48 protein-coding genes and 1 pseudogene (2 of these 49 only partly in view) are annotated in these 57671 nt (G+C 35.5%); 20 read left to right on the plus strand and 29 right to left on the minus strand.

The window, feature by feature from the left end:
* The 8 genes and pseudogenes from kdsA to IV494_RS04045 all read right to left on the minus strand — a co-directional run.
* On the minus strand, window positions 1-240 hold the start of the coding sequence (kdsA, locus tag IV494_RS04010) for a 3-deoxy-8-phosphooctulonate synthase (RefSeq protein WP_196078868.1). 570 nt of this gene lie to the left of the window's left edge; only the first 240 of its 810 coding nucleotides appear in the window; the start codon lies at window positions 238-240; its stop codon lies off the left edge, out of view.
* A gap of 151 nt (window positions 241-391) precedes the next feature.
* Window positions 392-802 (minus strand): type II toxin-antitoxin system HicB family antitoxin, encoded by a 411-nt coding sequence (locus IV494_RS04015; protein WP_196078869.1) that lies wholly within the window; start codon window positions 800-802, stop codon window positions 392-394.
* A gap of 44 nt (window positions 803-846) precedes the next feature.
* Window positions 847-951 (minus strand): annotated as a pseudogene (locus IV494_RS14705) (type II toxin-antitoxin system HicA family toxin); the annotation flags it as partial.
* Window positions 952-1112: 161 nt separating this feature from the next.
* Window positions 1113-1640, minus strand: a complete 528-nt coding sequence (locus IV494_RS04025; protein ID WP_196078870.1) for a DUF1697 domain-containing protein — start codon at window positions 1638-1640, stop codon at window positions 1113-1115.
* Between the two features lie 69 nt (window positions 1641-1709).
* Window positions 1710-2156, minus strand: coding sequence for a hypothetical protein (locus IV494_RS04030; protein ID WP_196078871.1), 447 nt, complete (start codon window positions 2154-2156; stop codon window positions 1710-1712).
* Between the two features lie 48 nt (window positions 2157-2204).
* Window positions 2205-5204 (minus strand): zinc-dependent metalloprotease, encoded by a 3000-nt coding sequence (locus IV494_RS04035; RefSeq protein WP_196078872.1) that lies wholly within the window; start codon window positions 5202-5204, stop codon window positions 2205-2207.
* 292 nt (window positions 5205-5496) lie between these two features.
* A complete protein-coding gene (locus IV494_RS04040) occupies window positions 5497-6486 on the minus strand; it encodes an adenosine deaminase (protein WP_196078873.1) in 990 nt (329 codons plus the stop codon).
* 43 nt (window positions 6487-6529) lie between these two features.
* The gene (locus tag IV494_RS04045; protein ID WP_196078874.1) at window positions 6530-10015 is read right to left on the minus strand and encodes a glycosyltransferase family 117 protein; all 3486 of its coding nucleotides are present in this window, start codon (window positions 10013-10015) and stop codon (window positions 6530-6532) included.
* Window positions 10016-10239: 224 nt separating this feature from the next.
* Between IV494_RS04045 and IV494_RS04050 the strand changes: the two genes are divergently transcribed.
* The 4 genes from IV494_RS04050 to IV494_RS04065 all read left to right on the plus strand — a co-directional run bounded on the left by IV494_RS04050 (window position 10240) and on the right by IV494_RS04065 (window position 15618).
* A complete protein-coding gene (locus IV494_RS04050) occupies window positions 10240-11277 on the plus strand; it encodes a PLP-dependent cysteine synthase family protein (RefSeq protein ID WP_196078875.1) in 1038 nt (345 codons plus the stop codon).
* Between the two features lie 111 nt (window positions 11278-11388).
* Window positions 11389-12663, plus strand: coding sequence for an aminotransferase class I/II-fold pyridoxal phosphate-dependent enzyme (locus IV494_RS04055; RefSeq protein ID WP_196078876.1), 1275 nt, complete (start codon window positions 11389-11391; stop codon window positions 12661-12663).
* A gap of 78 nt (window positions 12664-12741) precedes the next feature.
* A complete protein-coding gene (locus IV494_RS04060; RefSeq protein WP_196078877.1) occupies window positions 12742-13152 on the plus strand; it encodes a GreA/GreB family elongation factor in 411 nt (136 codons plus the stop codon).
* A gap of 270 nt (window positions 13153-13422) precedes the next feature.
* Entirely contained in the window at window positions 13423-15618 is a 2196-nt protein-coding gene (locus IV494_RS04065; protein ID WP_196078878.1) for a B12-binding domain-containing radical SAM protein, read from the plus strand.
* A gap of 93 nt (window positions 15619-15711) precedes the next feature.
* On the opposite strand, the gene IV494_RS04070 is transcribed toward IV494_RS04065, so the two are convergent.
* The 4 genes from IV494_RS04070 to atpD form a co-directional block, all read right to left on the minus strand.
* Window positions 15712-18360, minus strand: a complete 2649-nt coding sequence (locus IV494_RS04070; RefSeq protein WP_196078879.1) for an MGH1-like glycoside hydrolase domain-containing protein — start codon at window positions 18358-18360, stop codon at window positions 15712-15714.
* Between the two features lie 179 nt (window positions 18361-18539).
* Entirely contained in the window at window positions 18540-19349 is an 810-nt protein-coding gene (locus IV494_RS04075) for a glucose 1-dehydrogenase (protein ID WP_196078880.1), read from the minus strand.
* A gap of 236 nt (window positions 19350-19585) precedes the next feature.
* Window positions 19586-19867: a FoF1 ATP synthase subunit delta/epsilon gene (locus IV494_RS04080; protein ID WP_196078881.1), complete on the minus strand. Its 282-nt coding sequence runs from the start codon at window positions 19865-19867 to the stop codon at window positions 19586-19588.
* Between the two features lie 80 nt (window positions 19868-19947).
* A complete protein-coding gene (atpD, locus tag IV494_RS04085) occupies window positions 19948-21456 on the minus strand; it encodes a F0F1 ATP synthase subunit beta (RefSeq protein ID WP_196078882.1) in 1509 nt (502 codons plus the stop codon).
* A 102-nt stretch (window positions 21457-21558) separates the two neighbouring features.
* Between atpD and IV494_RS04090 the strand changes: the two genes are divergently transcribed.
* Entirely contained in the window at window positions 21559-22479 is a 921-nt protein-coding gene (locus IV494_RS04090; RefSeq protein ID WP_196078883.1) for a bifunctional riboflavin kinase/FAD synthetase, read from the plus strand.
* Window positions 22480-22601: 122 nt separating this feature from the next.
* Here IV494_RS04090 and IV494_RS04095 read toward each other — a convergent pair whose 3' ends face one another.
* Window positions 22602-22955 carry an MmcQ/YjbR family DNA-binding protein gene (locus tag IV494_RS04095; protein ID WP_196078884.1) on the minus strand — a complete coding sequence of 118 codons (354 nt, stop codon included), beginning with the start codon at window positions 22953-22955 and terminating at the stop codon, window positions 22602-22604.
* Window positions 22956-23074: 119 nt separating this feature from the next.
* Between IV494_RS04095 and IV494_RS04100 the strand changes: the two genes are divergently transcribed.
* Entirely contained in the window at window positions 23075-23731 is a 657-nt protein-coding gene (locus IV494_RS04100; protein ID WP_196078885.1) for an NAD(P)H-binding protein, read from the plus strand.
* A gap of 154 nt (window positions 23732-23885) precedes the next feature.
* Here IV494_RS04100 and frr read toward each other — a convergent pair whose 3' ends face one another.
* Window positions 23886-24440 (minus strand): ribosome recycling factor, encoded by a 555-nt coding sequence (gene frr, locus IV494_RS04105; protein ID WP_196078886.1) that lies wholly within the window; start codon window positions 24438-24440, stop codon window positions 23886-23888.
* Between the two features lie 50 nt (window positions 24441-24490).
* Window positions 24491-25201 (minus strand): UMP kinase, encoded by a 711-nt coding sequence (pyrH, locus tag IV494_RS04110; RefSeq protein WP_039347025.1) that lies wholly within the window; start codon window positions 25199-25201, stop codon window positions 24491-24493.
* A 134-nt stretch (window positions 25202-25335) separates the two neighbouring features.
* Here pyrH and porQ point away from each other — a divergent pair, with 134 nt between their 5' ends.
* From porQ to IV494_RS04135, 5 genes are all read left to right on the plus strand, one after another.
* Window positions 25336-26334, plus strand: coding sequence for a type IX secretion system protein PorQ (gene porQ, locus IV494_RS04115; RefSeq protein ID WP_196078887.1), 999 nt, complete (start codon window positions 25336-25338; stop codon window positions 26332-26334).
* A gap of 60 nt (window positions 26335-26394) precedes the next feature.
* Window positions 26395-27069, plus strand: coding sequence for a (d)CMP kinase (gene cmk / locus IV494_RS04120; protein ID WP_196078888.1), 675 nt, complete (start codon window positions 26395-26397; stop codon window positions 27067-27069).
* A 102-nt stretch (window positions 27070-27171) separates the two neighbouring features.
* Window positions 27172-27558, plus strand: coding sequence for a YtxH domain-containing protein (locus IV494_RS04125; RefSeq protein WP_039347018.1), 387 nt, complete (start codon window positions 27172-27174; stop codon window positions 27556-27558).
* Between the two features lie 82 nt (window positions 27559-27640).
* Complete coding sequence (locus IV494_RS04130; RefSeq protein WP_039347016.1) at window positions 27641-27949, plus strand: phage holin family protein; 309 nt, start codon at window positions 27641-27643, stop codon at window positions 27947-27949.
* Window positions 27950-27953: 4 nt separating this feature from the next.
* A complete protein-coding gene (locus tag IV494_RS04135; RefSeq protein WP_196078889.1) occupies window positions 27954-28451 on the plus strand; it encodes a phosphoribosyl-ATP pyrophosphatase in 498 nt (165 codons plus the stop codon).
* Between the two features lie 33 nt (window positions 28452-28484).
* Here the strand turns inward: IV494_RS04135 and IV494_RS04140 are convergent, their stop codons facing one another.
* Window positions 28485-29213, minus strand: a complete 729-nt coding sequence (locus IV494_RS04140; RefSeq protein WP_196078890.1) for an RNA methyltransferase — start codon at window positions 29211-29213, stop codon at window positions 28485-28487.
* Between IV494_RS04140 and tamL the strand changes: the two genes are divergently transcribed.
* On the plus strand, window positions 29199-31766 hold the full coding sequence (gene tamL, locus IV494_RS04145) for a translocation and assembly module lipoprotein TamL (RefSeq protein WP_196078891.1): 2568 nt from the start codon (window positions 29199-29201) through the stop codon (window positions 31764-31766). The genes IV494_RS04140 and tamL overlap by 15 nt on opposite strands.
* Before the next feature lie 72 nt (window positions 31767-31838).
* Entirely contained in the window at window positions 31839-34064 is a 2226-nt protein-coding gene (locus tag IV494_RS04150) for a M20/M25/M40 family metallo-hydrolase (protein WP_196078892.1), read from the plus strand.
* A gap of 117 nt (window positions 34065-34181) precedes the next feature.
* On the opposite strand, the gene IV494_RS04155 is transcribed toward IV494_RS04150, so the two are convergent.
* From IV494_RS04155 to IV494_RS04210, 12 genes are all read right to left on the minus strand, one after another.
* Entirely contained in the window at window positions 34182-35009 is an 828-nt protein-coding gene (locus IV494_RS04155; protein WP_196078893.1) for a GLPGLI family protein, read from the minus strand.
* Window positions 35010-35184: 175 nt separating this feature from the next.
* Window positions 35185-35661 (minus strand): hypothetical protein, encoded by a 477-nt coding sequence (locus IV494_RS04160; RefSeq protein ID WP_196078894.1) that lies wholly within the window; start codon window positions 35659-35661, stop codon window positions 35185-35187.
* Window positions 35662-35893: 232 nt separating this feature from the next.
* On the minus strand, window positions 35894-36541 hold the full coding sequence (locus tag IV494_RS04165) for a hypothetical protein (protein ID WP_196078895.1): 648 nt from the start codon (window positions 36539-36541) through the stop codon (window positions 35894-35896).
* Window positions 36542-36708: 167 nt separating this feature from the next.
* Window positions 36709-37416: a hypothetical protein gene (locus IV494_RS04170; protein WP_196078896.1), complete on the minus strand. Its 708-nt coding sequence runs from the start codon at window positions 37414-37416 to the stop codon at window positions 36709-36711.
* A gap of 559 nt (window positions 37417-37975) precedes the next feature.
* Entirely contained in the window at window positions 37976-38455 is a 480-nt protein-coding gene (locus IV494_RS04175) for a hypothetical protein (RefSeq protein ID WP_196078897.1), read from the minus strand.
* 164 nt (window positions 38456-38619) lie between these two features.
* Window positions 38620-41232, minus strand: a complete 2613-nt coding sequence (locus tag IV494_RS04180) for a DNA gyrase/topoisomerase IV subunit A (protein WP_196078898.1) — start codon at window positions 41230-41232, stop codon at window positions 38620-38622.
* Window positions 41232-41711, minus strand: coding sequence for a hypothetical protein (locus IV494_RS04185; protein WP_196078899.1), 480 nt, complete (start codon window positions 41709-41711; stop codon window positions 41232-41234). Before IV494_RS04185 ends, IV494_RS04180 begins: the two co-directional genes overlap by 1 nt.
* 31 nt (window positions 41712-41742) lie before the next feature.
* A complete protein-coding gene (locus IV494_RS04190) occupies window positions 41743-43626 on the minus strand; it encodes a DNA topoisomerase IV subunit B (protein WP_196078900.1) in 1884 nt (627 codons plus the stop codon).
* A 117-nt stretch (window positions 43627-43743) separates the two neighbouring features.
* Entirely contained in the window at window positions 43744-44292 is a 549-nt protein-coding gene (locus IV494_RS04195; protein ID WP_196078901.1) for an NADPH-dependent FMN reductase, read from the minus strand.
* A gap of 115 nt (window positions 44293-44407) precedes the next feature.
* On the minus strand, window positions 44408-45202 hold the full coding sequence (locus IV494_RS04200) for a T9SS-dependent choice-of-anchor J family protein (protein WP_196078902.1): 795 nt from the start codon (window positions 45200-45202) through the stop codon (window positions 44408-44410).
* Between the two features lie 97 nt (window positions 45203-45299).
* A complete protein-coding gene (gene ychF, locus IV494_RS04205) occupies window positions 45300-46391 on the minus strand; it encodes a redox-regulated ATPase YchF (RefSeq protein WP_039354110.1) in 1092 nt (363 codons plus the stop codon).
* 149 nt (window positions 46392-46540) lie between these two features.
* On the minus strand, window positions 46541-47092 hold the full coding sequence (locus IV494_RS04210) for a ferritin (RefSeq protein ID WP_196078903.1): 552 nt from the start codon (window positions 47090-47092) through the stop codon (window positions 46541-46543).
* A gap of 258 nt (window positions 47093-47350) precedes the next feature.
* On the opposite strand from IV494_RS04210, the gene IV494_RS04215 reads away from it, so the two are divergent.
* The 7 genes from IV494_RS04215 (at window position 47351) to IV494_RS04245 (ending at window position 55750) form a co-directional block, all read left to right on the plus strand.
* A complete protein-coding gene (locus IV494_RS04215) occupies window positions 47351-47716 on the plus strand; it encodes a BlaI/MecI/CopY family transcriptional regulator (RefSeq protein ID WP_196078904.1) in 366 nt (121 codons plus the stop codon).
* Window positions 47716-49419 carry a M56 family metallopeptidase gene (locus IV494_RS04220; protein ID WP_196078905.1) on the plus strand — a complete coding sequence of 568 codons (1704 nt, stop codon included), beginning with the start codon at window positions 47716-47718 and terminating at the stop codon, window positions 49417-49419. The genes IV494_RS04215 and IV494_RS04220 overlap by 1 nt, the downstream gene beginning before the upstream one ends.
* Before the next feature lie 34 nt (window positions 49420-49453).
* Entirely contained in the window at window positions 49454-50320 is an 867-nt protein-coding gene (locus IV494_RS04225) for a GLPGLI family protein (protein ID WP_196078906.1), read from the plus strand.
* An 89-nt stretch (window positions 50321-50409) separates the two neighbouring features.
* Window positions 50410-50643, plus strand: a complete 234-nt coding sequence (locus tag IV494_RS04230) for a YdcH family protein (protein WP_196078907.1) — start codon at window positions 50410-50412, stop codon at window positions 50641-50643.
* A gap of 207 nt (window positions 50644-50850) precedes the next feature.
* Window positions 50851-52659 (plus strand): translational GTPase TypA, encoded by a 1809-nt coding sequence (gene typA / locus IV494_RS04235; RefSeq protein WP_196078908.1) that lies wholly within the window; start codon window positions 50851-50853, stop codon window positions 52657-52659.
* 204 nt (window positions 52660-52863) lie between these two features.
* Complete coding sequence (locus IV494_RS04240) at window positions 52864-53964, plus strand: hypothetical protein (RefSeq protein WP_196078909.1); 1101 nt, start codon at window positions 52864-52866, stop codon at window positions 53962-53964.
* A 214-nt stretch (window positions 53965-54178) separates the two neighbouring features.
* Window positions 54179-55750 carry a glycoside hydrolase family 10 protein gene (locus IV494_RS04245; RefSeq protein WP_196078910.1) on the plus strand — a complete coding sequence of 524 codons (1572 nt, stop codon included), beginning with the start codon at window positions 54179-54181 and terminating at the stop codon, window positions 55748-55750.
* Window positions 55751-56056: 306 nt separating this feature from the next.
* Here IV494_RS04245 and IV494_RS04250 read toward each other — a convergent pair whose 3' ends face one another.
* On the minus strand, window positions 56057-57671 hold the 3' portion of the coding sequence (locus IV494_RS04250) for a sodium-translocating pyrophosphatase (protein ID WP_196078911.1). Its footprint extends 1124 nt past the window's final position; 1615 of the gene's 2739 nt are visible here — the last part of the coding sequence; the start codon falls outside the window, past its right edge — the gene reads right to left on this strand; its stop codon occupies window positions 56057-56059.

A 57671-nucleotide genomic window follows, 5' to 3' on the forward strand; every position in this document is an offset into this window, starting at 1 on the left:
TTTCTTCAGAATTTCCAAAGATTTTTCTTCGCCAATGGTAGTGAAAGAATCTACTCTACTGCGATTTGCTTTTTTGAAACTCCCTTTGAAGATGTAAGGAATTTCATATTTATTGGTCATTTCCACAATTTTTTCGGCAATTCTCAAAGCCATGTCTTCTCCTTCAATAATGCAGGGACCTGCAATAAGAAAGAAATTTTTTGAATTTTTGTGGTGAATATTGTCTAGGTATTGAATCATGAATGAATTATTTAATATTAAACGATCGAAATACAAAAATAGTGATTTTTTTAATGAAATTTTTTATAAGTTTTGGCTAAAGCCGCTAGGAATTATCAAAAAAGAAAACGGGCTAAAGCCCGTTTCTATTGATTCGTATAACCGTTGAAAATTAAAACTGAACGGAGAGCAATTCTCTACCAAGTTCATGAACGGCTTCTTGAATCTTTCTAGTTTGCTCTCTAGATGCAGTCGTTAAACCATTTTTATACTGTCTTAAAAGAGATTCATTCATATTTGCTTTTTTCGCGATCGAAGATATTTTTAATTCAGGCACCAATTCGAAAAAAGAGGTTAAATTCATTTTATAATCAAATTCAACATTGTCAAATTTATTGGCGTAAGTTTCTCCTAAATCTTTTGCAACTTCAATATGATCTGCAAAAGCATTCTCAAAATTAGAAATTAATTCTTCTAAACTATTTCCAAACGTTGTTACAATACCTTCAAAATTTTGTGAAGTTCCCCAATAAGTTCCATCGTTAGATTTCTCAATAGAAACCTCAATTTTTTGATTTTTCATAATAATTAAAATTATACAAAATTATAATTCACTAAATATTTCACTTATTCGATCCCTGCTTGTTTTAATATCGATTTTACAGTTCCGATAGGCACATCCTTTTTCGGTTGCGGAATAGTCACAATTCCCTTTTTCACCAAATGTTTAAAATGATGATGACTTCATTTGGTTCTAACAATATACCAACCATCAGTTTCAATAATTTTTATTAATGAACTTGATTTCATAATACAAAGATATATAACATTTTTGTTATAAAAAAAGTTTGAGTAATATTTTTAAATCTAACATTTAAGGACAGGAAAGAAAATTAAAACTTCTTCACAATTTTTTCAATCGTATTCAAATTCCGTGAAGTCATTTTTTCTTTCAAAGATTTTTTACCTAAAATTTTTCCGAAGTTTGAATGTAACGTATTTCCTTTCGCAACTTGCCAGTAAAAATTTTCACCTGCAATTTCACCTTTTTCGTTTTCCGATTTAGTGGCATTATTGAATTCTGTCAAAAGAATTTTGGTAATTCCTTCATTTCCAACAAAAGCATAAATATGCAAATCATCCGATTTCGTAAATGGATTTTTATCTAAAATGTTGAGAACTTCTTCTTTAGTTTTAATGAATAAAAAAGCTTCGTAATTAAAATGCCGTGAAAATGCTTTTTCTAAAATCCTCTTTAATTTAGATAAATTTTTGTCAGAAGAAAATATTATATTTCCGGTTGCTAAAACGGAAGAAACTTCTCGCATTCCTGCATCGGTAAAAACTTGGCAAACTTCGCCCATTCTCATAGGAGTCCCATTTACATTGACACCGCGTAGAAAAGCACAATATTTTTTCAAGATTAAAAGTAACGTTTGTTGATGAAAATTAGAGCGAGATTTTCTATAATTTGAGTATGATATAAATCCTTATTTTACGAAGTCATTGATTTGACCAACTTCAACTTCTTTTTTTACTGCAGGATTTGTATAAACTTTATACTTATTGCAACTGCCTTTTAAAAGCTCGATAAAATATTGCACACCATTTTCCAAATAAGCTCCTGACATTGACGTTGGAAAGACCGTTAAAGAAATTACTTTTAGATCATCTGCAGATTTTCCTTTATAGATCTTTAAATCAGGAACAGCTACTTCCGAAATACTTTTTTCTTTAATATAAAATAAGACCGGCTTCCCGTAAACATCGAAGAGGTTGATCTCGAAACTGGCATTTGGGGTTAATTTTTTCTTTTTTACCAATTCTTTATTCCATTTCTTCACATTAAATTTGAAAATAAATTCCTGCTTATTTTGTCCGGACAGGAATCCGGAGAAAAGTATAGATACAGCGAGTATTAATATAAATCTCATCATATTTGATATAAAAAAAAGCCACCTTTACGATGGCTTTTTCAAAGTTAATTATTTTTTAATAATCTTTTCCTGGTGAATTACTTTTTTATCATTTAATAATGTAATGATGTAAGTTCCGGTTTTCAAACGGCTAACATTGATCGAATTATCTTTTAAAACATTACTCACTAACATTCTGCCGGAAGCATCAAAAATCTGATACCCTGTAATATTTTGTTTGCTGATGACAGACAAATAATTATCTACAGGATTAGGAGCCAGTACAATATTTTGATTTAACGTTGAACTTTCTACCGTACCTAAAACTACAGTTAACAACAGATCTCTGCTGTTTCCGCTCACCGCAAAACACGCGCCCGTCGCAGAAAGTTCTGTGAGCGTTTTATTAACGAATGTTGAAGCATTTAAGGTATTTGCATAAGAAATTCCCTGAACGGTATAAGTTCCCGCTGGTAAAGAGGAGAAGTTGGCTGTTGTACTAACTGCTTTTATTTTGCTGTCAGAATTTAAAATCGCAGCAAAAGTATAATTGTAACCTGCAGGTGTTGACAAGATATTATATAAACTTCCTGGTCCAGTGCTCGTAATGGTGTAGGTTAAATTATTTGCAGGATTGCTAAAGTTGCAAATTACAGCATAATAGGTAATTCCCTCTTGTAAAATCATACTTTGCGTCGAATTAGCAGAAGAGTAACTGCTACCACTCACGTTATAAGCATTCGAAGCAACAAAGTTACCCAATGAGTAAGGAGTACCGGAATGAATTGTTACGATAAGAAAAGCACCTGATTTTGTAAATACATAACTTCCGGTTTTGGTTACTTTAAAACTATAAGTAACTGAGGGATAATTAGAGGCTGCCAGTTTTGGCGCTGTAAGAGTGATATCTGAATAAGCATAAATATTGTTTGATGTTGCCGTCGTGTAATCTATATTTTTAATGGTGAAAGAATTGCCTGCTGCAGAAGGAGCTGCCATATTTAGATTACTCGCGGCAGAACCAACAGAAGCAGTAACAGCAGAAGTTGGACTTATAAAAGAATTATAAGCATTGCATGTAGAAGTTATTGTAAAATTATTATCAGATACGTCAAAGAATTCTGCAACTGGACTTAATACTGCGACAACTTTGATCCGCGCTGTCGTGGTGTTTGGGACATTTGGCAATGTTATCGATTGAGAGCCATCATTAGGAGTATTTGCTGCTAATGTGTACGGAAACGTATTTCCTCCATCGGTAGAAAGCAAAATATTTACAGTCGTTTTTTGAGAACTGGTTCCATTTACATTCCACGTAATTGTTGTGGCAGCAAGTGCTGCGATGGAAATTCCTGCCGCAGAAGGCGATGTAACCTGAAGTGGCCCACTGTTCGCAACTGTTACGATCATTTCATCTGAATCTAAACCACCCGAAAGTGCATTATTATCTCTAACTGTAAATCTAAATTTCATTGACCGTGCAACAGCAGGTAAAACTTCTGCTTCATTCGTTGGTGGCACATTTTGATTATTAAGGATGAACTGCATACTTGGAAAAGTTCGTTCTGTACTGGAATTACTTTGCAAAGATCTAAACAAGGGTGCACTCGCAGTACTGTTATTTGCCGTGTAACCACCCACACCAGCTATTGAATTTCCAAAAGCTCCTTTATCATTTGCGCTTGCAACATCTGCCTGTTCCCAAGTGTAAGATAAATTAGTGTCATTTGGATCAGAAGCAATTCCTTTTAATTGAAACGGAGTATTAAATGGGATGGTAATATCACCTCCTGCATTTGCCGTTGGTAGAAGATTAGCCGTATTTTGTGCGACAAAACAACTTCCTGGTCCGGTTAAGTTAGCGGTGATCTGATCCAGACTTTTTGCGTTAAAATAATTTAATCCATTATTTCCTGTATTGGTTTGATTCGCGGGGATCATACAGTTATTTCCGTAACTCATGATCGTGGTTCCGGAACCCGGTTCAACAGCAGCAGCAGCATTCCATCCAGATGTACAAAAAGTCGGACTTCCTGCGCTTCCGCCTACAGCATTAAAAGTATGACCAGCTGTAAACTGATGTCCCATTTCGTGAACTATTAAATTGGCAGTTATACTTTTTGGTAATGTTACATTCCACTGGCTGCACGCTCTGGCTTTTGAAGTGTTACTACAAGGTTGATTTCCAGCCTGACCTTGAGCACCGCCAGTTGTGATGATGTTAAAGGTATGTCCGATATCATATAATGCATACGGTAAAGTTCCATTACCATTCATAGTTACAAAACCTGCCTGCGAATTAGCTGCACTTGCAAATGATGGATCTACCGTGAAAGGATCAGTAGCTGGATCGGTGAAGATTAATGTTTTATCGGTGGTTTTTGAAATGACGTTAAATGAAATTGAGACCTCAGATTCATAAATTAAATTGATCAAATTCAACATGCTTAAGGCTTCTGCCAAAGCAGTGTTTTGATTGCCCCCAAATGCCTGCGTAAATTCACCTGTAGTTGCAATCGCCATTCTAAATTTTCTGATTTGATTACCATAGGGAAAATTAGGAGCGGAAATTTTTGAAGAGAGGTTTTCTTTTACAGCATTTAACTCTCTCATAATATCTGCACTGGCGCCATTATCACAGGTGAAATTTGTGCCAAAATCTGCGAAAGCCGGATAAACTCTATAGTTTGTGGCAGAAGTTTTATACTGTTCTACATAAAAATAGCCCTCTTTATTTTTAATGATGGCTACGAAATGATCAGAAAAAAGAGATAATTTTAAAGTTGCACTTCCGTCAGATGAAACGCCATTAAAAGTGGTCAGATCAGTAGATCTTTCACCGGAAAGGTCGTTTTCCTTTAAATTATAAGTCACCTTCTCCCCATTGTAATTGGGTAAAGTGATGCTTAAGTTTTTAATTTGTTTCTGCGATGATCTCTGCAAATTGACAGCACTTTCTAACGCACTGATATTGACAGGATAAACCTTTCCAGGAATGTCATTTTCTTTGATTTGCTGCGAAAATAACATTCCGGAGCATAAGGTAAAAAGGAGTAAAAATTGTTTCATGATATTGACTTTTCACAAAACTACCTAAAAACCCTATAGAAAAGTCGGGTTATTTCACCTTTTTATTTACATTTTTTTTAAATATCGATGGAAAGCGAAAATAATTAAGAAAAAGCGACCATCCAAATAGTTGGATGACCAGAGCAATATTTTAAAATTTTACAAGAGTTGCGAAAACAACGAATGTTTATAAACAATTATTTCTACAATGATAGATTGTTCAACATTCGGGGGATTGGAATAATTTTTAAATTTGATAAAGGAGATCTTCTTCAACTTTCAAAGTTGAGATTTAAATCTTTTCCAAATATTTGAATTTTTCCTCCTCCGAAAGAAATGAATACTCGAAAGAATTGCGAACCAATTGTTTTACTTCCTCCAAAGATAAATCTAAAGCTTCAATGACGCTTAAATAGTTTTGAGTCAAATAACCACCAAAATAAGCGGGATCGTCTGAATTCACGGTTACTTTTAAACCTAAATCCAACATCTGTTTTAAAGGATGATTTTTGATATCATCTACATTTCTCAGTGCGGTATTTGAAAGCGGACAAACCGTTAACGCCATTTTTTCTGAAACCAATCTTTCAACCAGTTTTGGATCTGTCAGACAATTATTTCCATGATCGATCCTGGCAACCTTTAATAAATCTAAAGCTTCCCAAATATACTCGGCTGGACCTTCTTCTCCGGCATGGGCAACAGGAATATAGCCTTCTTCAACCGAAGCTTCAAAAACTTTTTGAAATTTTGAAGGTGGATTTCCTTTTTCAGAAGAATCTAATCCAACCATTGTGATTAAATGTCTGTAAGGAAGAGACTGTTGCAATGTTTCAAAGGCATCTTCTTCCGATAAATGACGCAAATAACTCATGATCAATAAAGACGAAATTCCATGATTTTTTTCGGCATCTTCTCTCGCACGCTGAATTCCATTAATAACTGTCGAAAATTCCACGCCTCTTTTGGTATGTGTTTGCGGATCGAACATGATCTCTGCATGCACGATATTTTCTTCAACGCAATGCTTAAAATAAGCCATTGTGAGATCATAAAAATCCTGCTCGTGAAGAAGAACATTTGCACCGGCATAATAAATATCCAGAAAATCTTGTAAGTTCCCAAATTGATATGCCTGTTTTACTGCTTCAACATTTTTATAAGGAATTTCGACCTTATTTCTTTGGGCAATTTCGAACATTAATTCAGGTTCAAAACTTCCTTCGATATGGAGATGTAATTCTGCCTTTGGAACTTTTTTGATGTATTCTGCGACCGTCATTTTTCTTAAGAATTTTTCGTAACTACTATTTTTTACGCTTCAACTATTGAGTTGCTTTCATAATAGCACTCGTGATCTGCTCTTCTTTTTCTTTGGAATAAGTAGAGTCATAAGGATTCATCACGTCAAATAAATAGGTATAAAAAGGCGTGATTTTCTGCACATTCTCAGATTGCTTGATGGCTTTTTCTTTGCCCATTGTCTGAAGATCTTTTACGAAAATATTAAACCTTTTATCAATTGGTTCAATGGATTTTACTAAGTAAGAATATCCTTTTTCCTGCTGACCGATTTTTTTATAAGCATCTGAAACTGCACCTACAATCAGGGAATATTCCATTGGTTTTGTACGCATTTGTCTTGCCACAAATCTTTGCTCACCCGGTGACAGACTGTTGTAATAATCATACTCCGTAAAGATTCCTTTTTTGAGTTCTTCAGCCAGTTTCAATCCTTTCTGTTCCTGCCCGGAAACGATGTAACCGTAAACAATGGAACTTAAAGATCTCGGATCATCATATTTAACAACCGGAATTTCTTTTGAAACCAAATCGAGTAATTCAACTGCTTTTGCATTTTGGCCGGAGAGCGAAAGTGCTTCTGCAGCGCGACTTACCGAACTTCTGTAGCTCACTATATTTTGCGTACAAGTTTCATCAAAATGAACTTTCAGGTCTTTGAAATTACCCCATTTATAATTTTTAATGGTTTTGTACAAGGAATTGGCATCTACTCTACCCATTTCTCCATCTTCTCTTTCATCAGTTTTAATTGGAACCAGTCGGTAACTGAAACCATCGTACTGTAAATAATCTCCTAGATAAAAAATATTTTCAGGATCGTAAATTCCACCTGAAGAGAAATTGATCGGCCTTTTCCAGTCGAAGTTCGCTAAAATATCCAGCAGCAATAAATTGTTTTTAAACATACTGTTGCTCTTATATTCAATCGTGATCTGATCTACAACTTGTGGCAGATCTTTCGCTTCGATGGTTCCTGATTTTACCGCATTTGCTTTATTTACAGGCATTATAAATTTAGAAACCGGCAAAAAATTGAATTTCTCAAATTTTGCATCTCCAAAAAGCAGTTTCAAAATTTCGTCTTTGTCTTCTGATTTTGTTTTGATGAAATTCATGGCTTCTTTTAAAGTCATTGAATCCTGAGTCTGAAATTTTCGGAAACCAGCAAAAGTTGTTTCCGGCGCTCCCTGCTCTTTTAGGTTAGCGAAAACATTTTTCCAGTCATCTTTCGTCATCAGATAGATCTGATCATTCGTTCCATCGCGGTAATCATCATGATTTAAAACCGACGGAACAGGCATTGAATTGTAAGTTCTGCGTTTTACCTGATCGATATTCCAGGGCGTAGAAAGCAAAGTGAAATTCACCACTTTCACATCATCCCGAAGTCCCGACGTTTCCTGCATTCCCCAAATCGGATAGGTGTCATTATCACCATAAACAAAGAGAATATCATTTTTGGGTAAAGATTTCAAGGTTGAATATGCATAATCATATGCAGTGTAGCGGTTGCTTCTGTCGTGGACATTATAATTCTGGAAACCCATCATTAATGGAACTCCAAGAAGAAGAATTCCGGCTCCAATGTTGACCGTGTTTGATTTTACTTTTGTTTGTAGATACCAAAGCAAAGCTCCGGCTCCTAAACCGATCCAGATCGCAAAAGCATAGAAAGATCCGACCATCGCGTAATCTCTTTCGCGAACTTCAAAAGGTTTGACACCAGTGTAAAATACAATTCCCACACTAGTCAATATAAATAAGGACAGGATCGCATAAAATCGTCCAAAATCTCTTTTCAACTGGAAGAAAAACCCGATGATCCCTAATAATAACGGCAAAAAGAAAAATGCAACGGTGCTTTCATTTTTAAATTTCGCAGGCATTTTACTCTGGTCGCCCCACATTGCGTTATCAATAAATGGAATTCCGGAAATCCAGTTTCCTTTATTATTTTCCATGTGTCCTTCGAGGTCATTTTGTCGACCTACGAAATTCCACATCAGATATCTCATAAAATAATATCCGTTTTGGAAGGTGATGAAATAATCTAAATTTTGTGCTAAAGAAGGTCTTTGAACATTGATTAAGTTGTATTTTTTTACTTTTAAATAATCATCTGCTTTAATGGTTCCTTCTTCGTATTTTGTGCGGAGATCCTGAAATATTTTTTTCGCTTCAGGATTGTCTGCAATATCTTCATTGGCATAATTAAAGGAGAAATCCGGTGCGCCATACATCGAAATGTAATTAGCCATCACATCTTTATCTTCACTAAACATTCTCGGCATAAAACTTACATGATCCTGGCTGAAAACGTAATTGAAACGATCGCCAACTCTTCTGTAGGTACCTGATTTTTCGTCTTTCTCGTAAACGTCGCCCGTTTTTTCAGTTTTATAACTGCCGTCTTCATTTTTCTGAATTCCGTTCGCATCCAGATAAGCAGTGTAATTTTGACCATAAGAAGTCGGCCAGTCTCCATATTGCACACGGTTGTAATAATCTAACATGCCGATGGCGTTGTCAGGATTATTTAAATTCATGGGTGGATTTGCAGTTGCACGAATAGGAATTACCATCCAGCAAGAGAAACCGATCATCATATAAACAACCGATAAAATAATGGTTTGATAGATATTTTTCTTTGATCTCTTCGCATATTTAATCGCGAAGTAGCAAACTGCCACTAAAATAAGAAACGCGAATATAGTTCCGTAGTGAAATGGAAGACCAATTCCATTGACAGCGAAAATTTCCATTTTTCCAAATAGAGTCATTATTAAAGGGAAGATTCCTTTAAACACAATTCCTAAAATAACGAGAGTGAAGAGATTTGCCCAAAGAAAGCTTTTCCACGTAAACTCATAATTTCTCGCATAATATATTAAACAAATCGCCGGTATTGCCAACATACACATCATGTGAACACCCACAGATAAACCAGTTACAAAGAAAATTAAGATGATCCATCTTTCATTATCAATATCATGATATTCGTTTTCCCACTTCGTAATCAACCAAATTAAGAGCGCAATAAACATACTTGTCATCGAGTAAACTTCGCCTTCTACCGCCGAAAACCAAAAAGTATCAGAAAAAGTAAAACATAAAGCGCCCACAACTCCAGCAAAAAGAATAGAGATCTCCTGATGAATTGTAATTTCACTAAAGTCTTTATTTAAAAGTCTTCTGACCAAATGTGTAATCGTCCAAAACAAAAAGAGAATGGTAAATGCACTAAACAGAGCCGACATTGAGTTGATCACGATGGAATAATGTTCCCCATTACCAAATGCAAACATTGCGAAAACCGCTCCTACCAATTGGAAAAGTGCTGATCCGGGAGCATGCGTAACCTCCAGTTTTACAGCGGAGGAAATATATTCTCCACAATCCCAGAAACTGAAATTCGGTTCCATGGTTGATAAATAAGTAAGAAATGCAATAACGAAAACAACCCATCCCAAAAGGGTATTCCATCGTTTAAAAGACCAGTTTTTCATAGATAAAAATTCAATAGTGCGAAAATAGGGATTTTAGGTTACTATTCAGATATTTTAACAAATTTTAAATGACTTGGCGTGATTCTTGTCCGGCTAGGTTGCAAAATAATTTTGAAAACTCTTTTACAGGAGATGCGATATATCATAAAACTTCATATAAATTGTTGAATTATTAAATTTTTCGTATTTTTGCGCTCACGGTTTTCTAGAGAAAAAATGAAACAATGACTCATGTTTACGATAACATTCTTGGCTTAATCGGTCATACACCTTTGGTTAAATTAAATAAGGTGACCAAAGATATTTCTGCAACAGTATATGCGAAACTAGAATCTTGTAATCCTGGTCATTCTACCAAGGACAGAATTGCAATTCATATCATAGAAGCGGCAGAAAAAAAAGGACTTTTGAAACCCGGATCTACGATCGTAGAAACTACTTCTGGTAACACTGGTTTTTCGATCGCAATGGTTTCTATTATCAAAGGTTACAAATGTATTTTAGCAGTTAGCGATAAAACGAAAGCTGAGAAGATCGCCTATTTGAAAGCTTTGGGAGCTACCGTTTATATTTGTCCTGCCAACGTTGCGCCTGATGATCCAAGATCTTACTACGAAGTTGCAAAAAGAATAGCATCTGAAATTCCAGATTCTTTATATATCAATCAATATTTCAATGAACTTAATATTGATGCGCATTATCAATCAACTGGTCCTGAAATATGGAAACAAACAGAGGGAAAAATTACGCATCTTATTGCCTGTACAGGAACAGGAGGAACTTTATCAGGTTCTGCTAAATTTTTGAAGGAGCAAAATCCAAACATTAAAATTATCGGAGTCGACGCTTCAGGATCGATATTAAAAGGTTTCAAAGACACGGGAAAAATTAACACCTCGGATATTCATCCATATCAGATCGAAGGAATGGGGAAAAATTTAATTCCTTCAGCTCTTTTGTTTGATAAAATTGATGAATTTGTACGGGTAAATGATGAAATGTCTGCTTACAGAACTCGTGAAATTGCTTTGAAAGAAGCCATCATGGGAGGTTACACAACCGGAGCAGTTGTTCAGGGTCTATTACAATACGCCAGTTCTCATGAGTTTTCAGCAGATGATGTCGTAGTAGCGATTTTTCCAGATCACGGGTCCAGATATATCACCAAGGTTTACAGTGATCAGTGGATGGAAGAACAGGGTTTCATCAATAATGGTGTTCCTAATTACGAAGAAGTCTTCAAAACGGAAGTAATAAAATAATATAGCGTAAAAGAAAATTAAAAAACCTTTTTGTAATAGCCGAAAGGTTTTTTTTGTAGTATAAATTAATTCAATTTTTTTTCATAAATTACAAAATAATAAGATAAAATAATGACAGATATTTTTGATCGTCTTCGGGGAAATCCAGGTCCATTGGGCCAGTTTGCAGATTATGCAGAAGGATATTTTGTTTTCCCAAAGTTAGAAGGTCCTATTGGTCCAAGAATGAGGTTTCAAGGAAGAGAAGTTATATTTTGGAGTGCCAATGATTATTTAGGCCTTTGTAACCACCCGGAAGTTTTAGAAGCTGATGCAAAAGCAGCTGCACAATACGGAATGTTTTATCCAATGGGAGCCAGAGCAATGTCTGGCGAAACAGAAGAGCACCAGCAACTGGAAAGAGAGTTAGCAGAATTTGTAGATAAAGAAGCAGCTTATCTCTTAAACTTTGGTTATCAGGGAATGGTTTCCACGATTGATGCCTTGGTCGGAAGACATGATGTGATCGTGTATGATGCCGATTCTCACGCTTGTATCGTTGATGGAGTGCGTTTGCACATGGGTAAAAGTTTTACCTACAAACACAATGATATCGAAAGTCTGGAAAAAAATCTTGTTCGTGCAACAAAAGTGGCGCAGGAACAGGGAGGCGGAATTTTGGTGATTACAGAAGGTGTCTTCGGAATGCGTGGTTTGCAGGGTAAGATCAAAGAGATCTGTGCTTTGAAATCTAAATTTAGTTTTAGACTTTTAGTTGATGATGCTCATGGATTCGGAACTTTAGGAGAAACCGGAGCCGGTGCAGGTGAAGAGCAAGGTTGTCAGGATCAAATTGATGTTTACTTTTCGACTTTCGCAAAATCGATGGCAGGTTTCGGAGCTTTTATAGCAGGTGATGCAGATATCATCCGTATTTTAAAATACAATTTACGCTCGCAGGTTTTTGCAAAATCTTTAACAATGCCAATGGTTATCGGAGGTTTAAAAAGATTGGATCTTTTAAGAACACGACCTGAAATTAAAGCAAAATTGTGGGAAAACGTACATAAATTACAAAACGGACTTATCGAAAGAGGTTTCAACATCGGTGGTTCAAACACTTGTGTGACGCCTGTAATGATGCAGGGTTCAACGGTTGAAGCTACTCTACTTTCCAGAGATCTAAGAGAGAATTTCGGAATATTTACTTCAGTTGTAATTTATCCTGTGATTCCAAAAGGAATGATTTTATTAAGATTAATACCAACAGCATCGCATACCGATTCTGAGATCAATGAAACATTGGCTGCATTTGAAGAAATTCAGAAAAAATTAGTTTCAGGATTTTATAAAGAGCAGGAAAAGAAATTATTGGAGGAAAAAAATCTTCAATTTAAAGACCGATAGTATTTTTCAAAAATTTATTTATATAAACCGTTTGAAAAATTCAGACGGTTTTTTAATACCCCAAACTAAAAACAAAATATGGAACAAATCATTATAACCAAACAAGATAGCACCAGAATTCATAATGCAATTCGCGATGCAAAACTGAAGAATGCGATTAAAAAAGAAGATGCAGATAAATTATTGGCAGAGTTACACAGTGCGAAAATAGTTTCGTCCGAAGATATTCCGAAAGATGTAGTAACCATGAATTCTATTGTAAAAATTCATTTTCAAAACAATAAAAACAGCGTTCAGTTTCAAATTGTTTATCCACATTTGGCGAATATCAAAGAAAATAAAATTTCCATTTTTTCCTCGGTTGCCTCTGCTTTAATTGGTTACCGTGTTCACGATGAAATCGACTGGTTAATTCCTTCCGGAATGACGAAAATTGTCATCGATGAAATTATTTACCAACCTGAAGCTGCAGGTGATTTTGATTTATAAATTTAAAACCACATAAGTCACAAAAGTTTTTAATATTTTGAAGGTTAAAGATTTCGTATTAAAGATAAAAAAAGGTTGAAGCAACAGCGTTTTACTTATTTGAACTTTAATTCAAAGATCTTTTTGCTTTTCACTTTTGTTAATTTTGTGGTTTAAAAAATTCTATTATAAGTTTTTGCCATTTACTACACTTTTTTACATATTAATTCAGCATACTCTTGTGACTTTTGTGGTTAAGTTATTTACAATAAATTTGCAAAAAGATTCCTATTGAAAGATCTCCTTCTCATCACTCCGCCTTTTACTCAGCTCAATACGCCTTATCCGGCAACGGCTTATATTAAAGGGTTTTTGAACACCAAAAATATTTCAAGTCATCAAATTGATCTTGGAATTGAAGTCATATTGGCATTATTTTCAAAAAACGGAATTGAAAAAGTCTTTTCAAAAAATATTGATTCACCAGAAACTTCCGAAAATTCAAAGCGAATTTTTGCTTTAAGAGATGAATATATCAAAACCATCGAGCAGGTTATTCTCTTTCTACAAAATAAAAATCCAACTTTAGCAAGACAGATTTGCACAATGAATTTTTTGCCGGAAGCATCACGTTTTAATCAGCTCGATGATATGGAGTTTGCGTTCGGAAATATGGGATTACAAGATAAAGCGAAACATCTTGCCACTTTATATTTAGAAGATATTTCAGATTATATTGTCGAAAATATTGATGCTGATTTCGGTTTTAGCAGATATGCAGAACGAATCGGTCAAAGTGCGAATTCTTTTGATGAATTGTATTCAAAGTTAAATGCTCCTCAAACTTTTACAGATGAATTTACCTTAAAGATCTTAAAGGAAAAATTAGATCTTATCCAACCGAAAATGGTTTGCTTTTCCGTGCCGTTTCCGGGGAATTTATATGCTGCTTTTCGGTCTGCACAATTTATAAAGGCAAATTATCCAAACCTGAGAATTGTTATGGGCGGCGGTTTTCCAAATACGGAACTTCGCGAACTGAAAGATGCGAGAGTTTTCGAGTTTTTCGATTATATCACTTTAGATGATGGCGAATTACCGATTGACCTGGTTTATGAAAATGCGATTTTGAATTCAAATATTTCTGAAGGAGAATTCAAAAGAACTTTTATTTTAGAAAATCAGGAAGTAACTTATAAAAATAACACTTCAAAACCCGACTACAAGCAAGCTTTTATTGGAACTCCGGATTACAGCGATCTGCTTTTAGATAAATACATTTCGGTCATAGAAATTGCCAATCCGATGCACAGTTTATGGAGCGACGGACGATGGAATAAATTGACAATGGCGCACGGTTGCTATTGGGGAAAATGTACTTTTTGCGATATTTCTTTAGATTACGTGAAAATGTACGAACCCATTTCTGCTAAGATTTTAGTGGACAGAATGCAAGAATTAATCGCACAAACTGGCGAAACAGGTTTTCATTTCGTGGACGAAGCTGCACCACCGGCTTTGATGCGTGAAGTTGCATTAGAAATTCTTCGTAGAAATTTAGTCGTGACTTGGTGGACGAATATTAGATTTGAAAAAAGTTTTACTAAAGATTTATGTTTCTTATTGAAGATCTCAGGTTTGGTGGCAGTTTCGGGCGGACTGGAAGTTGCGAGTGATCGTTTGCTAAAATTAATAGACAAAGGCGTTTCTGTAGATCAAGTTGCGAAAGTAACTCGAAATTTCACTGAAGCCGGAGTTATGGTTCACTCCTATTTGATGTTTGGTTTTCCGACGCAAACGGTTCAGGAAACGGTAGATTCTTTGGAAATGGTTCGTCAGCTTTTCGAGATGGGAATTTTGCAAAGCGGTTTTTGGCATCAGTTTTCGATGACGGCGCATTCACCAATCGGAAAAAATCCTGATGAATTTGGAGTTCAACCGCTTAAAAAAGAAATTTTATTCGCCAATAACGATATTGAATTTACCGATAGTACAGGGATTGATCACAGCAAATTTAGTTTTGGCTTAAAGAAATCTTTACTCAATTTTATGCACGGAATTAACTTTGACCTTCCCTTAAAAGACTGGTTTGATTTCAAAATTCCGAAAACGACGATTCATCCAGATTATATTCACGATTGCCTTTTAGAAGAAGAGAATTTTATTTTTAAAGCAAATTCAAAATTAGTTTTCCTGGATAAAAATCCGCAAACTGAAAATTTTGTAAAAAGAACAAAAGCCGGAACTTTTGAGTTTACAAAACTTACCTTTCATCTCCGAACAAATATTGTAAAGCTCGAATTAGAAAGAGAAAAGGCAGAATGGTTACTCAAAATCTTTAAGGAAAATTCCACAGAAAATCCAAAGAAAATAACGTTGCAACAGTTGAAAAATCAATTTGAAGAAATCTTTGAAGACTTCGAATTATTCTGGTTTTCTAAACCAATTCAGCAATTAAAAGAAAACGGCGTTATTCTAAGTTTGTAGTTTACTTTATATCACGAGCATATCATGGAATTTTAAATATTCCAATTTTATTCTGCAAAAATATTACAAAAAGGGAGAAAACATTTAAAATTTTTATTTTACGGCTTTCGTCTCTGCAATTGCTGATGCTTTTTGCTCTAATCTAGGTTGAAGAATTTTGGTGATCAAACCTGTCCATCCTGTTTGGTGCGAAGCTCCCACGCCTCTTCCGTTATCGCCATGAAAATATTCGTAAAATAAAATATAATCTTTGAAATCTTCATCGGTTTGAAATCTTGGATATTGGCCGTTGACAGCGCGATTGCCATTTTCATCTTTAAGAAAAATTTTGGAAAGCCGCTTTCCTAAAGAGGTTGCGATCTCATCAAGATTAGAATATTTTCCACTTCCTGTCGGATATTCGACCAGGAAATCCGGACTGTAATAAAAGAAAAATCGCTGTAAACTTTCGATGATGAGAAAATTGATCGGAAACCAAATTGGTCCGCGCCAGTTGCTGTTGCCACCAAATAAACCGCTGTCACTTTCTGCAGGCGTATATTTCACCGAATAATCCATCCCATTCAGCTGAATTTGAAAAGGATTTTCCTCATAAATTTTTGAAAGTGCACGAACGCCGTAATCGCTCAGAAATTCTTTTTCGTCGAGCATTCTCGCCAGTAACCTTTTCAAACGGTGACCTCTCAGTAAACTCAGCAAGTGTTTGGAATCCTGCCCTTTTACTTCCCAATGTGAGACTAAGCCTGCAAGTTCCTTTTTGTTCTTCAGTACCCAATCCATCCTAGCTTTGAAAAGCGGAAGTTTCTGTAAAATTTCATCTTCAATGACTTCCACCGCAAACATTGGAATAAGTCCCACAATGGTCCGTAAACGCAGGAACATATTTTCGCCGCTATTGGTCGTGATCGCATCATAGAAAAATTCATCCTGATCGTCCCAGAGAGAGAAAGCATCATCTCCCATATTGTCTAAAGCATTGGCTATATAAAGGAAATGCTCAAAAAATTTCGTGGCCATTTCTTCATAGATGTTGTTGTATTGCGCCAATTCTATCGCAATTCTCATCATGTTCAAAGAATACATCGCCATCCAGCTTGTTCCATCTGCCTGTTCCAGACTTTCGCCATTTGGTAAAGTATCACTGCGATCGAAAACTCCAATATTATCTAAACCCAGAAATCCGCCTTCAAAAATATTATTTCCGTTGACATCTTTTTTATTCACCCACCATGTAAAATTCATGAGCAATTTTTGAAAGACAGATTCTAAAAACTTTAGATCTGGTGTTCCTTTCATTTTTTCATCAATCTTAAAAACGCGAAAAACAGCCCATGCGTGAACCGGCGGATTTACATCAGAGAAATCCCATTCGTACGCCGGAAGTTGACCATTCGGATGCATATACCAGTCGAGGGTAAACAGTTTGAGTTGCTCTTTCGCAAAATCGGGATCTATCAAAGAAAAACTGATACAGTGAAAAGCCGAATCCCAAGTTGCATACCACGGATATTCCCATTTATCGGGCATCGAAATGATATCAAAATTATCAAGATGTTTCCAGTCATAATTCCGGATCTTATCCCGGGATTTCGGCGGAATCGGTTCGGAAGGATCGCCTTTTAACCATTTGAAAATATTATAATGATAGAATTGCTTATTCCATAACATCCCTGCGAAAGCTTGTCTCTGGACTAATTTTTCGTCGTCTGAAGTAATTCCATGTTGAATATCTGCGTAAAAATCATCTGCTTCCTTTTTCCGAAGATCAAAAAAATGATCGAAATCTTCAAAAGGTTTTTCTAAATCGTGATCACTTATTCTAAATTCAAAAGTTCTGGAAGATTTTGCGGCAATCACATCCTCAATTAAAAAGGAAGCTTTGGTTCCAAAATTTTCGGGATTAATACACTGTTGCTTTCCACTTAGTACGAAATTATTAATTCCGTCTTTATGAAAGGGTTCTGAATTTGGGGAATTATAAAGCCGCAGATTATTGCTTTCATTATCGCAGAAAATAGCAGAAGATTTTTCCTTCGCGTAAAAATTTTTAAATGCGACTTCCTTATGGTTGATGTTGATGCAATTTTCAACCGTTGAACATAATTTTGGTTTATAATTTTGATATCCCCAACTCCAGGTATTTCTAAACCAAATCGTGGGTAAAATTACGAGCGGCGCCTCATTCTCAGATTTATTAGTTACTGAAATTTTGACGAGAATATCCGTGGGAGAAACTTTTGCATATTCAATAAAAACATCAAAATATTCATTGTTATCGAAAATTCCTGTATCGATTAGTTCATATTCCGGATCCAGTTTTCCTCTCTCTGCATTTTTCTGAATTAAATCGTCGTAAGGAAAGGCATTCTGAGGATATTTGTAGAGCATTTTCATGTAAGAATGCGTTGGAGTGTTGTCTAAATAATAGAAATATTCCTTCACATCTTCGCCATGATTTCCCTGAGCATTGGTAAGTCCGAAAAATCGCTCCTTCAGCATTTTATCTTTCTTATTCCAAAGACCTAAAGAAAAAACCATCAACTGCGTATCGTCACAAATTCCGCATATTCCTTCTTCACCCCATCGGTAAGTTTTTGCTTCGGCGGTGTCATGATTAGTATAATTCCAGGCGTCACCATCTGCACTGTAATCTTCGCGAACCAAACCCCATTCCCGATTGCTGACGTAAGGTCCCCATTTTTTCCAGGCTACATCGCTCAGTCTTTTACTTTCTTCAGTCATGTTTTTTATTTGTGAATTATAAATGGGTGAATGGTGAATTTTAAAAATATTTTAATTGAAAATACGATCTTTATTCCTGGCTGCGAACTGCGCCCCGACTTGAACGGAGCTCTTTTTGTGACGAGGTACGAGGAGCAAAAAAGCGGGAGTGGAAGGCGGAAATAGGCGCCCAAAAAATATTATCCACCGGTAGAAAAACTCTCGAAAGTCGTCATTCCACCATCGATGAAAATACTTGCTCCTGTAATATAATCTGAAAAATCACTTGCTAAAAATACGGCAAGATTTCCGATATCTTCGGGTTGCCCAATTCTGTTGTATGGAATTAAAGTTAACAAAGAATTCAATGCTTCCGGCGTATCCCATGCGCTTTTATTGATGGGTGTTTGTATTGCACCCGGACAAATTGAATTTACGCGAATTTTCTCGGCACCATATTCCTGTGCCAAAGTTTGCATCAACATTCGAATTGCACCTTTACTGGAAGCATAATTCGCGTGTTTTGCCCAGGGAATAATTTCGTGAACGGAAGAAATATTAATGATTTTTCCACACGCCACAGATTTGGCAGGATCAATTCCACGGCGTAGGAATTCTTTAATCGCTTCTCTTGCACAAAGAAACTGTCCTGTTAAGTTGACGCCAATCACGGCATTCCATTGATCGATTGTCATTTCAGTAAACGGAGAATCTTTTTGAATTCCGGCATTATTCACTAAAATATCTACCGTTCCCAGTTGGGAAACAACGTCCTGAAACATTTTAATGACTTCGTCTTCTTTGGAAACGTCGCACTGACAAATAATTCCTTTTCCGCCCTTGTCGGTAATTTCTTTTAAAACTGCGTTTGCCTGATCTAATGCACCTTCATAAGGATAATTAATAACGACCGTTGCACCAGATCCTGACATTGATTTTGCAATTCCAGCTCCTATTCCGCTGGAGGAACCTGTGATGACAGCAACTTGGTTTTTTAAAGAAATTTCCATTCTAAATTGATTTGATTGTTTTGAAAATTAATGTTTTATTGAACTCCCGTCGATTTAACCGATCAGGAATAAAAGAATTACTATCAAATTTAAGAAAATCAAAAGTTTTAAAATGAGATATTTATGTTAAATAAAACACAATATCATCAATGTTAGAAAGATATTTTAATGGTAATTCTATAAAAAAAAATCCCGCCTTCAAACGAAGACGGGATTTTACATGATTTTCAAAGTGTTTACTCTGCGAGAATAATTCCTTTGTTATTATTGAATTCGATGACACCACTTTTCACAACGAAAGAAAATACACTTTCTTTCTCGTTTTCTCTGGTGAAATGCATTGCAGAACTCTCATCAATTTGATTGGTGAAAATTCTAACTTTTCCACCGATCAATGAAGCTACAATTGCAGCGTGATCTTTCATAATATGGAAATCACCATTTTTTCCGGGAAGCAAAACAGAGCTCACTTCACCATCAAAAACTACAAATTCCGGGGTTAATATCTTTATATTCATTTTTTAAAATTGTAGATTATAGATTTTAAATTCTAAATGATCGCTCAATCTAAAATCTAAAATTTAACATTTAAAATTTATTACGCGTTTTCCGCTAACATTTTTTGTCCAGCTTCGATCGCTTCTTCAATCGTACCTTTCAAGTTGAAAGCTGCTTCTGGCAAGTGATCTAATTCACCATCGATGATCATATTAAATCCTTTGATAGTGTCCTTAATATCAACCAAAACTCCTTTCAAACCTGTAAACTGTTCTGCAACGTGGAAAGGTTGAGAAAGGAAACGCTGTACTTTTCTAGCACGGTAAACCGCTGATTTATCTTCTTCCGAAAGTTCTTCCATCCCAAGAATCGCGATGATATCCTGTAATGCTTTATATTTTTGTAGAATTTCTTTTACTCTTTGAGCACAGTCGTAATGTTCAGCTCCTAAGATCTCAGGAGTCAAAATTCTTGAAGTTGAAGCCAAAGGATCAACCGCAGGATAAATACCTAATGAAGCAATTTTTCTATCCAAAACCGTAGTTGCATCTAAGTGAGCAAAAGTAGTTGCTGGAGCTGGATCCGTTAAATCATCCGCAGGAACATAAATCGCCTGAACTGAAGTAATTGAACCATTTTTTGTCGAGGTAATTCTTTCTTGCATCGCACCCATTTCTGAAGCCAAAGTTGGTTGGTAACCTACTGCAGATGGCATTCTTCCAAGTAATGCAGATACTTCTGAACCGGCTTGTGTAAAACGGAAAATATTATCAACGAAGAACAAAACGTCTCTTCCCTGTCCTTGTCCGTCCCCATCTCTAAAATACTCAGCGATCGTTAAACCAGACAAAGCAACTCTGGCTCTTGCTCCAGGTGGCTCATTCATTTGTCCGAAAACGAAAGTACATTTAGAGTCTTTCATTTGTTCAAGATCGATTTTAGATAAATCCCATCCTCCATTTTCCATAGAGTGCATAAATTCATCACCATATTTAATAATGCCTGATTCAAGCATCTCTCTCAAAAGGTCATTTCCTTCTCTCGTTCTTTCACCAACACCGGCAAAAACTGAAAGTCCACCGTGTCCTTTTGCAATATTATTGATCAATTCCTGGATCAGTACTGTTTTACCAACACCTGCACCACCGAACAAACCAATTTTACCACCTTTAGAATAAGGCTCTACCAAGTCGATTACTTTAATACCAGTAAAAAGAACTTCAGCAGAAGTAGATAATTGATCAAATTTAGGCGCTTCTCTGTGTATTGGTAAACCATTTTCTTTTGAAACTTGTTGAATTCCGTCAATCGCATCACCAACTACATTAAACAAACGACCATAAACTTCGTCACCTACAGGCATTGTAATTTGTCTTCCTTGAGAAATTACTTCCTGACCTCTTTGAAGACCATCGGTTGCATCCATTGCGATACATCTTACAGAATCTTCACCAATATGTTGTTCTACTTCGAGAATTACTTTGTTACCGTCGGTTTTTGTAATTTCCAATGCATCATAAATGCTTGGAAGTTCTGCAGCATCTGCAAAATGTACATCGATTACAGGACCGATAATTTGAGAAATTTTTCCTTTAATTTGGTTTGCCATTGCTAAATTTTTACGTGTTTGCAAATATAATGAAAGTTCCCTAATCTGCAATTGGTTCAAAAGAAGATTTTTATCATATTTGCACGATCAAAATTTCTTCTTTTGAAAATCATCAAAAATCTTCAAGATTACCACCAAAAAACTCCTTTGGCACTTTCCATCGGAATGTTTGACGGCGTTCATCTTGGTCACCAATCTATTATCAATCAATTAATTAACGTTTGCAAACTAAAAAGTTTAGAAACTGGCTTACTCACCTTTTGGCCGCATCCCAGAACGATCTTCAGTCCGAATGACGATCTGAAATTATTGAATACGATTGAAGAAAAAACTTATTTTCTGGAAAAACATGGCGTTCAGCACTTATTTCTGAAAGAATTTGATCCCGCTTTTCGCAACCTGAGTGGCGAAGAATTCGTAAAACAGATTTTAATTGAGAAATTAAATGTGAAATATTTGATCATTGGTCACGATCATACTTTCGGAAAAGACAAAAGCGGTGACTTTGCCTTATTGGAAAAAATGGCTCCGGAATTTGGTTTTGAAGTTCAGCAGGTTGAAGCCGTTGATTTTCACGAAAAACACATCAGTTCAACGCAGATCAGAAATGCACTATCGGCCGGAAATGTAAAAGAAGCGAACGAAATGTTGGGTTACGTTTATTCAGTTTCAGGAAAGGTTATTCACGGTAAAAAGATCGGCAGAACTATTGGTTATCCGACTGCTAATATTGAAGTTAATTCGATGAAACTTCTGCCTAAAAAAGGAGCATATATTGTTGATGTCTTTGTAAAAGATCAACATTTGAAAGGAATGCTCAGTATCGGAACCAATCCTACGGTTTCAGGGAATGAACTTTCTGTGGAAGTTTATATTTTAGATTTTGATGGAGATATTTATGACGAAGATATTTCTGTAAACTTCCGCGAATTTTTGCACGAAGAAATCAAGTTTGAAAATCTGGAGAAATTGATCGAGCGGTTGGATGAAGATAAAATCCGAACTGAAAATTTCAACTTTTAAGGTTTTAAAATCACAAAAGGCGCAAAAGTTTTAGTGAATAGGATTTTTCATAGAGTGCACAAAACTGGAAGTATTTCAGAGGAAAAATTTAATAAACAGATCTAATTTTTGACCTTGATTTTTTAAGAATTGAAAACTTCTTCCCTTATTTTTTTAGGTAAAGACGCTACGATCAAATCATAGGACTGATCGATCATTTTACAGATTAAATCTTTTTTCAAACCTTCACACAGAACCGAATTCCAATGCGTTTTATTCATGTGATAAGCGCCTTCGATTTGCGGATGCTTCTCGCGAAGTTCAGCGCTCCATTCCGGATCAGTCTTTACCGCAATACTCAAAGGTTGTTTTTGCAAAGGCATTAATAAAAATATTTTTCCACCCACTTTTAAAACCAAAGTATCAGGATTGAAAGGAAAAGTCTCTTCTACTCCATTTTTCGCGAGACAGTAATCGAGAATTTCGTTGGCATCCATATTATATGAGTAATTAGAAATGGGTAATAAGTAATTGTTGAATCTCCCTCAAATTTAGTAATTTTATGCAGTAAAAGTGATTGCCCATTGCTAATTACTTATTACTAATCAAAAAAATTATGAAAGCACTTATCATCGGCGCAACCGGCGCTACGGGAAAAGATCTGGTCAATCAATTACTGAACGATTCAGATTATAAAGAAGTTGATGTTTTCGTGAGAAAACCTTTAAGTATAGAAAATCCGAAATTGAAAACGCATATCGTCGATTTTGAAAAACCCGAAGAATGGAAAGATCTGGTAAAAGGTGACGTCGCCTTTTCATGTCTCGGAACCACTTTAAAAAATGCCGGAAGTAAAGAAGCGCAGCGAAAAGTAGATTACGAATACCAGTATAATTTTGCGAAAACTGCGAAAGAAAACAACGTTGAAGATTATATTTTAGTTTCCTCTTACGGCGCTGATCCGAAATCAAAAATTTTCTATTCCAAAATGAAAGGTGATCTGGAGAAAAGCGTAAAAGATCTCCACTTTAATAAGATCACTATATTTCAACCCGGAATGCTCGAACGAAAAGACACCGAAAGAACAGGCGAAGTTCTGGGCGGGAAAATCATTAAGTTTGCAAATAAACTGGGAATGTTTAAGGATCAAAAACCACTACCAACCGAAGTTTTGGCCAAAGCGATGATCAATTCCTCTAAAATAAAATCGAACAGTTATTCTAAAATAAAATTGGGAAGTATTTTCAGTTTTGCAGAGAAAGGTAAGCTGTGATGAAATAATATTTAATGATCATAAGCTTTTTACCACAAAAGTCATAAAAGTTTTTTACCATTTTAAAGTGATTGTGATGATGGTAAAAAGTTCACAAAATTAAAGCCGTTTCAAAAAATATTTGAAACGGCTTTTTTATATTATACAAATGAAATTAAACTTTCATAATTTCTGCTTCTTTTGTTTTCAAATGATCATCGCAAATTTTCACGAATTTATCAGTCAAAACCTGAATTTTAGATTCTTCATCTTTAATTAGATCTTCAGAAACACCATCTAATTTTCTCAGATCTTTCATTCCTTCCTGTCTTGCATTTCGGATGGTAATTTTAGTAGCATCAGACTCGCCTTTTGCATTTTTCGCTAACTGAATACGTCTTTCCTCCGTTAATGGTGGAACATTCAACGTAATACTTTCTCCATTGTTCATCGGAGCAAATCCTAAATTTGAATTGACAATTGCTTTTTCGATCGCTCCAATCGCAGTTTTATCCCACGGTTGAATAGAAATCGTCATCGCATCTGGAATCATTACGTTTGCAACCTGACTCAAAGGAGTTGGCGCGCCGTAATATTCAACCATCACGTCTTGAACCATCGTCGTAGAAGCACGACCGGCTCTGATTTTTTGAAAAGCATGGTCCAAATGTTTGATAGCAGCATCCATTTCCTGCTTAACCATCTCTGTGATCATTTCTAAATCTCCCATAAATTTTTTGTTTCTAGTTTAAGGTATTTCCTTTTTATCTGCTTTTTTTACTAAGATATGTTGACTAAAGTTCCTATATTTTCTCCCTGTACGATTTTCAAAAGGTTCCCTTCTTTATTCATATCAAACACAATAATAGGCAATTTATTTTCGTGGCTTAAAGTAAATGCGGTCATGTCCATCACTTTCAAACCTTTTTCAAAAACTTCTTCGAAAGTTAAAGAATTATATTTTACTGCATCTGCATTTTTTTCTGGATCTGAATCATAAATTCCATCCACTCTTGTTCCTTTTAAAATAACATCTGCACCGATTTCGATAGCTCTTAAAGTTGCAGCAGTATCGGTTGTAAAATAAGGATTTCCTGTTCCTGCGCCAAAAATTACTACTCTTCCTTTTTCTAAATGTCTTGTTGCTTTTCTTTTGATAAATGGTTCTGCCACTTTATCCATTTCGATCGCAGACTGAAGTCTTGTATGAATTCCTGCATCTTCCAAAGCGCCCTGTAAAGCCATTCCGTTGATCACGGTTGCCAACATTCCCATATAATCACCCTGAACTCTATCCATTCCTTTTGCAGCACCTGCCAATCCGCGAAAAATATTTCCACCACCGATCACAATGGCAACTTCACAATGAATATCTACCAGTTTGCGTATTTCGGCAGCATATTCCTTCAAACGGTCATTGTCAATTCCGTAAGACCGGTTTCCCATCAAAGCTTCACCGCTCAGTTTAAGAAGAATTCTTTTGTATTTCATTTTTTTACTTTATTACTTTTTTTGCACTGCAAATATAAGGAAACCCAAATAATTTCGTTAATAGATTTATATTTACAGAGAAATATTTTCAAAAATTATATAAAAGAATTATTTTTGCCCTAATAAACACCAATTTGAAAAAATCTACCTTCCTTTCATTTCTATTTTTATCTGTGATTTTGTTTGCTCAGGAAGGGACAAACGTTTACCCATTTCTAAATATTCCGGTTTCTGCAAGACAGGCTGCTTTAGGTGGTGACGCAGTTTCCGTTAGAGATTACGACGTGAGTTTTGCAGGAGTGAATCCGGGATTAATGAATCTGGACCAGGATCAAATGATCGCTTTAAATTTTGCCTCTTATCTCGCCGACTCCAAATATGGAACCATCGCTTTTGTAAAAAACTTAGGGGAAGCGCATTTGGTTTCCTTCAATGCGCGGTATATGGATTATGGTAGAATGCCGAGAACGGACGAAAGTGCAACGATCGACGGTGAATTCGGCGCGATGGACGCTTCTGTCGGAGTTGGTTATGCCTATCAATTTGATGAAAACTGGACAATCGCAGGCGGCACAAATTTCGTGACCTCAAGAATTGATAATTACACCTCAATGGCAGTCGTTGGAACAGCTGGAGTTACCTATCATAATACACAATCTAAAGAAACCGTGGCATTGGTATTCCGTAATTTTGGGTATCAGTTCAAACCTTTCAATGGCGTTCGAGAAGATGTAGCATTTCGCGTAGATTTGGGTTACACTAAAATTTTAGATGATTTTCCGGTGGCATTAACGATCACAGCGCATGATCTGCAAAAACTAAATATTTCTCAGGATTTTAATAATAATGGTCAGGAAGTAAATTTTGGAAGAAAACTGGCGGATCATTTCTCAGTCGGTGCTGAACTTTTTCCTGAACAAAACTTCAATATCCGTTTTGGTTATAATGTAAAGCGTGGTAATGAACTTGCGGTTTTAGACCAACGAAGTTTTGCGGGACTTTCCGCTGGATTTGGAATTAAAATATCTTCTTTCCGTTTCGATTATGCCCATATTCGCTATCACAATTCTTCAAATGTGAACATGTTCGGATTGACTTTAGATCTGATCGAAGTAAGCGGCAATAGAAGATAATTCTACCCACAGAATGTCAATTTATTTGCCCTCTCCAAAAAAAATCAGGAAATTAGCGCTATGAGAAAACCCGTAATCGCTATCGACGGCTATTCATCCACCGGAAAAAGTTCGATTTCCAAAATAATCGCGCAGGAACTTGGTCTTGTTCACATGGACACTGGTGCGCTTTACCGGGGAATTACTTATTTCGCCCTACAAAACTGTTCGAATAAAGACGGTGGAATTAATTTGCCGGAATTATTCAGCAGGTTGAATGAAATTCAGTTGGAATTTAAACCTATTGATAAAGAACTCGTGATGTTTCTTAATGGAAAAGACATCTCTCAGCAAATCAGAAGCAATGAAGTCGCAGCAAACGTAAGCTTGATTGCGTGTCAAAAAGAAGTACGAGATTTTCTTTTAGAAACCCAACGGGAAATTGCAAAAAAAGGTGGTGTGATCTTAGACGGTCGCGATATTGGAACCGTAGTGCTTCCAAATGCAGATTACAAATTTTTTCTTACCGCAAGTGTTGAAGAGCGAACCAGAAGAAGATTCATGGAGTTGCAATCTTTAGGAATTGAAACGGACGAAATGTCAGTAATGCAAAATTTGACCAGTCGTGACAAAACAGACAGCGAGCGAGAAGTTGCACCACTTCGAAAGGCAGATGACGCCATCTTAATTGACAATACGCATTTGTCTAAGAAAGAAACAATTGCTCTTATAATTTCACACCTTCATGACATTTAACATATTTTAAGAAATCGAATGGCAACAATGGTATATTAATTGTAACTTTATAAGAGATTGAAATCATCAATTATATTTATTAACTATTAAAAATTAACTAAGATGTCAAAAAAAGGTAATAACAATGTAGCAGGAGTATTAGCTGGTTTGCTTGCAGGTGCTGCAGCAGGTGTAGTGTTAGGAATGCTTTATGCGCCGGAAGAAGGAACTGAAACAAGAAAAAAAATCAAAACTAAAGCGAGCGATTTGAAAGATCAGGCAGTTGATCAGTACGGAAAAGTTTCTGAGAAAGCGAAAGAGCAATATCAAGATGTTTCTAACAAAGTGAAAGATCAGTATGGCAACATTTCTTCTCAGTTCAAAGAAACTGCTGACAAAGTAGTAACTTCTGTGAAAGACGGTTACGACAAATACAAAGATCAGGCGATCGCAAAGACTACTGAAGTAGTGAAAGACGTTGAAAACGAATTAGACGGATTGAAATCTTAAATTAATTTCCGTTTTATTCTCTTAATAAAAAGGAACTTAATCATAAGTTCCTTTTTTTTGTAACTTTATAAAAAATTAAAGCATGTTGGATCTTATTAAAGAATATGCCTATAAAAGAGCAGATCTACTCAAGTTAGAAGCCACCGAGAAAGTGGTAACCATTTTGGGAACAGCAATTTACATTATTTTGGGTTTGTTTTCATTACTCTTTTTTGTGCTTCTCCTCCTTTTTGGGATTGGTTTTCTCATTGGAACTTACCTCCATAACTATGGTTATGGACTGCTCATCGTGGCGGGCTGTTTTCTTTTGATTTTAATTGTTGTTTTAATGAATAGAAAAACGATTAAGAACAAAGTGGCTAATAAAATTCTTGAATCTTTAGACGATTAATATTATGGGAAACAAATACGAAAGCCTGGAAGAACTTCGAAGAAAAAAGGCTTTACTAAAAAAAGATATTTCGGGGATGGAAGAGTTGCTTACTTTTGAAAATACAAAAGAAAGTTTGAGCGCACTCACGCACGGTTTTACCGACAAATATCTGAAGTCCGAGATTCAACCGGATGGTGAAACAAAAGTTGCTTTAAAAACACAGGAAATTTTTAAAGAAGTTTCAAACACTGTGAAGGACTCCTTACTAAGCAGACATTCCGTTCTTGGGTTTGCGAAAAGCGGTGCCGGATTAAATGTTATCGAAAACACCTTGAAAATTGCCGCCGTAACTTTTGTCGGGAATTTTGCCAAAAAGAACCTGCGAAATACAAACTGGAAAAAGAAAGCCATCGGTTTAGCTTTAATTTATTTAGCGCCGATCATATTGAGATTTATACGGCAAAAATTAGAAAATTACCAGAAAAACCGAACGACTTCCAGTATGGAACAACTCATATAAAATAAACCGTCTCGCTGTAAAAGGAGACGGTTTTTATTTTTTGTTGAAGATCTGTCCTAAAATAATTCCCGTCGCCATAGAAACGTTTAAACTTTCCGTGGCTTTTGATTTTCCAAATCTTGGAATGGTGATCTTGTCGGTTAGTAATTTTTCGATTTCAGGTCGAATTCCATTTCCTTCATTGCCCAAAACTAAATTAAATTTTTTCGGGAAATTGTAATCATAAAAACTTTCTCCATCCATATCGGTCCCAATAATTGCAGAATCACAATTACTAAGATAGCTTTCTAAATTTTTATAGACCAAATTCACGCGCAGAAATGAGCCCATACTTGCCTGAATAACTTTAGGATTATAAAAATCAACGGTATCTTCACTGCAAATGATCTGCGAAATACCAAACCAATCTGCGAGTCTAATGATCGTACCAAGGTTTCCGGGATCCTGAATTCCATCTAAAATTAATTGAACGCCATCGTTTTCTAAAATTCTTTCCTCCTTTAATTCACAAACTGCGACAGAATCTTTCGGATGTTGCAAAAAACTTATTTTTTTTAATTCGGAAGGTAAAATTTCAGTGATCAAAGATGTTTCAACCGACAAAGAACCGGGATTCACAGAAAATATTTCTTTGATCTTATACTCCGAAGATGGTATTTCTTTGACCGTTTTGTTGCCTTCAACCAAAAACAAATTGTATTTTTGTCTGAACTTCTTTTGGTCTAAAGACTGTAAAATTTTTATTTTATGAGCCGTAAGCATTTTTCTAAATATTTTCAAAAGTATTACTTATTTTTTTCATCTGCAATGACTGTACTCTTTCTATATGCTTGTAGTACGACAAAAAAAGTACCTCAAGGTGAATATCTTTTGACAAAAAATACTTTTAAATTTCAAGACGGCAAAGTTTACGATGACGAAATTCCAAATTATGTAAGTCAGAAACCAAATAAAAAAGCACTGTATCTTTTCCCGGTTGGCCTTTGGTTTTATAATTCTACGAATCCGAAATACGATTCTATTCTGAATGATTATATGACATATCCATCGGATATGAGAGATCAGAAACTGCGGGATTCCCTTTTTATCAGGTATGATAAACCGGAATATCTTGGCAAAAGTTTATTTTTTGAAAGGTTCATGCATAATATTGGTCAACCGCCCGTAATCCTGGATCAGGGAAAGACCGAAACGAGTGCTAATTCTATCCGAAAATTTTTGGTTTATAAAGGCTATTGGGACACTGATGTAAAATTCAGCACCGATTTAGATTCTGCGGCAAAAAAAGCACAGGCGAATTATTTGATCACGCACAAAGATGCCACTAAAATCAGCGACTATTATTACAATATTCCAGATCCTGCGATTAAATCAATTTATGAAGAGGATCTGAGTAAAAGTTTGATAAAAGGCAAAAATATTTTAGATCAAAGCGTTTTAGAAAAGGAAGTTAAGAGGATCAATGAAGTGATGAAAAATCGTGGCTACTACAAATTTAACAGTTCCAACGAAGATATTTACTTTACTGCAGACACGCTGCAAAGCCGGAAAAATGTTCCTCTCACCATGGATATTCATAAAGATTCTGTGGATTCCCCTTTCAAACAGACAACGATCGGCAATATCAAAGTTCATCTTCTCGGAAAACTTGCAGATACTGCAAACACGGTCAAAGATTCACTTTTGGGAATAAATTTTTATAAACTCGATGATCAGTATAAGATCATGTCGCTATGGAGACCCATCATCTTACGAAAAGGCGAGATCTACAACCAAAAAAATCTAGACCTTACAAAGAGGAATATCGCAGCAATGAATAATTTCAGCATCATTAAATATGATGAAAATTTGCGGAAAGAAAATGACAGTATTTTAGATGTGAGTTATTATCTCGCGCCTCTTTCCAAGTATGATTTCAAAGTTTCTACCGACATCAACTATTCTCAGATCCTGAATTTTGGGGTTTCACCTTCGGTCGATCTTACAAGTCGTAATGTTTTTGGTGGCGCAGAGAATTTAACTACAAGTCTTGCCGGAACTTTCGGTTCTGTGACCAGTACGAAAGATCCGAGTAAAAGAGATCTGGCGTACGAAATTTCTGCGCAGGTTTCTCTCAATTTCCCTCGACTTTTATTGCCGTTTAAAACCTGGAAACTCATTCCAAAAAAATATTCACCCAACTCTTCTATTATTTTGGGAACCTCGGTTCAGGATAATATTGGTTTGGGGCGGATCAATTTTAATGGAAGTTTAAATTATTTTGCCAATGTGAATGATATTGTGACGCACCGTCTTTCTTTGTTTAATTCACAGCTCAGTCTTACCCGAAATAAAGATAAATATTACGATTTTTTTCCAGCCGATCGCGATGTTCGGAACGAATTGTTTCAAAGCTACTCTCCTGCTTTATACCAGGATTTTATCGACAACAAGATCAGTTCTGATGATTTATCCGCGCTGATCGTAAACGACAGCAACTATCAAAACTCACTTTCGGGAAATCAGTTGACGCTTTACAATACTTTTTTGCAATCCCTGATCAACAAAGACCGCCAAACGCAGGATGTTTTAATTTCTTCAATGATCTATAATTTTATTTATAATGAAATCGGTAAAAAAGACCGTCCAAATCCTTTCTATTTAAATGCGAAAGTAGAAACCGCTGGGAATATTTTCAGTCTTTTCAACAGCAAGGAAAAAATTGATGGGGTCGTTTCCGGTAAGACCAGAAGTATTTTTAACATTCCTTATTCCCAGTTCGTAAAATTCGATATTGATGTCAGAAAGTATTTCAGCCTCTTCAATGGCAAACATACCCTTGCTTTACGACAATTCATTGGGGTCGGAATTCCGTATGGTAATTCGAGTTCAATGCCTTTTGTAAGATCTTATTTTAATGGTGGTTCTAATGATATCAGAGCATGGCGGGTTTTCGGCGGTTTAGGACCGGCTGATTCTCAACTCGATGAAAAAGTGCGTTCTTATATTATGGACAATATCAAGCTCACCACGAATATTGAATACAGATTGCCTTTTACCAAAATGTTTGAAGGAGCAGCTTTCGTTGACGCCGGAAATATCTGGAGTCTAAAAGATAATGGTTTTGGTGATGATTTCAAATTCAAGAAATTTTTATCCCAAATGGGAGTCGGAACGGGTCTTGGTTTAAGGATCAATGTTGCATATATTACTTTGCGTTTAGATGCAGCCTACAAAGTTTACGATCCCAACCAACCTTCAGGAGACCGATGGGTTATTAAAAACTGGAAACCCTTGCAACCTGTACTTAACTTTGCTTTCGGTTATCCCTTTTAAAAGTATAAATCGCAGATTTTTCTGCGATTTTTTATTTACCTATATTTGAGTTAACTAAAATATAAATTCCAAATGATTGTCTCAAGATCTCTTTTAAAAATAGCATTTCTCAGCGTTTCATCTCTTGTTTTTTCACAGGAAGTCAACCTGAAAAATATTCAGAAATTAACTTTTGGTGGCGATAATGCAGAAGCTTATTTTTCGCCCGACAGCAAGAAACTTACCATGCAGGTTACGAATCCTTTGATTGGTGCGCATTGCGATCAGATTTATCTTTTAGATCTTACCAAAAAGAATATTGGCACCAACGATTTACAACGTATTTCAAATGGCGAAGGCAGAACAACCTGTTCCTTTTTTATGCCCGATGGAAAACATATTCTCTACGCCTCTACTTTTGAGTCTAATAAAGAATGTCCGGCAAAACCAAAACCTCGGACGGATGGTAAATATCTTTGGCCGGTTTACGCAGAGTTTGATATTTATATCGCCGATCTCAATGGGAAAATTACCAAAAAGTTAACCGATTCTCCGGGATATGATGCAGAAGCTGTCGTATCTCCCGATGGAAAATATATCGTTTTCACCTCTTCAAGAAGTGGTGATCTCGAACTTTGGCGAATGGATATCGACGGGAAAAATTTAAAACAGCTCACTTTTGGATTAGGTTACGATGGCGGTGCTTTTTTCTCTCACGATTCTAAAAAATTAGTTTTCCGTTCTTCCCGCCCGAGAACGCCTGAAGCCATAAAAGATTATAAAGATCTGCTCGCAGAAAATCTCGTTGCGCCAACTGAAATGGAAATTTACACCATGAATATCGACGGCTCCGATCTGAAACAAATCACGCATTTAGGAAAAGCAAACTGGTCTCCATATTTTCATCCTTCCGATAAATCAATCGTATTTTCCTCCAATCATCATTCAACAAAAGGATATGATTTTCAGATTTACTCGATCGATCTTGATGGAAAAAATCTTCATCAAATTACGTACGAAAGTGAATTCAACGCTTTCCCAATGTTTTCACCGGACGGAAAGAAATTCGTTTTCTCCAGTAACCGACAAGGTACAACACCACATGAAACCAGCGTTTTTATTGCAGATTGGATTGAAAGTGATCCGGCTGAACTGGTTTCTGAAAAAAATCTTCTTGAGAATTTAACTTACTTAGCTTCCGACGAATTGAAAGGCAGACTGGCAGGAAGTGAAGGTGAAAAGAAAGCTTCAGCATATATTTCAAAGGAATTTCAAAATTTAAAGTTGAAACCTTTAGATGAAAAAAATTATACGCAGACTTTTTCTTATGATGTAAAGCTGAATCCACACGAAGACCAATCTTCGGTAAAAGTGAATGCCCGAAACGTAATTGGTTATTTAGATAATAAAGCGGCCAAAACCATTGTTATTGGCGCACATTACGATCATTTGGGTTTAAATGAACACCACAATTCGACACTCATGAATTCGGAAGGACAAATACACAACGGCGCCGATGATAATGCTTCCGGAGTTTCTGCGGTTTTGGAACTGGCGCGAATGTTTTCTCAGAATAAATCAAAAGAAAATGCCAATTATATTTTCGCCCTTTTCTCCGGGGAAGAAGATGGTTTGATGGGTTCGAAAGTTTTTGCAGAAAACATGAAATCAAAATATCCAAACGTCGTTGCAATGATCAATCTGGATATGGTTGGAAGATTAAATAAAGACAAAGATCTAACCGTTGGTGGCGTCGGAACCTCTCCTATTTTCGGGGAGATCATTAAGAAATACAAACCTGCCGGATTTAATTTAGCCATCGACAGTTCAGGCGTTGGACCTTCTGATCACACGAGTTTTTATCTGAAAGATATTCCTGTTTTATTTCTGTTTACCGGCACACACAGCGATTATCACAAACCAACCGATGATACCAATAAAATTAATTTCACCGGTTTGAAAAACATTACGAGTTACGTTTTCAATCTTGCCAATGATCTAGCTTCTGAGAAAAACATTCCTTTTACGAAGACTAAAATTTCTGCGAGTAAAGCCGTTCCGAAATACAAAGTAACACTCGGAATTATGCCAAGTTATGCCGATACAAAAGACGGACTTCACATCGATGGTGTTACCGAAAACCGCCCTGCTTCAAATGCCGGAATTCAATCTGGCGATATTCTCCTTAAAATTGGAAAATGCGAAGTGAAAGAAGTCTACAGTTATATGGATTGTCTGGCGAAAGTAAATTCGGGTGATGAACTTCCGGTGACGATTTTACGGGATGGCAAAGAAATGACGATGAAGGTGAAGTTTTAAAAAATTGATTTTTCATCTCTAAAAAAAACCTTGTCAAGGTTCTAAACCTTGACAAGGTTAATTAGGAACTTCCGCCTCGCTAATAGAAATACTTTGTTACAGGCTATATTTCTTATTTTATTTGTTTTCAAAATTCGGCTTTGAATCATTTTCTACGTAAATGTAGCGGCCTTTAATTCCATTTTGTAACATTGTTTTTTTTCGATTGAGTTCGTCAATTGATTCAACAGTTTCATTTTTAAAAGTTGCTTTTTCCCCACTTTTTATTCTATCGGAAAACATCCGTTGTGGATTTTGATAAATCTCCTCTATATGCTTGTTATACTTTTTATTCGTTGTTGGAAGCGCTATTTTACCATAATGAGTTTCTAAAAATTCATTTGTATCGTAGGTCTGATTTAGCTTGTTATTTTTTATGAGTTTGTAGACAAAGTTATTTTCGGAATCTTGCAGTAGAAAAATCATTCCAGGCAAACCACGAAATTTATATGGACCTTCAGAAATATTTACGTCATTTGAAAACCACGCTATCCATTTTCTTCCTCCAAATTCTGTTGTTGCTTTTTGAAGTTTATAGCCGTTGTACATTTGAGTATCAGGAAATAATTTCCATTTCATTTCGTCGTTTGTTTCTTCAACAAAATAATCGAAGAAATCACGATATCGTTTGTTTCTAAAAGAATTTGGCTGTCGAACAACTATTTGATCAGTTTTTGTACTGTATCGAGAAACTGATTCGCCTGAATTTTTATTAATTGAATCATACTCAATAAAATCGGAGTCATAAAATTTTGTAGAAGTCGGATTGATGTCTAATGCCATTAAATTTTTGCGATAATCTTCATTTGAATTATTTCTATAATTTAATTCGTAAATAAATCTATTAGTTTGAGATTTGCAAAAAATACCTGAAATCACAATAAATAGAAAAAAAGTTTTATTCATTTATTTTATTTTTAAAAAATGATTTTGTTTAACATGGCAGATAACGGTTGGGTATTTATTCAGGCGGAATAAAAATACGAAAACTTTCTACTTGCTAAAAATTTAATTAATCGCTAAAATTTTCGGTGCAAACCTTACACGCGCTTGTAGAAATTTCATGTTGTATGATCTCTCTTTATAGTTCGTCAAATTGCGATATTGTCATTTGTACAGTAAAACCATCCTTTTTAGAATCTAAGCAACTAATTATCAAAGATTGATGTTCATTATTTTTCGGTATTAAATAACCTGCATCACATTTTCCATTTATAAAATTATATTCTTCATATTTAGAGTCGCTTGCCTTCATCTTATATAATTTCTGAAAAGTATAAATAATATCTTCTCTAAAATTTTTATTGTTAATTCTTATACTTGCATTGTCATCAGTTGAACTTATGTAAATAATGAATGGATTTTTCTCGCTTGGTGTATTATGGGTAGTTTCTTGGATTTTACCGGCAACAATTGTACTTTCTGATACACTATAAGCAACAATGCTTTTATTTATTAGAACTCTTTTACCAACAAAATCGTAGTAACGACTTTGATCTTGTATTTGACTTTTTACAAGAAAACTTGCGAAGATTGAAATAAGTAAAAATATTTTCATGTTTATTTGTTATGTAGATGAATTAAATAATTCTAGATATTTGTGCTGTCAACTATTTTCAAAAAGTTAAAACTTTTCTAATTATAACCATTTTCTCGTGAAATAGCATGCAACGTGCGGGTATTTATGCAGGCGGGATAAAAATAAGAAAACTTTCTACTTGTTAAAGACTTAATTAATCGATTAAAACTTCAGACCCACTTGTGTAAATACCTTTTTAGCAGAAGTTTTTTCAGTTTTTTATTAATGCGTCTTTTAAAATCCAACCTGAAGTTTTGATTCTTTTTGAATTTAAAAATTCAGTATAAATGAAATATTTTGATTCTGAAATAGCATTTATTCCTTCGCCATAAACAAGATATGCTTTTTTTCTGTCATGTAAATTAGGCGTTGTAAAGAAATATGCTCGGTCTGTCTTAACCATATAATTAGTGCTGTAATTAGTAGTTTTATGTGAATGTTCGAATCCATTACTTACATTACAATCCTCGATTTTGATATTTTGACTTCCACCTAATTCATACAATTCTACGCATAAGGTGTGTTTGGGACTTATCCATTTATTTTTCGAAACGACTTCATAATTTTCATTAAAATATTTTACATCATTTTTAAGTGATTGTTCATTTTTATAGATGAATATATTTCTTACACAAATTTCATTTTCATCAAAAACATAGCTGATTCTATAATCATTTCTTTCCAAAAGCAATGATTTAATTTCATTATTACCAATAATAACACTGTGCATTGGCTTCAGATTCTCTTTATAAAATTTATCAATAACTTGATCGTAAGTTTTTCCAATCATTGATTGCGAAAGACACAAAATTGTAAAAAGAAGATTGATAAAAATTAAAATTTTTCTTATTATTAACATATCATATTTTTATTGTTTTAAAATTTCTGATAACGTTTTGCGGCATTGCGATGGTGCGGTTTAATATGACAAATCTTTCTTTTATAAACTACCTTTCGGAATGTCTAAAATCTTTAAACTTGCGAAAATCCCGCACTACTGCAAAACCGCCGTTAGCAGAAGTCTTTTTAATAACCTCTATTGTCAAGTGCTGTGTTTTGTAAATTTGTAAATTCAAATTGTAATGTTAAACTTTTGGCTGGTAAAGAATATCCTCCTAATTGTCCAAATGAATATTGAGTTTCAGTAATGATATTACAAGAATTAACTTTCCAAATTTTAGTGGTCGGACTTAATTTAGTTGCTGAAAATTTTTCACTTGTTCCTGTTTGAATACTTTCCCCTTCCGGATTATCTTTCGTAATGTTAAATCGATATGAAATACCATCTTTTCCATTGAAAATTGGATACTTTTCCTTCACCATTTTTTTTAATCTTTCCGAATCTTTTTGTAAACTATTTTTTTCGGCAAAACTGTAAGTCTTTGATATTGAAACTTTATAAACTTTGTCATCAATTAATTTTAGGCTATATTCAACATAATCATTTTGATTAGAATTAGTAAAGCATTTTTGTAAAGAATAATTAAATTGTATATATTTAATATAATGTTTTCCATCTAAATATTTAAAATTTGCATCATAATCAGCGACTTTTTTCTCTGCAGGATTAAAAAAATTAATTTTAAGGTCAGAAATATTAATGTCAGAATAGAGAATGTTTGTAACTTCATAATATTCCTTTCCAAGTAGATTTAAAGGCAAGGAATTTACACTACACTGTGATTTTAAGATGAAGAAAAAATTTAAAATTATAATCAGTAATATTTTTTTCATAATTGCGATATTTTAGTTTAGATTTCTGCTAACTTATATATATGTCTTACGTCATCAGACAAATACAACCGATTTGGTAGGTATATGTCTGATATTCGTAAGACTTATTTCTAATCACTAATATATCCTTTTTTTCTTTATAAATCATTAGATGGTCTTTGTATTTGTTGTAGACTTTAAGAATACTCCTCCTCTCTGCTTGCCAGAATATTTTAAAAAATAAGAATGCGCAAAACCCTCGAAAAAATTATTTCATTCTATAAAAAAATCATCAATTCCACTTCTTTACCCCTGATTAAAGGTTTCCATCCCCATCCATGAGGTTCCGAACCTCAAAATTGAGCCTCCGAACCTCAAAAATGACGTTACCTAACCCCAAAAATGGGGTTCCGAACCCCATCGATGAGCCGGCGAACCCCATCGATGGAGCAATTTGCGCCATGCATGAGGTTCTGAACCTCAATTCCTTTTTATAATAATCCCGATGATCATTTGTTGAACAAGAAAAAACCCATCTCAAATCGAAATGGGCCTTTGACCAAAGGGAAAAATTGATTGCTTACTCGGGAATCGCTGGCGCAGTTTTACCACTTCGGTTAAAAAACTGTTTCAGTTCATTTTGTTTCGTCTCATAACCCGGCGTTCCACCTCCCGCCCGATAAGAGGTGTAGGCATAATCTGCAAGCGCAGCCTGGTAATTATCGTAATCGTGCAGAATTTTTGCATTTCGCAGGTTGAGCACCAGAGATTCTAAACGAGCGATCAAACTTTCATAATTTCCACGGCTGTTATAATCGCGGTCAAACTCGTCCCAGTCTACATCGGTTACCGAAAGTTCGGGACTGTTGGTATGAAAGTCTTTCACTTTGTTCACCAAAAGTTTGTTCTGTTCATTGATGCTTCCATAGCGAAGGCGATCTTCTGGGGTTAAGGGAACATTTACATTTTGTAAGGTAGTTTCTAAATCGGTCATCGCCTGCTTGATGGTGGTGAGTTCGGCTGGTGTAAGATGTACACTTCTTAAATTAATGAGTGGCATAATGTTAATTTTTTATTGATTAATAGCCTAAAGATAAAATCATTCGTCAGAAATATACTGAGAGAAAACACCCTTTCTTGCTGGGTTTAAACACCTAAAGATTTACATAAAAAAGACGCTCTTCAAAAAAGCGTCTTTATTAATCTATCAAATTTAAAATTCAATTATTCTTCCGGGAATTCAAACAGATCACCAATTGTTCCCTCTTCGGGGAAATCTGCGTCTTTCACATCTTCGTCAATAAAACTGATATGACCCTCCGTAGATTCTACCACATCGAAACCTTCATTAATTTCTTCTGCTGGTTCAGGAATCGTGATGTTGATCGTCTTCACCTTGCTTTTCGTCAACTGATTTCCGAGGGCTTTGATTCCTTTGATGCCAATGAATTCATCGGTATTGATGATCTCCGGATCTTTTTGTTTGTCTTTATCTTTCGCAAAAATGAGTTCTAAAGTAGAATTGTTCGCCACGATCACATTCTCAATAAACGATTTCGGATGGTCTGAAAGCATGAACTGCTGTACATTGGTCGTGTTTTCGAGTAAAAATCTTTTGATAAAATAGATCTGCTTCTCCCCATCAAAATAAATGGCGGTGATCGCCTGCTCTGGATTCCATTTTTCCAGGATCAAATAATCGTCATCGAAACGGTTGCTCAATTCAAACGTAATAAGTTTGGCTTCTCCCTGAGAATTGATAGTCAGAATTTTATCATCGCCTTTAAAACTACCCAGCAAAGTTCCTCTCGCATCGGCGTTTAAACGTCGTACGGTATCATCGAACCAAATTTTTCTCGGTGCTAAAGTAGAATGGCCTTCTTCTTTGAGATCCACTTTTTTCACCGCATATTTGGTGACCAGATTTCCTTTAGAATCTCTCCCTTTGATGCCTAATTCCGAGAAATCAAGTTCAATTTTATTTTTTCGGACTCTTGCATTGGGTTTCAACAAAACGGTTACAGATTCTGCTTCACCATTAGGATTTGCAGAGAAGTAAAGCATTTCTGAACCTTTTTTATCAGAGGCTAATTTGTAATCGGTATTTCTCGTAACACCTGTGACAGAAAAGCGTTTCATGTAAAACGGACCTTCTTTTCCTTCCCGATAGATCATATTGTAAACCGTGCGTTTATCATTCTTTTTCCAGATCGCAACGTGCTCAATATTTTTTCCGATGAAGGTTTTTGGTTCTACTTTGACCACTTTCATGGTACCATCTTTTTGGAAGGTAATAATATCATCAATGTCGGAACAGTCGAAAAGATATTGATCCTTTTTAAGGGAGGTACCGATAAATCCTTCTTCAAAATTGGCGTAGAATTTTTCGTTTGCCACGGCAACTTTCGTCGCATCAATCGTATCGAAAATCCGGAGTTCGGTTTTGCGCTCTCTTCCTTTGCCGTATTTTTTTTGAATGTTGAGATAATACTCGATCGCATAAGGGATCAAATGGAGCAAATGGTGTTTTACCTGCTCTATTTTTCCTTCGAGTGCTACAATATTTTCTTTGAATTTATCGAGATCAAAACGCGAAATTCTTTTAATTCGAATTTCTGTTAATCTTAAAATATCTTCTTCGGTTACGGCTCTTAATAAATGTTTGGTGTGCGGTTTTAAACCTTTGTCGATGGTTGAAATTACATCTTCCCAGGATTCTACTTCCTCAATATCGTGGTAAATTCTGTTCTCGATAAATATTCTTTCCAAAGAAGAGAAATGCCAGTTTTCCTGCAATTCGTGGAGTTCAATTTCGAGCTCTTTTTTCAGGAGAGAAACCGTGTGATCGGTATTTCTTCTTAAGATTTCTGAAACCGTTAAAAACTCCGGTTTGTCACCCACAATAACGCAGGCATTCGGCGAGATCGGGATTTCACAATCGGTAAATGCGTATAAAGCATCGATGGTTTTGTCGGGCGAAACATCATTATTCAGATAAATATTGATCTCTACTTTGTCGGAAGTATTGTCTTCGATTTTTTTGATCTTGATCTTGCCTTTTTCATTGGCTTTGATGATCGAATCAATTAAATCACTGGTATTCTTCCCAAAAGGAAGTTCATTGATGCTGAGTGTATTTCTGTCTTTCTGAATGATCCTTGCTCTGGCACGAATTTTCCCGCCCCTTTCACCATCATGATAACTGGAAACATCGAGCATTCCACCTGTTAAAAAATCCGGGAATAATTCGAACTTTTTGCCTTTCAAATGTGCAACCGAGGCATTGATCAGTTCATTAAAATTATGAGGCATGATCTTCGTTGACAACCCTACTCCAATTCCTTCAACTCCTGCCGCCAGAAGCAGCGGAAATTTTACAGGCAGATCGATCGGTTCATTATTTCTGCCGTCGTAAGATTTGGACCAGTCCGTCGTTTTCGGATTGAAAACAACTTCCAGAGCGAAAGGCGTTAATCGTGCTTCAATATATCTTGCAGCTGCAGCAGAATCGCCTGTATAAATATTTCCCCAGTTTCCCTGAGTGTCGATCAGCAGTTCTTTTTGACCAATCTGAACCATCGCATCGGTGATCGACGCATCTCCGTGAGGATGATACTTCATGGTATTCCCAACGATGTTCGCAACTTTATTGTAACGGCCATCTTCCAGTTCCCGCATCGAATGCATAATTCTGCGCTGAACCGGCTTGAATCCATCAAAAATTGAAGGAATAGCGCGATCTAATATTACGTAAGAGGCATAATCTAAAAACCAGTCTTTGTATAAACCGGAAACTTTTCTTAATGATTCTTCGTGGTGATTTTCTTGTTCTTCCATTAACTTTTTTCTCTCTCTTTATTTGCTTTAATCACTTTGCTTAACGAAAATTTCAGGTCATTTAACTCCTTCTTCGTCAGGTAGGAAACATCATATTTCAAAATAATCGAATTGTTTTTTTTGCTTGAAATTGAGATATACAATCTTCTAAGAATTAGAATGTCGAGTATTTCATATTTCAGCAATTTATATTTCGGAAATTCGTCGGTTGTTGCTTTATCTAAAAACGGAAATATATTTCTGTTTTTCACCATTAAAGCTTCGCCATCGCTGTCATACTCGAAAATCTGCCTTCCTCTGAAATAAAATACGAGCAAGATGAAGGTTGGGATAATTAAGAATAATGCAGAACTCGAACCCAGATAATTATACATATAACGCTCTAAAAAAAAAGCTAAAACTCCCACCACAAAAATCATAATGACCAAAGTGCTTAAAAAGTGGTATAAGCCAACTCTGTTGCGGTTATTTAATCTCATCTTTCTTAAATTCTTATCTGCTGTGATCTGTTTAAAGTTCCATATCACTCAAAACTTCTTTTTTATCAATATCAGGATCTTCGACTACAAGATTTTCCAGGATGAAAGCCTGTCTGTCCGGCGTATTTTTTCCCATGTAAAATTCCAGGATCTGCTCGATCGTCTGATCTTTTCCTAAAACTACAGGTTCGAGGCGGATGTCTTTTCCAATAAAATGCTTGAACTCATCAGGAGAAATTTCTCCCAGTCCTTTGAATCGGGTAATCTCGGGATTTTTTCCAAGTTCATTTAAAGCTTTAATTCTTTCAGCTTCGGAATAACAATAGCGGGTTTCTTTTTTATTTCGAACTCTAAACAGTGGCGTTTGCAAAATATAAAGATGTCCGTTTTTAATGAGATCCGGGAAGAATTGCAGGAAAAATGTGATCATCAACAAACGAATGTGCATTCCATCAACATCGGCATCTGTAGCGATAATAACGTGATTGTAACGCAGATCTTCCAGAGAATCTTCGATGTTTAAAGCTGCCTGCAAATAATTGAATTCCTCGTTTTCGTAAACAACGCGTTTCGTTAAACCATAACAGTTCAGGGGTTTTCCTTTTAATGAAAATACAGACTGCGTTTCTACATCACGGGATTTGGTAATTGATCCTGATGCGGAATCTCCTTCCGTAATAAAGATCATGGTTTCGCCTTTTCTCAAAGCTTTCTGATCGTTATAATGCTGCCTGCAATCGCGCAGTTTTTTATTGTGAAGAGAAACTTTTTTGGCTCTTTCCCGTGCCAATTTCTGAATTCCCGAAAGTTCTTTTCGTTCTCTTTCAGAAATAATGATTTTCCGGTGGATCGCTTCTGCAATCTCCTGATTTTGATGCAGGAAATTATCGAGTTTATTTTTTAAGAAATTGGTAATAAAAGATCTTACCGTTTCCTTTCCAGGCTCCATTTCATTAGAACCCAGTTTGGTCTTGGTTTGTGATTCGAAAACAGGTTCAACCACTTTGATGGCAACCGCCGCAATGATCGATTTACGGATATCTGCCGCTTCAAAATTCTTATTAAAATATTCCCGGATCGTTTTTACATAAGCTTCGCGGAAAGCATTTAAATGGGTTCCACCTTGCGTTGTATTTTGTCCGTTGACAAAAGAAAAATACGTTTCAGACTGTGATTTATCAGAATGCGTGATCGCGACTTCGATGTCTTCATCTTTCAAATGAACGATCGGATAGATAATTTCGCCTTCAATTTCTTCCTGAAGCAGATCTTTCAATCCATTTTCAGAGAAATACGTTTCGCCATTAAAAACTATTTTCAAACCTGGATTCAGGTAGCAATAATTTTTGAGCATTTTCTCGATATACTCTTTTCGAAACTTATAATGCGTAAAAATACTGGCATCAGGAATAAAAGTAATTTCGGTTCCGTTTCGATCAGTAGATTCGGTTTCTTTGAAATCTTCGGTAATGATTCCCTGCGAGAATTCCGCGATCTTCATTTTGCCATCACGAATCGATCGTACTTTGAAAAACTCCGAAAGTGCGTTCACCGCCTTGCTTCCTACTCCATTTAAACCGACTGATTTTTTAAAAGCTTTTGAATCATACTTTCCACCCGTATTCATTTTAGAAACTGCATCAACGACTTTACCCAAAGGAATTCCACGACCATAGTCGCGAACAACAGCTTTACCATCGTCGATCTTAATTTCGATTCTCTTTCCGGATTTCATTACGAATTCATCGATCGAATTGTCGATGATTTCTTTGAGCAAAATATAAATTCCGTCGTCTGCAGAAGAACCGTCGCCTAATTTACCAATATACATTCCCGGACGAAGCCGAATATGTTCCTGCCAATCGAGGGTTCTAATATTATCTTCGGAATAATTAACAATGTCGTTTTCGCTCATATCTGTTTGAAAGTGCTTTAAATTCAGTAACTCACAAAAATAGTGAAAGGAAACTGATTTTTAAAATTTTGTGGAAAAGTTTTGATGCTATTCTCAATGTAAATGCAAAGAATTTTATTAGAATCTTTGGATCCACTTGTCGAAAGCGATCATAAAATCGGTGATGAATTTTTCTGTGGCTTCATTTACGGTCACACCATCTTCTAATAAACGGTCTTTAACGCCGCCGATATACGCTGCAGGTTGCTGCATCATTGGAATGTCCAGTGACATCGCGGCATCACGTATATTGTGATTTGCTCCTAAACCACCAATTGCACTGGGCGAAACGGTTGCAACTGCGCCAGGTTTTCCTTTCCAGGAGTTTTCTTTCGGAGGGCGTGAACCAATTTCCATAGCGTTTTTTAAAACTCCGGGAAGCGTTCTGTTATATTCAGGCGAAACAAAAAGTACGGCATCTGAATTCTTAATTTCATTTTTAAAATCGGTCCATTCCTGTGGAGGAGACTTTTCAATATCTTCATTAAAGAAAGTGAGATCTTTAATTTCTACGATCTTTAATTCTAAATTTTTCGGGGCAAGTCGCATCATTTCCTTTGCAATTTTTCTATTGAAAGATTCTTTGCGTAAACTCCCGACTACAACTGCTACTTTTTTGTTTTCCATAAAATAATTTGATCCCAATTTACGTAAAAAAAACAGGATATTATGAACTCTGAAAAATTAATTTTAGACCTAAAAAAAGCGAACCGAAGTCCGCTTTATATTGTAATCGAAATAGTTATTTTTTGATGAATTTTCTGGAGATGATCTCATTTCCAGTATAAACATTTACGATATATTGTCCGTTTGCAAAGCCTTTAACATCGATCTCTTTTGCAGAAGTTTGTTTTACCAATTTTCCGGTCATGTCGAAAATACGAACTGTTTTAATGTCTTTAACATTGTCGATCTTAATAAAATCTGAACTTGGATTTGGATAGATCTTGATCTGATTTTTTTGTGAATCTGATACTGCCAGAGAACTTTGAGTTACCGTAACATCGTCAATTCCAAGATAGAAAATATCAGTACAATCGTAATGTCTGAAAACTAATTTCACGTCCTGACCTTTGTAAGAAGAAACATCAACGTTAACAACCTTCGCGGCGGCAAGATAACCACCATCTAAAGTTTCCTCAAATACCGGAGTTTCAGTACCCGTGAAACTAGTGTTTGCCGGAATTACATAAACTGCGTAATGCTCATCAAATAATTCCTCATCACCAGCTGCTACCTTAAATGTTAATTCTAAATTTCCGGTTGCAGGAAGTGTAATTGAAGGACTTGTTAACGTATTATCGGGAGTAAAAGCCTCGAAATACCAGGAAAATGAAGTCGCAAAATATCCCTGAAAAGAATCAACTCCATTGAGTTGTGCATCTAAAAATTCCCAACTTTCTGTATCGCCGTCACGATCACCGATGGTCCATAATGCTGCGGTTGCAGGTTCAAAGTTTTCCTGAAAAACAACTGTTTGTCCGTAATAAAATGCACCTAGTCCGAGAGCAGATGCCAAAAATAATTTTTTAACCATAACTAATTTAATTTTTTTTAGGCCGCTAATATATAAAAACAAAAAAAGTTTACCGTCAAAACGGTAAACTTTATGATATAAAAAAGTGCTTTTCTAGTTACACGTTAAATCTAAAATTCATCATATCGCCATCCTGTACGATATATTCTTTTCCTTCAACTCCCATTTTTCCTGCTTCTTTCACTTTCGCTTCTGATCCAAATTTCAAAAAGTCTTCATATTTAATAACTTCTGCGCGGATAAATCCTTTTTCGAAATCGGTGTGAATAACTCCGGCTGCTTGTGGCGCGGTCCAACCTTTCCCGATGGTCCAGGCACGAACTTCTTTTACACCTGCTGTAAAATAAGTCTGCAACTGCAACAGATCGTAAGCTTTTCTGATCAACCGGTTAACGCCGGGTTCTGTTAAGCCTAATTCTTCCAAAAACATTTCACGCTCTTCGAAAGTATCCAATTCATTGATATCGGCTTCGATCTGAGCGGCTAAAACAACTACTTCGGCATTTTCGTTCTTTGCCATTTCTTCGATCTTCGCGATCCAGTCATTTCCGTTTTTGATTGAATTTTCGTCAACATTACAAACGTATAAAACCGGTTTATTGGTCAACAGCTGAACTTCCGAAATAATTGGTGTAGAAAAATCATCCATTGGAAATTCGCGGGCATTGTTACCTTCCTCCACAAATTTCTGAAGATTGAGAAGCGTTTCGTAAGTCATAACATCCTCCTTTTTACCGGACTTGATGAATTTCTTCGCTTTCTCAACTGATTTTGCTAAGGTTTCAATATCTTTCAACTGAAGTTCGATATCGATAATTTCTTTGTCTCTGATTGGATCTACCGTTCCTTCAACGTGAATAATATTTCCATCTTCAAAACATCTTAAAACATGAATAATAGCTTCACATTCGCGGATGTTCGCCAGGAATTTATTTCCTAAACCTTCGCCTTTACTTGCGCCTTTTACCAAACCGGCAATATCTACAATTTCTACTACAGCCGGCAAAACTCTTTCGGGTTTTACTAATTTTTCCAGTTCAAACAAACGCTCATCAGGCACAGAAACTGTTCCGATATTAGGTTCGATGGTACAGAAAGGATAGTTAGCTGATTGCGCTTTAGCATTGCTTAAACAGTTAAAAAGGGTTGATTTACCTACATTGGGTAAACCTACGATTCCACATTTCATATCTTTAGTTCAAAGTTTAAAATTGCAGGTTTAAAGTTGATTTAAACCCAGTAAATAACAGTTTGCAAAGATAAAGATTTTGATTGGGTTTATTGCATAAAAAAATCCAGACCGATTTGGAATGGATTTTATAAATATTACGAAATATTTTAAGGATTTTCAGAATTTGCATTTCTCGCCAGTTCAGCGTCATCTTCTGCTTTTCCTAAATCTTTATCTAAGTTGAAAAGGGATTCATCGGTCGCACGATCGCCGCCTGCAATTTTTAATTTGTCGATAAGGTCCATCGCTAACGTCTCCTCTTCAATCTGTTCTTTTACAAACCATTGCAAGAAATTCCAGGTTGCCCAGTCTTTTTCTTCGAAAGCCATATTAACGAGATTGTAGATCTTTTCGGTATTTTCAACTTCATGTTTAAAAACTCTGTTGAAACAATCGGTTAGATTTTGAGGATCTCCTTCAGCTCCTTTCAAGGCAGTGACGGTCGGTTTTCCGCCTCTGTTGAGAACATACTGCATGAATTTAATGGCATGATTTCTTTCTTCCAGGGAATGTCGCATTAAAAAATTTCCTATTCCGTCATATCCTTTATCTGTAGCCCAAATTCCGTAAGACAAGTATGTGTGAGACTGGAACAGTTCAACATTCATTTGTGTACTTAATGCCTCTTCCAAAGTTGCTGAAATTCTTTTAGTATCCATATTTTAAATTTTAATGATTTTGGGGTTTAACATCAAGAATAATTCCTTTGTTCAATTCTTATATCATTTTAAGGATTTTTTAACAAATTAGATAGAAAAAATTTATTTTCAGATGGTTTCAAGAATAATTTTTCCGTAAAATTACTAATTATTTGCATTGATAATCAGGTAAATAAATAAAAATCTGACTTATCACTACAAAAATAGTTGTACAATTAAAATTTAATTCTACATTTGTATCACTAAACAATTAGTGATATGCAAATTTCTCAATTAACAAAAGCCGAAGAACAAGTGATGCAATATCTGTGGGACTTGCAAAAAGCCTTCCTTAAAGATATTCTGGAGCAGTTCTCAGATCCGAAACCACACACGAATACAGTTTCTACAATCTTGAAAGTTTTAAAAGAAAAAGACTTCGTTGATTATGAAGTTTTCGGCAGACAACATCAATATTTTCCTTTGATTTCGAAAGAAAAGTACACCGGGAAATCAATGAAAAGTCTGGTAAAAAATTATTTTGAAGGATCTTACACGAATGCAGTTTCGTTTCTCGTAGAAAAAAATGAGATCAGTGTCGCAGACCTTGAAATGCTATTGGATGAACTTAAAAACAAAGACTGATGGAAGCACTATTTTTCTATTTCGGCAAAGTTATTTTAAGTTCAGGAATACTGTTTTTGTACTATAGATTGTTTCTTAAAGACAAGACTTTTCATCATTACAACCGGTTTTATCTGTTGGCAGCAGTCATGATCAGCTTGCTATTGCCTCTACTGAAAGTAAGTTATTTTACACTTGAAGTAAACAGCAATATGTATTTCCTGATTGATCGATTACAAAACATAAGTTCTCCTAATACTTCTAACAATGATCTCAATTATATTAAAATTGGCGCTTTACTTACTGGACTGGTCGCTGTCTTTTTTCTAACGAAATTAATTTTCGGTCTGCTTAAAATTCAAATCTTAAAAAAGAAATTTAGGAAGGAAAATTTCGAAGGAATCAGTTTTTATCAAACCAATTTAGAAGAAGCACCATTTTCTTTTTTCAAAAATTTATTCTGGAAAAATTCAATTGAAATTAATACAGATCTGGGACGTCAAATTTTAAAGCACGAAATGGTTCATATTGAGCAGAAACATTCCTGGGATAAAATTTTTCTGGAAATCATCACTGCCCTATTTTGGTTTAATCCTTTCTTTTATCTGATCAAAAAAGAAATCAATTTAATACACGAATATCTGGCTGATAAAAAAGCCCTAAAAAACTCGGACACGAAAGCATTTGCGCAGATGCTTTTGGCAAGTCACTTTTCCGGAAAAATGTTACCTGCAACGAGTCCGTTCCTTAGTTCTAACCTCAAAAAAAGATTAACAATGCTTAAAAAATCAAAAACAAAATTCAGTTATGCGCGACGAATATTAGCGTTACCTTTATTATTCACTTTAGCTTTTCTGTATTTGGTGAATGCGAAAAATAAAGAAATTAAAACGACGAACAAGGAAATTGAAAAGTTAGTTTCCCAATTGAAATCAGAAGATCATTCTGCTCAAAAAAACAGTAAAAATTCAGAAAAAAAAGATGTGGCTTTCGGAACTGATGCAACAAAAACGTATCAGGAGCATCCCGAATTATTCATTGATAAGGATACCATCAAATCAGAAAGTCTTCAGAATTCTGCTACCGATCAGAAAAGGATTTTAGAAGCTGATCAAAAAGCGGCCGAAGCAGATCGATTTGTTAACTCTGCCGAATTTAAAAAGAAAATTGAAGATGCTGACAGAAAAGCAGCAGAAGCAGATCGATTAGTCAATTCAAAAGAATTCAAATTGAAAATCAGAATTGCGGAAAAACAGGCAAAAAAAGCAGAATTAAGTGCAAAGGAAATTGAAAAAAAATATAATTCTCCGCAGTTTAAAAAGAAGATTCAGGATGCGGTAGAAAAAGCTGTAGAAGCGGACAAAACAATGAATTCTCCGGAATTTAAAAAGAGAATTGAGGATGCTGTAAACAGTGCTGTAATTGCGGAAAAGCGAGCAATAGAAGCAGAAAAAAGTTCTGCGCAATTTAATCCCGCAATAACTCCTCCTTTATTTAAGGTGAAAAGTACCGGAAAAAATTATGGAGCTGGTGAAAATGCCAGTTCAAAAACTAATCTTAAAGTTCAAGAAAATGAAAAACCCGATATTTTCATTGATGATAAACCCGCTACAGACGAAGAAATGCAAAAGTTGAATCCTTCAACAATTGAATCAATGCATGTTTATAAAAAGGGATCTGATGGAAAAGTTAAAGGTGCGATCTACATTAAATTGAAGAACTGATCCATATTTCAAAATAATTTTTAATTCTTTAATTATGAATAAACTACTTTTTCTTTCAATCTTTATTTTCAGTTTCGGAACCGCGCAAAACCAGCGATTCAGTTACGTTTATCAATTTGTTCCTGATTCTACTAATCAGGCAGACGTAAAATCTGAAATGACAATTCTGGATGTTGTGCCGAAGTTTTCGAAATTCTATAGTGAAACAGTTTTCAAAAGTGATTCTGCCTACAAGAAAGTTTTAGAAAAAGAAATTGTTGCAAGCGGTACCATGAATGTTAAGATGGAAAATCGTAAAGGTTTATTCAGGCATACCGTTATTAAGGAATCTCCGGACTTCAAAACATTTTTGGTCACAAGAAGCGGGCAAACGAAACTAAAAGTATTAGACGAAAGAAAGATAAACTGGATAATTTTACCAGAGAAAGAAAAAATAGGGAATTTCCAAACTCAAAAAGCAAAAACGGAAATGTACGGTAGAAAGTGGATCGCCTGGTTTACGACGGAGATCCCAATTCAGGAAGGACCTTATAAATTTTGCGGTTTGCCGGGACTGATTGTAAAAATTGAAGATCAAAATAAAAGTAATACTTTCCTGCTCAATGGAATTAAAAATCTGACTCCGGAAGAAGTGAAAAATATAGATCCGAATAAAAATTTTGTTTTCGATTCAGGGGATTATTTAAATATAGATCGCGCTGCCTATAAAAAGTTTTATCTGGATAATAGAAATGATCCCAATAAATCGATTCGGTCATCATTACAGCAATCAAATATTGTACAGGTCAGCGTGGCAGGACAAAAAACAGATATGACTGAATTTCTGCGGGACCGTGAAAAAAAGGAAAAAGAAAAAATTGCTAAAGACAATAATATTATCGAACTCGATCTGTTGAAATAAATTCAAGAGGTTAAATGACAATTTTCATATTTTGTTAGAATGAATTTTTCCCTAACTTTATTCTATAAATAATTCAAAAAATTATCGTCATGGAAAATCACAATCTTACCCACGAATTCCCAGAGCTGGAAGAAAAAATCAATGATTTTAGACTGAATGATGAAGGCTTCAAAAAACTGTATGTGAATTATGAAGAAGTCAACGCGCTCATTCAGCATTACGAAGAAGGAGAACAAAATCACACCACAGATGATCACCTGACAGATCTGCGTAAAAAAAGAGTTCATTTAAAAGATAATCTATATTCCTATTTAAAGGAATGATCCATTTATACTAAGAATTTATTTGTTTGAGCGGCTGAAAAGTCGCTTTTTTGTTTGTTAAAAACTGTGTTTACGGTAAAATTTTTAGGTTTAGACTTTAGTAATTTTAAACTTTCTATAATTTTTAGCATAAAATTTTATTAAATTCTAATACTTACGTTCGTTTTTCACGAAAAAAGATTACTTTTGCACGGTCAAAAAACGATTATGCAAAACATTAGAAATATCGCAATTATTGCGCACGTTGACCACGGTAAAACAACTTTGGTTGACAAAATTATCCACGCTACAAGCGTTTTCCGTGAGAATGCAGCAGATTCAGGTGATCTGATCATGGATAACAATGACTTGGAACGTGAGAGAGGAATTACCATTCTGTCAAAGAATATCTCGGTAATGTACAAAGACACAAAAATTAATGTAATTGATACTCCTGGTCACGCCGATTTCGGTGGTGAGGTAGAAAGAGTTTTGAAAATGGCCGATGGTGTTTTACTTTTAGTAGATGCATTTGAAGGACCGATGCCTCAAACTCGTTTCGTACTTCAAAAAGCTTTAGAATTAGGTCTAAGACCGGTTGTAGTTATCAATAAAGTTGATAAACCAAACTGTCGTCCGGATGAAGTTCATGATAAAGTTTTCGATTTATTTTTCAACTTAGATGCAACGGAAGAGCAACTGGATTTCCCAACGTTCTACGGTTCTTCTAAACAAGGTTGGTTTAATACTTCATTAGAACAAACTGAAAATATCTTCCCATTATTAGATGGTATCTTACAATATGTTCCGGCTCCGGAAGCGAAAGAAGGTCCACTAAGAATGCAGATCGTTTCTCTTGACTTCTCTTCATTTTTAGGAAGAATTGCGATCGGAAAAATCATGCAGGGTACTGTAAAAGAATCTGAATGGATCGGTTTAGCTCAGGAAGACGGAAAAATCGTTAGAGGAAAAGTAAAAGAATTGTACGTTTTTGAAGGTCTTGGAAAAAAGAAAGTTCAGGAAGTAAAAGCTGGAGATATTTGTGCAATTGTTGGTTTTGATAAATTTCAGATCGGTGATTCATTCGTAGATCTAGAAAATCCAGATCCATTGCCAAGAACGGCAATTGATGAGCCTACTTTGAACATGACATTCTCTATTAACAACTCTCCTTTCTTCGGAAAAGATGGTAAATATGTAACTTCAAATCACCTGAAAGAAAGGTTGACGAAGGAGTTAGAGAAAAATTTAGCTTTAAGAGTTGAGCCAACTGAAGATGCAAATACATTCTTAGTATTTGGTCGTGGTATTCTTCACCTTTCTGTTTTGATCGAAACGATGAGAAGAGAAGGTTATGAAATGACAATTGGTCAGCCGCAAGTTATCATCAAAGAAATCGACGGTGTAAAATGTGAGCCATATGAATCAATGGTTGTTGATGTTCCTGAAGAATATGCTTCTAAGGTGATCGATTTAGCGACTCAGAGAAAAGGTGATCTTCACATCATGGAAACGAAAGGTGAAATGCAGCATTTAGAATTCGAAATTCCTTCAAGAGGTTTGATCGGATTGCGTTCTCAAATGTTGACTGCAACTGCAGGTGAAGCAATTATGGCACACCGTTTTGTAGATTACAAACCTTACAAAGGAGCAATTCCTGGAAGATTGGTTGGTGTATTGATCAGCAAAACTCAAGGTCCGGCAACTGAATATTCAATTGCAAAATTACAGGATAGAGGTAAGTTTTTCGTTGATCCGGGTGAAGAAATCTACGCAGGTATGATCATCGGTGAGCAAAACAAACCAGTTGATATGGTTGTAAATATTGTAGAGGCAAAACAGTTGAATAACATGAGAGCTTCTGGAAAAGATAAAGACGGAAGTATCGCACCGAAAATCCTTTTCTCTTTGGAAGAATGTATGGAATACATCCAAGGTGACGAAGCGATCGAGGTAACGCCAAACTTCATCAGAATGCGTAAAAAAGTTCTTTCTGAAGACGAGAGAAAAAGAATTGAAAGAGGCGCGAAAGGTTAATCCTTCGAGACTATTTAAATAAATTGGCATTTGCCAAATTTGATAAAAGAGTTCCAAATTAATTTTTGGAACTCTTTGTTTTTTAATAGGTAACTTGTCCTTTCTCAATTATTTGCTTTGTAATTTAAATTTACGAAAAATCTGTGGATCAAATTAGTAATAAAAGTGGTGTTTAAAATATTCAATTAAAATTAAATGATACTTATGAAATCAATTTCCTTAAAATATTTAAATCATTTATTTAAAGCACTGATTGTTGTTTTTTTATTACAATCGTGCAGTACAAATAATAATACTAATAAGAATAGCGGCGCGTCAAAAAACGCAACTATTTACGTGGCAGGTTATGAATATAATGAAAGTCAATTTGAAAGCTCAATTGAGGAAAATGCACGGGAAGTTGGCATGAAACACGTTGTTAAATTATGGAAGAACGGCTCCAGCATAAATTTGGAGAATTCAGATTTATATTCTGATGCAAATTCTGTATTTGTCCATAAAGAAGATGTTTATTTAGTTGGTTCCATTATGCCTGATGAGGAATCAATTGCAGCAATCTGGAAAAATGGCAAAATACAAAAGTTGACCGACGGATCTAAGAACGCATATGCAAAAACTGTTTTTGTTGAAGGTAACAATGTTTACGTTTTAGGGGACGAATATAATGGTGCTCATTATGTGATAAAAGTTTGGAAGAACGGAAACGCTTTAAGTCTTCCCGACGGAAAGAACAGTTCACAAGGGACCTCACTATTTATTGACAAAGGAAATGTGTATGTGGCCGGTTATGAAGAAATCGGAAATAAATTTTTACCAAAAATCTGGAAGAACGGGATCGTACAAAATATTTCTTTCAATTCAGAAATAAATTTTATCCTTTCAATCTTCGTTGAAAATGGTAATATCTACGCGGCTGGTTATGAGATTGTAGATAATAATTATATCGCGAAAATTTGGAAGAATGGCAAGGCTCAAAATCTTTCAGATGGAAGTCGTTTTAGTGTCGCTTCAGCCATTTTTGTTGAGAATGGAAATACATATGTTGTGGGTAATGAAACGATAAGTGGAAAAGGTGTCGCAAAATTATGGATCAACGGAAAACCAGAAAATATTAGCGACGGAAAAAATAATGCTTCCGCTCAATCTATTTTTGTTCAGAAGGCAAATATCTATATCGCAGGTTACGAAGAAAATAGCAGAAACCGCGACGTTGCTAAAATATGGGTGAATGGTGTTGCAAATGATCTCACAGACGGGACAAAGAACGGCTATGCTAATTCAATTTTTGTTACATATCAAAATTAATAGGCCCTCTTGAAAATATAATTTATCTTATTCATCTAGTCTAAATATATTAAAAATTAAACTTTAGTAAATTTTACAGGATTAAATTCAAATCCAGTAATTATATTGCTTTTTATATATTTGCGGCTGTCAATTTCTGGTCTATTAAAATTCTCTTAATCAATCAATCTTTTTAAAATTAACCATTACCTGGTTCTATCCTAAAATTATATCTATGAATCATTCTTTTGCAAAGGTTTCAGCACTACTTATAATTATATTTTCTCTTTTTATAACTTCCTGTTCCACGCAGAAAAAGCCAATAAAAAAATCAACTGCTAAAGTTGTTTCTACGATACCGAAAACTCCAAAAGAATTACCCGTTAAACCAGAAGTTTTAAAACTCAACCTCCCTGAAGTCAACCGCGAATTTCGTGCTGCCTGGATCGCAACGGTTGCGAATATCAACTGGCCTTCAAAAAACAATCTCTCAACACAACAACAAAAAGACGAAGCGATCAAAATTTTAGATCTATTGAAACAAGCTAATTTTAACGCGGTAATTTTTCAGGCAAGACCTTCTGCAGATGCGATGTATAAAAGCAATTTGGAACCGTGGTCTTATTTTTTAACTGGTGAAACTGGTAAAGCTCCCACTCCATTTTATGATCCTTTAGAATTTTGGATCTCAGAAGCACATAAACGAGGAATGGAACTTCACGTCTGGCTTAATCCGTACAGAGCTCAACATACCACAGGTGGACCGATTACAGGCGAATCTATGGTAAAAAAAATGCCGGAGCAGATCATTAAGTTGAAAAACGGAATGTACTGGATGGATCCGTCTGATGATAAAACGCAGGATCATGTTTCTGCCGTCATCAAAGACCTGGTGAAAAGGTATGATATTGATGCGATTCATATTGATGATTATTTTTACCCTTACAAAGAATACAATGGTGGAAAGGATTTTCCCGATAACAGAACCTGGAACATGTATCAGAAATCCGGCGGAAATCTATCACGAGCAGATTGGCGACGCGGAAACGTAAATAAATTCATCAAAAGAATTCACGACGAAATTAAGCAGGAAAAAAGCTACGTTCAGTTCGGAATAAGTCCATTTGGAATCTGGAAACCCGGTTTTCCGGAAGGAATTAAAGGTTCTTCTCAGTATGACGAATTGTATGCAGACGCCAAATTATGGTTGAACCAAGGCTGGCTGGATTATTTTTCGCCCCAACTCTACTGGAAAAACGATGGACCGCAAAGTTTCCCTGCATTATTAAAATGGTGGGAAAGCGAAAACACACAGAATCGCCATCTTTATCCGGGATTAAATACAGTTGGTTTAAACGGAGTTTCCGATCGTCCCGCAGAAATCGTAAGCCAGATCAATACGACGAGAAATATCATGAAAGGAGGCGCAGGAACGATCCATTACAGTGTTGATGGACTGTCGAAATCTCCGGCGATGTACAACTCTATAAAAAATGCTTATAAAACAGAAGCTTTGGTTCCGAAAACGCCCTGGATAAAAACAGCGCCTTTAGCCAAACCAATTTTATCGGTTGATAACGGGAATAATTCAGCCAATGCAAAATGGAATGCAATTGATAACCAGAATGTTTTTCAATGGATTTTATATGCAAAATATGGTGATACTTGGGAAACCGAAATTCTGGAAAAAAATATAACGTCCAGAAACTTGCCTTTAAATAAAAATGGTAAAAAACTGAATACGATTGCTATGAAATCTGTTGATCGCTTAGGAAATGAGAGCGATTATGACGCAAAGAAATTGTAATGCAATATTATTTAGAAGTGCTTTACTGATCGTATAACCATTAAGACAGTTAAGAAATGGAGAAACATTAAGAATTTGCAGGCAAATGTGAGGTGCATGCTTTTTAAAGTCTTTCGATTTCTCCTAATAAATCTTTATTTCTTTTAAAACTCAATTTTTAAAAATTTATATTTTAATGATTTAAAAAAATTTATAATTTCAGTATGCTTGGAACTACGTTATTAAATTTCTTAAAATAGTGTCAGAAATATTTTCAAAAAAAAACCCCAACTTTTCAGCTGGGATTTTCTATTTATTTACAAGATGTTAGAAACTTAAAACTCTTACATCAATTCTTCTGTTTTGTGCTTTGCACTCGTCGGTATCATTATTCGCGCAAACCGGGAATTGTGAACCGTAACCTTCAGTTTCTACTCTGTCGGAAGCGATTCCCATCTCGAGTAATTTCAGTTTCGCGGTTTTTGCACGAAGACTTGAAAGTTTCAAGTTGGTATCGTCGTTTCCAGTGTTATCAGTATAACCACCCAATTTTACTTTCATGTTTGGATAAGCATTCATGATCTCTGCTAAGTTGTTAAGCTGCGTTTCAGAACCTGATTTCAATTCGCTGCTTCCACTTTGGAAAAATAAATTTTCGATCGTGAACCATTTATCGTTGGTTAAAAGTGATTGATCTTTTGATTTTATACCATTGTACAAAGCAAATAATTTACTGTTTGCACCCATCGCAATGGTTTTGTCAGCTAATTTCACCTGCTCAACATTTCCGGTGTTATAAACGTAATCACCATCTGCATTTAATGTTCCTGTTCCCTGCGTCGCAACAACCGGCGCTGTAGAATTAACTCCTACAACTGTTGCAGTCCCCGCAGAAATTCCAGCTAATCTGTTTAGAGATTCTAATTTTTCTCTTCTGTTTTCCTGAATTTTATCTTTATGTAGAACTGCCAAAGTTGGTGCAATAACCAAAGAAACGATCGACATTAATTTAATTAAAATATTCATCGATGGTCCAGAAGTATCTTTAAATGGATCTCCCACAGTATCTCCGGTTACTGAAGCTTTGTGAGGTTCAGAACCTTTGTAATACATTTTACCATTAATATCTACTCCTTGCTCAAAAGATTTTTTTGCATTATCCCAAGCTCCACCTGCATTGTTTTGGAACATTCCCATCAAAACTCCTGTTACGGTTGCTCCTGCTAAAAATCCTCCCAAAACTTCCGGACCGAAAATAAAGCCCATCAATAATGGAGAAATAAGAGCAATAGCTCCTGGAAGCATCATTTTTTTAATGGAAGCGTCTGTAGAGATCGCTACACATTTTTCATATTCAGGAGTTGCTGTTCCTTCCAAAATTCCCGGAATCTCACGGAACTGACGACGAACTTCTTCTACCATTGCCATTGCTGCAGTTCCTACCGCTTTAATTGCTAAAGAAGAAAAGATAAATGGAATCATTCCACCGACGAATAAACCTGCCAAAACATCAGCACGATAAATATCAATTCCATCGATACCTGCAATTCCTACGAACGCTGCAAATAATGCAAGTGCAGTTAACGCTGCAGAAGCGATTGCAAAACCTTTTCCTGTTGCTGCCGTTGTATTTCCAACCGCATCTAAAATATCTGTTTTTTCGCGAACTTCTTTTGGTAATTCACTCATCTCAGCAATTCCTCCTGCATTATCTGCGATTGGTCCGAATGCATCGATTGCCAACTGCATTGCAGTAGTTGCCATCATTCCGGCTGCAGCAATTGCTACACCGTAAAGTCCTGCACAGAGGTACGATCCATAAATACCACCTGCTAAAACCAAGATCGGTAAAAAGGTAGATTCCATACCAACAGAAAGTCCACCAATGATATTGGTAGCGTGTCCTGTAGAAGATTGTTTTACAATACTTTTAACCGGACCT

The organism is Kaistella gelatinilytica (assembly GCF_015679325.1).
Taxonomy (GTDB): Bacteria; Bacteroidota; Bacteroidia; order Flavobacteriales; family Weeksellaceae; genus Kaistella; species Kaistella gelatinilytica.

Coding starts and splice junctions, on each gene's coding strand:
- IV494_RS04130 (WP_039347016.1), top strand. CDS start 27,641: ATGTTGGATCTTATTAAAGAATATGCCTATAAAAGAGCAGATCTACTC.
- IV494_RS04035 (WP_196078872.1), bottom strand. CDS start 5,204: ATGAAACAATTTTTACTCCTTTTTACCTTATGCTCCGGAATGTTATTT.
- pyrH (WP_039347025.1), bottom strand. CDS start 25,201: ATGAAATACAAAAGAATTCTTCTTAAACTGAGCGGTGAAGCTTTGATG.
- IV494_RS04060 (WP_196078877.1), top strand. CDS start 12,742: ATGGAACAAATCATTATAACCAAACAAGATAGCACCAGAATTCATAAT.
- IV494_RS04080 (WP_196078881.1), bottom strand. CDS start 19,867: ATGAATATAAAGATATTAACCCCGGAATTTGTAGTTTTTGATGGTGAA.
- IV494_RS04195 (WP_196078901.1), bottom strand. CDS start 44,292: ATGGAAAACAAAAAAGTAGCAGTTGTAGTCGGGAGTTTACGCAAAGAA.
- tamL (WP_196078891.1), top strand. CDS start 29,199: ATGAGCCGTAAGCATTTTTCTAAATATTTTCAAAAGTATTACTTATTT.
- cmk (WP_196078888.1), top strand. CDS start 26,395: ATGAGAAAACCCGTAATCGCTATCGACGGCTATTCATCCACCGGAAAA.
- IV494_RS04160 (WP_196078894.1), bottom strand. CDS start 35,661: ATGAAAATATTTTTACTTATTTCAATCTTCGCAAGTTTTCTTGTAAAA.
- IV494_RS04170 (WP_196078896.1), bottom strand. CDS start 37,416: ATGAAAAAAATATTACTGATTATAATTTTAAATTTTTTCTTCATCTTA.
- atpD (WP_196078882.1), bottom strand. CDS start 21,456: ATGGCAAACCAAATTAAAGGAAAAATTTCTCAAATTATCGGTCCTGTA.
- IV494_RS04210 (WP_196078903.1), bottom strand. CDS start 47,092: ATGGATACTAAAAGAATTTCAGCAACTTTGGAAGAGGCATTAAGTACA.
- IV494_RS04225 (WP_196078906.1), top strand. CDS start 49,454: ATGAATAAACTACTTTTTCTTTCAATCTTTATTTTCAGTTTCGGAACC.
- IV494_RS04140 (WP_196078890.1), bottom strand. CDS start 29,213: ATGCTTACGGCTCATAAAATAAAAATTTTACAGTCTTTAGACCAAAAG.
- IV494_RS04055 (WP_196078876.1), top strand. CDS start 11,389: ATGACAGATATTTTTGATCGTCTTCGGGGAAATCCAGGTCCATTGGGC.
- IV494_RS04220 (WP_196078905.1), top strand. CDS start 47,716: ATGGAAGCACTATTTTTCTATTTCGGCAAAGTTATTTTAAGTTCAGGA.
- frr (WP_196078886.1), bottom strand. CDS start 24,440: ATGGGAGATTTAGAAATGATCACAGAGATGGTTAAGCAGGAAATGGAT.
- IV494_RS04135 (WP_196078889.1), top strand. CDS start 27,954: ATGGGAAACAAATACGAAAGCCTGGAAGAACTTCGAAGAAAAAAGGCT.
- IV494_RS04230 (WP_196078907.1), top strand. CDS start 50,410: ATGGAAAATCACAATCTTACCCACGAATTCCCAGAGCTGGAAGAAAAA.
- ychF (WP_039354110.1), bottom strand. CDS start 46,391: ATGAAATGTGGAATCGTAGGTTTACCCAATGTAGGTAAATCAACCCTT.
- IV494_RS04240 (WP_196078909.1), top strand. CDS start 52,864: ATGAAATCAATTTCCTTAAAATATTTAAATCATTTATTTAAAGCACTG.
- IV494_RS04175 (WP_196078897.1), bottom strand. CDS start 38,455: ATGCCACTCATTAATTTAAGAAGTGTACATCTTACACCAGCCGAACTC.
- IV494_RS04200 (WP_196078902.1), bottom strand. CDS start 45,202: ATGGTTAAAAAATTATTTTTGGCATCTGCTCTCGGACTAGGTGCATTT.
- IV494_RS04100 (WP_196078885.1), top strand. CDS start 23,075: ATGAAAGCACTTATCATCGGCGCAACCGGCGCTACGGGAAAAGATCTG.
- IV494_RS04070 (WP_196078879.1), bottom strand. CDS start 18,360: ATGACTGAAGAAAGTAAAAGACTGAGCGATGTAGCCTGGAAAAAATGG.
- IV494_RS04155 (WP_196078893.1), bottom strand. CDS start 35,009: ATGAATAAAACTTTTTTTCTATTTATTGTGATTTCAGGTATTTTTTGC.
- IV494_RS04015 (WP_196078869.1), bottom strand. CDS start 802: ATGAAAAATCAAAAAATTGAGGTTTCTATTGAGAAATCTAACGATGGA.
- IV494_RS04150 (WP_196078892.1), top strand. CDS start 31,839: ATGATTGTCTCAAGATCTCTTTTAAAAATAGCATTTCTCAGCGTTTCA.
- IV494_RS04045 (WP_196078874.1), bottom strand. CDS start 10,015: ATGAAAAACTGGTCTTTTAAACGATGGAATACCCTTTTGGGATGGGTT.
- typA (WP_196078908.1), top strand. CDS start 50,851: ATGCAAAACATTAGAAATATCGCAATTATTGCGCACGTTGACCACGGT.
- IV494_RS04095 (WP_196078884.1), bottom strand. CDS start 22,955: ATGGATGCCAACGAAATTCTCGATTACTGTCTCGCGAAAAATGGAGTA.
- IV494_RS04075 (WP_196078880.1), bottom strand. CDS start 19,349: ATGGAAATTTCTTTAAAAAACCAAGTTGCTGTCATCACAGGTTCCTCC.
- IV494_RS04050 (WP_196078875.1), top strand. CDS start 10,240: ATGACTCATGTTTACGATAACATTCTTGGCTTAATCGGTCATACACCT.
- IV494_RS04165 (WP_196078895.1), bottom strand. CDS start 36,541: ATGTTAATAATAAGAAAAATTTTAATTTTTATCAATCTTCTTTTTACA.
- IV494_RS04125 (WP_039347018.1), top strand. CDS start 27,172: ATGTCAAAAAAAGGTAATAACAATGTAGCAGGAGTATTAGCTGGTTTG.
- IV494_RS04185 (WP_196078899.1), bottom strand. CDS start 41,711: ATGAGATTAAATAACCGCAACAGAGTTGGCTTATACCACTTTTTAAGC.
- IV494_RS04245 (WP_196078910.1), top strand. CDS start 54,179: ATGAATCATTCTTTTGCAAAGGTTTCAGCACTACTTATAATTATATTT.
- IV494_RS04190 (WP_196078900.1), bottom strand. CDS start 43,626: ATGAGCGAAAACGACATTGTTAATTATTCCGAAGATAATATTAGAACC.
- IV494_RS04030 (WP_196078871.1), bottom strand. CDS start 2,156: ATGATGAGATTTATATTAATACTCGCTGTATCTATACTTTTCTCCGGA.
- IV494_RS04040 (WP_196078873.1), bottom strand. CDS start 6,486: ATGACGGTCGCAGAATACATCAAAAAAGTTCCAAAGGCAGAATTACAT.
- IV494_RS04180 (WP_196078898.1), bottom strand. CDS start 41,232: ATGGAAGAACAAGAAAATCACCACGAAGAATCATTAAGAAAAGTTTCC.
- IV494_RS04215 (WP_196078904.1), top strand. CDS start 47,351: ATGCAAATTTCTCAATTAACAAAAGCCGAAGAACAAGTGATGCAATAT.